42 protein-coding genes (2 of these 42 only partly in view) are annotated in these 57,671 nt (G+C 43.4%); 22 read left to right on the forward strand and 20 right to left on the reverse strand.

What is annotated here, in order from left to right; genetic code table 11:
* The 7 genes from dinB to infA all read left to right on the forward strand — a co-directional run.
* Positions 1–919 carry the 3' portion of a DNA polymerase IV gene (gene dinB, locus J5X94_RS02880; RefSeq protein WP_210539916.1) on the forward strand. It extends 167 nt beyond the left edge of the window, so 919 of the gene's 1,086 nt are visible here — the last part of the coding sequence; its start codon lies beyond the left edge, outside the window; its stop codon occupies positions 917–919.
* A gap of 178 nt (positions 920–1,097) precedes the next feature.
* Positions 1,098–2,303 carry a tRNA preQ1(34) S-adenosylmethionine ribosyltransferase-isomerase QueA gene (gene queA, locus J5X94_RS02885; RefSeq protein ID WP_210539918.1) on the forward strand — a complete coding sequence of 402 codons (1,206 nt, stop codon included), beginning with the start codon at positions 1,098–1,100 and terminating at the stop codon, positions 2,301–2,303.
* Between the two features lie 147 nt (positions 2,304–2,450).
* Positions 2,451–4,217, forward strand: coding sequence for a FimV family protein (locus tag J5X94_RS02890; RefSeq protein WP_210539920.1), 1,767 nt, complete (start codon positions 2,451–2,453; stop codon positions 4,215–4,217).
* 57 nt (positions 4,218–4,274) lie between these two features.
* Positions 4,275–5,945, forward strand: coding sequence for a FimV/HubP family polar landmark protein (locus tag J5X94_RS02895; RefSeq protein ID WP_210539922.1), 1,671 nt, complete (start codon positions 4,275–4,277; stop codon positions 5,943–5,945).
* Between the two features lie 176 nt (positions 5,946–6,121).
* Positions 6,122–7,207, forward strand: a complete 1,086-nt coding sequence (locus J5X94_RS02900; RefSeq protein ID WP_228293119.1) for an asparaginase — start codon at positions 6,122–6,124, stop codon at positions 7,205–7,207.
* A 44-nt stretch (positions 7,208–7,251) separates the two neighbouring features.
* Positions 7,252–8,091, forward strand: coding sequence for a tRNA pseudouridine(38-40) synthase TruA (gene truA, locus J5X94_RS02905; protein ID WP_210539926.1), 840 nt, complete (start codon positions 7,252–7,254; stop codon positions 8,089–8,091).
* 121 nt (positions 8,092–8,212) lie between these two features.
* Positions 8,213–8,434 (forward strand): translation initiation factor IF-1, encoded by a 222-nt coding sequence (infA, locus tag J5X94_RS02910; RefSeq protein ID WP_021814850.1) that lies wholly within the window; start codon positions 8,213–8,215, stop codon positions 8,432–8,434.
* Between the two features lie 426 nt (positions 8,435–8,860).
* Here the strand turns inward: infA and J5X94_RS02915 are convergent, their stop codons facing one another.
* The 5 genes from J5X94_RS02915 to leuC form a co-directional block, all read right to left on the reverse strand.
* The gene (locus tag J5X94_RS02915; protein WP_210539928.1) at positions 8,861–10,111 is read right to left on the reverse strand and encodes a L,D-transpeptidase family protein; all 1,251 of its coding nucleotides are present in this window, start codon (positions 10,109–10,111) and stop codon (positions 8,861–8,863) included.
* 395 nt (positions 10,112–10,506) lie between these two features.
* Entirely contained in the window at positions 10,507–11,610 is a 1,104-nt protein-coding gene (gene leuB, locus J5X94_RS02920) for a 3-isopropylmalate dehydrogenase (protein WP_189581070.1), read from the reverse strand.
* A gap of 180 nt (positions 11,611–11,790) precedes the next feature.
* Positions 11,791–12,507 carry a hypothetical protein gene (locus J5X94_RS02925; RefSeq protein WP_210539930.1) on the reverse strand — a complete coding sequence of 239 codons (717 nt, stop codon included), beginning with the start codon at positions 12,505–12,507 and terminating at the stop codon, positions 11,791–11,793.
* Between the two features lie 126 nt (positions 12,508–12,633).
* Positions 12,634–13,284: a 3-isopropylmalate dehydratase small subunit gene (leuD, locus tag J5X94_RS02930; RefSeq protein WP_210539932.1), complete on the reverse strand. Its 651-nt coding sequence runs from the start codon at positions 13,282–13,284 to the stop codon at positions 12,634–12,636.
* A gap of 42 nt (positions 13,285–13,326) precedes the next feature.
* On the reverse strand, positions 13,327–14,745 hold the full coding sequence (gene leuC / locus J5X94_RS02935; protein ID WP_210539934.1) for a 3-isopropylmalate dehydratase large subunit: 1,419 nt from the start codon (positions 14,743–14,745) through the stop codon (positions 13,327–13,329).
* A gap of 467 nt (positions 14,746–15,212) precedes the next feature.
* On the opposite strand from leuC, the gene J5X94_RS02940 reads away from it, so the two are divergent.
* Together J5X94_RS02940 and putP are read left to right on the forward strand one after the other, a co-directional pair.
* Positions 15,213–16,085: a LysR family transcriptional regulator gene (locus J5X94_RS02940; protein ID WP_210539936.1), complete on the forward strand. Its 873-nt coding sequence runs from the start codon at positions 15,213–15,215 to the stop codon at positions 16,083–16,085.
* Positions 16,086–16,609: 524 nt separating this feature from the next.
* A complete protein-coding gene (putP, locus tag J5X94_RS02945; protein ID WP_189581061.1) occupies positions 16,610–18,109 on the forward strand; it encodes a sodium/proline symporter PutP in 1,500 nt (499 codons plus the stop codon).
* A 151-nt stretch (positions 18,110–18,260) separates the two neighbouring features.
* Here putP and J5X94_RS02950 read toward each other — a convergent pair whose 3' ends face one another.
* From J5X94_RS02950 to J5X94_RS13875, 7 genes are all read right to left on the reverse strand, one after another.
* Complete coding sequence (locus tag J5X94_RS02950) at positions 18,261–19,814, reverse strand: surface lipoprotein assembly modifier (protein WP_210539938.1); 1,554 nt, start codon at positions 19,812–19,814, stop codon at positions 18,261–18,263.
* Between the two features lie 126 nt (positions 19,815–19,940).
* The gene (locus tag J5X94_RS02955) at positions 19,941–25,625 is read right to left on the reverse strand and encodes a transferrin-binding protein-like solute binding protein (protein ID WP_210539940.1); all 5,685 of its coding nucleotides are present in this window, start codon (positions 25,623–25,625) and stop codon (positions 19,941–19,943) included.
* Between the two features lie 759 nt (positions 25,626–26,384).
* Positions 26,385–28,604: a transferrin-binding protein-like solute binding protein gene (locus J5X94_RS02960; protein WP_210539942.1), complete on the reverse strand. Its 2,220-nt coding sequence runs from the start codon at positions 28,602–28,604 to the stop codon at positions 26,385–26,387.
* Positions 28,605–28,913: 309 nt separating this feature from the next.
* Positions 28,914–30,308, reverse strand: coding sequence for an outer membrane protein transport protein (locus tag J5X94_RS02965; protein ID WP_210539944.1), 1,395 nt, complete (start codon positions 30,306–30,308; stop codon positions 28,914–28,916).
* A 486-nt stretch (positions 30,309–30,794) separates the two neighbouring features.
* Positions 30,795–32,234: an outer membrane protein transport protein gene (locus tag J5X94_RS02970; RefSeq protein ID WP_210539946.1), complete on the reverse strand. Its 1,440-nt coding sequence runs from the start codon at positions 32,232–32,234 to the stop codon at positions 30,795–30,797.
* Positions 32,235–32,651: 417 nt separating this feature from the next.
* On the reverse strand, positions 32,652–34,142 hold the full coding sequence (locus J5X94_RS02975) for a hypothetical protein (protein ID WP_210539948.1): 1,491 nt from the start codon (positions 34,140–34,142) through the stop codon (positions 32,652–32,654).
* 216 nt (positions 34,143–34,358) lie between these two features.
* Complete coding sequence (locus J5X94_RS13875) at positions 34,359–34,820, reverse strand: SlyX family protein (RefSeq protein ID WP_228293120.1); 462 nt, start codon at positions 34,818–34,820, stop codon at positions 34,359–34,361.
* A gap of 63 nt (positions 34,821–34,883) precedes the next feature.
* Here J5X94_RS13875 and J5X94_RS02985 point away from each other — a divergent pair, with 63 nt between their 5' ends.
* The 6 genes from J5X94_RS02985 (at position 34,884) to J5X94_RS03010 (ending at position 41,442) form a co-directional block, all read left to right on the forward strand.
* Positions 34,884–36,827, forward strand: coding sequence for an ATP-binding cassette domain-containing protein (locus J5X94_RS02985; RefSeq protein ID WP_210539949.1), 1,944 nt, complete (start codon positions 34,884–34,886; stop codon positions 36,825–36,827).
* Positions 36,828–37,354: 527 nt separating this feature from the next.
* Complete coding sequence (petA, locus tag J5X94_RS02990; protein ID WP_194618925.1) at positions 37,355–37,939, forward strand: ubiquinol-cytochrome c reductase iron-sulfur subunit; 585 nt, start codon at positions 37,355–37,357, stop codon at positions 37,937–37,939.
* A 7-nt stretch (positions 37,940–37,946) separates the two neighbouring features.
* Positions 37,947–39,167, forward strand: a complete 1,221-nt coding sequence (locus J5X94_RS02995) for a cytochrome b N-terminal domain-containing protein (RefSeq protein ID WP_010199888.1) — start codon at positions 37,947–37,949, stop codon at positions 39,165–39,167.
* Positions 39,167–39,880 carry a cytochrome c1 gene (locus tag J5X94_RS03000; RefSeq protein WP_189581025.1) on the forward strand — a complete coding sequence of 238 codons (714 nt, stop codon included), beginning with the start codon at positions 39,167–39,169 and terminating at the stop codon, positions 39,878–39,880. The genes J5X94_RS02995 and J5X94_RS03000 overlap by 1 nt, the downstream gene beginning before the upstream one ends.
* Positions 39,881–40,085: 205 nt before the next feature.
* Positions 40,086–40,700 carry a glutathione S-transferase N-terminal domain-containing protein gene (locus tag J5X94_RS03005; RefSeq protein ID WP_010199892.1) on the forward strand — a complete coding sequence of 205 codons (615 nt, stop codon included), beginning with the start codon at positions 40,086–40,088 and terminating at the stop codon, positions 40,698–40,700.
* Positions 40,701–41,004: 304 nt separating this feature from the next.
* Complete coding sequence (locus J5X94_RS03010; protein WP_010199894.1) at positions 41,005–41,442, forward strand: ClpXP protease specificity-enhancing factor; 438 nt, start codon at positions 41,005–41,007, stop codon at positions 41,440–41,442.
* A gap of 118 nt (positions 41,443–41,560) precedes the next feature.
* Here the strand turns inward: J5X94_RS03010 and dcd are convergent, their stop codons facing one another.
* The 7 genes from dcd to J5X94_RS03045 form a co-directional block, all read right to left on the reverse strand.
* Entirely contained in the window at positions 41,561–42,136 is a 576-nt protein-coding gene (dcd, locus tag J5X94_RS03015; RefSeq protein ID WP_010199897.1) for a dCTP deaminase, read from the reverse strand.
* Positions 42,137–42,263: 127 nt separating this feature from the next.
* On the reverse strand, positions 42,264–43,367 hold the full coding sequence (locus tag J5X94_RS03020) for a DUF2804 domain-containing protein (protein ID WP_210539951.1): 1,104 nt from the start codon (positions 43,365–43,367) through the stop codon (positions 42,264–42,266).
* Between the two features lie 23 nt (positions 43,368–43,390).
* Positions 43,391–43,816, reverse strand: a complete 426-nt coding sequence (locus tag J5X94_RS03025; protein WP_210539952.1) for a hypothetical protein — start codon at positions 43,814–43,816, stop codon at positions 43,391–43,393.
* A gap of 83 nt (positions 43,817–43,899) precedes the next feature.
* Positions 43,900–45,126, reverse strand: coding sequence for an iron-sulfur cluster carrier protein ApbC (apbC, locus tag J5X94_RS03030; RefSeq protein ID WP_210539955.1), 1,227 nt, complete (start codon positions 45,124–45,126; stop codon positions 43,900–43,902).
* 196 nt (positions 45,127–45,322) lie between these two features.
* A complete protein-coding gene (locus tag J5X94_RS03035) occupies positions 45,323–46,123 on the reverse strand; it encodes a 3-hydroxybutyrate dehydrogenase (RefSeq protein ID WP_210539957.1) in 801 nt (266 codons plus the stop codon).
* 75 nt (positions 46,124–46,198) lie between these two features.
* Positions 46,199–46,828, reverse strand: a complete 630-nt coding sequence (locus tag J5X94_RS03040) for a CoA transferase subunit B (RefSeq protein WP_189581011.1) — start codon at positions 46,826–46,828, stop codon at positions 46,199–46,201.
* 178 nt (positions 46,829–47,006) lie between these two features.
* Complete coding sequence (locus tag J5X94_RS03045) at positions 47,007–47,720, reverse strand: CoA transferase subunit A (RefSeq protein ID WP_210539959.1); 714 nt, start codon at positions 47,718–47,720, stop codon at positions 47,007–47,009.
* A 402-nt stretch (positions 47,721–48,122) separates the two neighbouring features.
* On the opposite strand from J5X94_RS03045, the gene J5X94_RS03050 reads away from it, so the two are divergent.
* The 3 genes from J5X94_RS03050 to J5X94_RS03060 all read left to right on the forward strand — a co-directional run bounded on the left by J5X94_RS03050 (position 48,123) and on the right by J5X94_RS03060 (position 52,680).
* Entirely contained in the window at positions 48,123–49,538 is a 1,416-nt protein-coding gene (locus J5X94_RS03050) for a GntP family permease (protein WP_189581005.1), read from the forward strand.
* Between the two features lie 349 nt (positions 49,539–49,887).
* Positions 49,888–51,981 carry a methionine--tRNA ligase gene (metG, locus tag J5X94_RS03055; RefSeq protein WP_210539960.1) on the forward strand — a complete coding sequence of 698 codons (2,094 nt, stop codon included), beginning with the start codon at positions 49,888–49,890 and terminating at the stop codon, positions 51,979–51,981.
* Positions 51,982–52,113: 132 nt separating this feature from the next.
* Positions 52,114–52,680 (forward strand): DUF2441 domain-containing protein, encoded by a 567-nt coding sequence (locus J5X94_RS03060; RefSeq protein WP_210539962.1) that lies wholly within the window; start codon positions 52,114–52,116, stop codon positions 52,678–52,680.
* A gap of 86 nt (positions 52,681–52,766) precedes the next feature.
* Here the strand turns inward: J5X94_RS03060 and J5X94_RS03065 are convergent, their stop codons facing one another.
* Positions 52,767–53,168, reverse strand: a complete 402-nt coding sequence (locus J5X94_RS03065) for a hypothetical protein (RefSeq protein ID WP_210539964.1) — start codon at positions 53,166–53,168, stop codon at positions 52,767–52,769.
* A 485-nt stretch (positions 53,169–53,653) separates the two neighbouring features.
* Between J5X94_RS03065 and J5X94_RS03070 the strand changes: the two genes are divergently transcribed.
* The 4 genes from J5X94_RS03070 to J5X94_RS03085 all read left to right on the forward strand — a co-directional run.
* Positions 53,654–54,694, forward strand: a complete 1,041-nt coding sequence (locus tag J5X94_RS03070) for an ABC transporter substrate-binding protein (RefSeq protein ID WP_210539965.1) — start codon at positions 53,654–53,656, stop codon at positions 54,692–54,694.
* Positions 54,695–54,786: 92 nt separating this feature from the next.
* A complete protein-coding gene (locus tag J5X94_RS03075; RefSeq protein ID WP_194618937.1) occupies positions 54,787–55,812 on the forward strand; it encodes an ABC transporter substrate-binding protein in 1,026 nt (341 codons plus the stop codon).
* A gap of 348 nt (positions 55,813–56,160) precedes the next feature.
* Positions 56,161–57,060: an ABC transporter permease gene (locus J5X94_RS03080; protein WP_194618938.1), complete on the forward strand. Its 900-nt coding sequence runs from the start codon at positions 56,161–56,163 to the stop codon at positions 57,058–57,060.
* A 72-nt stretch (positions 57,061–57,132) separates the two neighbouring features.
* Positions 57,133–57,671 carry the 5' portion of an ABC transporter ATP-binding protein gene (locus J5X94_RS03085; RefSeq protein WP_010199934.1) on the forward strand. Its footprint extends 256 nt past the window's final position, so 539 of the gene's 795 nt are visible here — the first part of the coding sequence; the start codon lies at positions 57,133–57,135; its stop codon lies beyond the right edge, outside the window.

Consider the following 57,671-nt stretch of genomic DNA (forward strand, 5'->3'; position numbering starts at 1 on the left):
GCGTAAATTTGGTGTGCGGTCTGCAATGTCCTGTTATGAGGCACGCAAACGCTGTCCAGACGTGGTGTTTGTGCGGCCACGCTTTGACGTCTACCGTGCTGTCAGCAGTGATATCCGCAGTATCATGCACCGCTTGACGCCGCATGTTGAACCCTTATCTCTAGATGAAGCTTATCTCGATGTCACTGGCTTGCAATTCCAGCAAGGTTCTGCGACTTTGATGGCCAATTGGCTACGGGCGCAAATCTTAGAACAGACCAGATTAACTGCCTCTGCTGGGGTGTCGTTTAATAAGATGCTGGCCAAAATTGCTTCTGATATCAACAAACCGAATGGCACAGCGATTATCACCCCAGCCGATGCTGATGCGTTTATCAGTACGCTACCTATTGAGCGTTTTCACGGTATTGGTAAGGCAACTGCTACGCGCCTCCATGCGATGGGCGTGAGCAATGGTGCTGATCTTCGACGCATACCAGCCGCCGTATTGGTGCAGGAGTTTGGCAAACGCGGCCAGTTTTATCACGATATTGCTCATGGTCGTGATGAGCGCCCTGTCAAATCTGAGCGCACGCATAAATCTGTGGGTTCTGAGACCACATTCCGAGACAATTTAAGTGATGATGACGCACTAAGAGCCCAAATCTACGAGCAAAATGACGATGCGTTTGGACAAATGCAAAAAAAACAGCTGATTGCTTATACCATTACCCTAAAAATAAAATACGCAGATTTTACTCAAATTACGCGCTCACACACCTTATCGACGGCATTCTCCAATGCTAACTCTGCTCATTATTGGCTTGATAAGCTATTTTTAGACATTCCACGTGACCTTCCTATTAGGTTGGTTGGGGTTACTTATTCTTCATTAACTCCTGCCACGCAATTACTGCCACAGTTAAACCTTTTTGAATAACCTAATGAATTTCTAGTGTTAAAGCAGTAAGCTGCTGTCTATTGTTTATAGTAAATGCTTAGGCTATTTTAATAATTAAAATAGCTTTTATACCAGTTTATCCTTTCGCAAACTATCCCTTCATATGCTCATTTCTGCTACAATTACGCCAAAATTCCTATCTATTCAAAGACTGATTATGACCGACTCTCGCCCTGTAGCTGCCGATAGTAATACCGCCATTCATACTGATACAAACGCTGATATATTAGACTATTTAAGCGTAGACGATTACGATTATGAGCTACCAGATACTCTGATTGCTCGCTACCCGTTGTCAGAACGCTCCGCTTCAAAATTATTATATCTGCCTGCCGACCATCATGGTGATAAGATCAGTCAAGCCAAAGATCGTTTATTTGCTGAATTACCTGATCTATTAAATGCAGGCGATTTGATCGTATTTAACGATACCAAAGTCATGAAAGCGCGCTTGTTTGGTCAAAAGGATACCGGCGGCAAGGTTGAAGTATTGATTGAACGTTTGGTTAATATCTCGGATTTGGACATAACGACTCTGCACTTAATGACGACAGATGAGCAGCCAGTTACGAGAGCACATGTCGCGCTTTGCCATGTCAAAGCCAGTAAAGCCCCCAAGCTTGGTCAGCGACTGGCGCTTGCGGATGGTCATATGGGCTGCGTGATGATTGGTCGCCAAGACAATTTATTTATCCTAGCGTTTGACGCGCCTATTTTGCCTCATTTAGAGCTTTATGGTGAGTTGCCCATTCCGCCCTACTTTGAGCGTCATGCCGATGCCACGGACAATACCCGTTACCAAACGGTCTTTCATGATCCAGCCAAACTTGCCAGCGTTGCCGCACCCACAGCCAGTCTGCATTTTGATGAGAGTGTGTTAAGCAAACTTGCGGCAAAAGGCATTAATACAGCGTTTGTCACGCTACACGTTGGCGCGGGTACTTTTGCCCCTGTAAAGACAGATAACTTGCTCAACCACACCATGCACAGCGAATACGCGCATCTACCGCAACCGACCGCCGACCTTATCAATCAAACCCATGCGAATGGCAAACAAGTCATCGCTATTGGTACGACGGTGACGCGCGTACTAGAAACAGCGTATCAAAAAACAGCGGCTGACGGCAAAGCACTTGCTAGCTGGTCAGGCGACACCGATATCTTTATTTATCCTGGATTTAAATTTGGAGTCATAGATCGTTTATTGACTAACTTTCACTTACCCAAGTCTACCCTATTGATGCTCGTATCAGCATTTGCAGGCAAGGCCGCTATCGAACAGGCGTATCAACATGCTATCCAAGCTGAATATCGCTTTTTTAGCTATGGCGATGCGATGCTCCTTGACAAAAAAATCAGGTAATACCTTTAAAGTTGCAACATTATTGGGCATTATTAGTCAACGTTACTTTTTAGTAGCTACTAAAAAGTAACGTCTATGAAATAAACTGGTAAACTAAAGCGTATTTTGTTATAACAGCACAAGTAACTCACACTCTAAGGGCTGCACATGTCTCGTCATTTATCTCATCGCTTGACTACTGTAAATTGTGCGGTGTCGATAGCGTTACTTTATTCAATAGGCTCTATTGCTATATCGTCTAGCGCGCAGGCAGCAACGATCGGTAAGACTGTCGTAACCTCTGCGCAGCACGAGCCCTTAGCCGCAAGTATAATAGTGACTGACATTAAAGCCGCTGACTTTTCCGCCAGCTTAGCGAACCCTATTATTTATCAACAAATGGGGCTTACGCCAACGGACTCAATGACGGTGAGTTTTAGACCCACATCAGCGAGCAGCGGGCAAGTTTTGATCAACACCACGCAGCCCGTTTCTAAGCCTTTTGCCGATGTGGTCTTAGCCATTAATGACGGTGGTCAACGCAATGTCATTCCCAAGACATTGCTCATGCCTCTTGATGACAGCATACCTATTAAGCCATTTAACAAACCTTCTAAAAATATCGTGACCGGTGCAAAGAAACCCAATCTGCCTATCATTTCAGCTACCAACGCCAAACCGTTGACGGTTAGAAAAGGTGCGCCGCCGCCACTGATATCAACACCTAGAGCGGCGACAGCGACAGTCACCTCAAACTTGCCAGTAATAGCCACCTCTGCACCGCAGAGCAATCGTCCTATCTATGCCCCAAGTCGCTTGGATAATGGGCGTTTGAATGCTAGCAACAACGTCATGACAACGGCTGCTAGCGCTGTAGATATCAGTCCTGTTGACAAGGCAACTAGCAACCCTGTCGAAAACAAAGTAATGATCAATAAAAGCATGGCTGACAGTACAACGGCAAATAATAATAAGACAATTGCTGGAATCACTGACAAACAGTTCGATATTTTAAATATACAAATCACAAGACAGATACAGCCTAGCAATAAGACCAGTACTGGCATCATGGTCAACGCTCCTGCATCGCCAATGCCGAATAACAATGCTGCCAGCACTGCACCAATGGCAAAGTCAGATTCTAATAGCGCTATTACTACTGCTGCACAAAGCAGCATCCCCTCTAGCGCTGTTGCCGCAATGTCGCCTACAGTGAACAGCAATACTGCCGCTACAATTAACACATCAACTAATCGCGCTATTAGCACGTCTATTGACTATCAAGTACAGCGCAACGATAGCTTATGGGTTATTGCCCAGCAAATTGCCCAAAAAAACAACCTAGACGTTCAAACGGTCATGAAACAAATTCAGGCACAAAACCCGAATGCTTTTATCAATAAAGATGCAGATCAACTAAAAGCGGATGCTAAGCTGAGCTTACCCAATTATGAAGTCGTACCATCACAGCAAAACTTGGAAGCGGCTATTAATGCTCAAAGACAGTATAGACTGAGCGCAAACACCCCTACCGTCAAGAAACCAGCACCCCCAAAACCAGCGGCTAAAACGACAACTGAAGCAGCGTCTGAGACGACTCAAGCAGCTCAAAACTCTGAAAGCCCTGAAAAGCCAGCCGCCACTAAAACCCAGATATTACCAAAAGCGCGTTTTTCTGTACTCGCACCTAGTTCTAATACTGATAAAAATGGCAACGCCGACGGCAATAATGCTAAAGCAGCAACCGCCACGGGTAATGGTCTCAGTACAGAGACCTTAGCAACGCTCAAAGCCTCTAGGCAAGGAGCTGCGTCACAAGCACAGCGCCTGTCAAAAACCAACAATATGCTTGACGGTTATACTAGTAAATTGCAATTACAAAACCAAAAACTGGCGGAGCTTCAAGCTCGTCTCAAAAAATTACGCAATCAATAATTGCCTGACTGATCAGCGCAGTGTGCTGCAACAGTGATCGTAGGCGTGGGAGTAACTATGGACAATATGCTATATATCATCGCCGGACTGGTACTTATTTTAATCATAGCCGTCTTGGTAATGCGCAAGAACAAGGCGCAGAAGCTATCAGCACCTACGGCTGTGCAGGCCGACAAGAATTTGGCAGCCAGCAACCCAGCGACTACATCTGGGGCCAAGCAGCGCAGTCCTACGCAGCAAAATGCTGACAACGAAGGCAAATTTGATAACCTATCGGTTGCGCAGCGCTTTATAAATCAACAGCGCTATGACAAAGCCATTGAAACACTCAGTCGTGGTCTCATAGAAAAACCCAATGACAGTCAGTTATTGCTGAAGCTCTTAGGTATATACGCAACTACCAATCAAACGGATGACTTTTATCGCGTCTATGATGACATTAAAAATCACAGTGACCCAAAAAGCATCGCACAAGCCGATGAACTAAAATCATTACTCACTGAAGAGCAAAACCAAGCAGCACAGTATGCGGTAGCGGCAAAAGATACTCAAAATACTGACTTTGAAAGTTTGGATTTTGACTTACCTGCCAGCCAAGTCGTCAATACACCGACTGTTCAAGATACGGTTATTGCTGAAGATAGGGTCACACCTCTAATCGATGAACCTACTGAAAAATCAGGACTGTCTGATGACTTTAATGATGTCAATCCTACTGTTGAAAATGTCGATGACACGTTTGACCTGACACTTAATGACCTAGAAAATGATGGCGACGAGCCAACCGCTACTAGCGTTATGCCTGTCAGTCAGGTCGACATCGTCGAAGAGGAAAATCTGACTCTAGATGCTAGCGATACTACGCCTATCATTCAAGACAACGATATCAGCGACTTTGATTTTGGCCTTGATTTGCCTGAGCAGACGGATAATATTACTGAACCTTCTGTCAGCTCCACTACTGACAGTGCGCCTCAAGACATCATGTTAGAAGATGAAGACTTTGTCTTAGATTTTTCAGACTTAGAGGCTGGTGTGGATATAAATGCTGCCAAGGCGACTGGCGAAACTACAACAGATGTGACTCAGAATAGTGACGACGACTTTGTATTGTCTTTAGACGATATTGATGAATCAGTTGCTATAGACAATGTCTTAGAAAGTGAACAGCCTGCTCTTGCAGAAGATAATGATCTAGGTGATTTTATCCTTGAAGAGAACAACTTTAAAGACAATGATCTTGAAAACGACAGCTTTGAAAACAATAATTTCGAAAGCAATGACTTTGAAGACAGTAGCCTTAAAGATCAACCACTTGATAATAATGCTTTAGAAAATACTCACATTGAAGCGTCAAGCATGGCACCAACTGCGCCATTGACGTTTGATGAAGATACATTAGCAAACGATGATTTTGATTTTGACTCGCTAGCAGATGCACCGACGGCGACGACTCCAGTCGATGCTGAGTATGATGTAAGTACAGTGGACAGTGAGATTGTTACTTACAATGAAGTCGAAACAAAAGAAGATTTCTCTTTACGTTTTGCCGCAGACTTTGATTTTGTTAAAACCTTGGATAGCAATCAAGTCACTTTAGACTTAGCTGGTCAATATTTACAATTGGGTGAATATGACAGTGCCAAACGTTTGTTAAACGAAGTCATGACTCAAGGTAATAGCGAGCAGCAGCAACAAGCTCAAATGCTACTTGACCGCACTGCATAGTCAATAACCTCATCTCGTATCAGCAAGTATCCTCTAATCATTTAGAATAAATACTTGCTGATTTTTTTTGCATTTAGCCCTTATACTATCTATCATCATACTACCTATCATTACCAAGCTCTCTCGTCTCTTTTTTTGCCTCCCTTGACTGTGCCAATATTATGCCATCACCTGCTATGACAAAAAACTTATCCGACCCCATTCAACTCATTTATGCTGGTGGCACTTTTGGTAGCTACGGACGACCCTTAGCGCCTTTATCAGCAGAAATATTTTTACCCACATTACAACAGCTGCTAGTTGAGCAAGATAGTTCGGGCAATCTACCTCAGATTTCATGGCTCGACAATACCCTAATTAAAGACAGCAGCCAGCTCACGCCCAGCGACTTTATACATTTCTACACGCTCCTGATGAACGCTTATGCACAAGGTGACAGACGCTTTGTATTAATCACTGGTACTGACACTTTAAGTTACTTAGGGGCGTTTTTAGCGGAAGCTTTTGCGGGCAGTGATATTTGTGTCGTCGTAACCGGTAGCATGCGTCCGTTACTAGACAGTGAGGTGTTGCATAACTATAGCGTCGATGCGAACAGTGACGCGTGGGACAATCTGACTGACGCCTTAAAACTGGCAGCAGCTGGTGAATCTGGTGTTAAGATCTGCTTTAGTGGCGAGTCATGGCCAGCACAAACGGTGCAAAAGATACACAGTCACGATCTGATGGCATTTACTGGACATTCTCGAGCGGCTTATCCGGCCAATAGCTATATCAGAACGTTACCAGATACACGACGGCAGCATTGGCTGGATGACCAGTACGATATAATTGATGCTATTCAAAGTCGCGCTGAGCAAGTACGCATCCATGCTTTATACTGTTTACCTAATGACACTGAGGTGATGAGCAATCAGCTACAAGCATTATTGTCGCAGCCACCCTCTGGCATTATGCTATTGGGGTTTGGTGCAGGCAATGTTCCTTATTCAGACGCATTAGCAGCAGCTCTACAACTTGCTTATGAGCATGGACATATGGTGATATGTGCCAGCCAATCGCCTTTTGGCGGAGTGAGTGACAGTTACGCTGCTGGTAGTTGGCAGTATGACTATCATGTGATAGCCGGTGGGCGCTTAACGATTCCCGCTATTTACGCTCGCCTATTATGGCTATTACTGCGTTATGACAGTCCTGCCAGACGTCGACAGCGCTGGTTAAATAATGTCACTCAAGCTGGTACGACCATCAAAAAACGCTAACTGACCACTACCTCCTACTCAACTGTATACATTCTGAACATACCATGACTGAGATTAAGCATATAGCGTCTGACGATTCACCCTTTTATACCTTAGCGATTGCGGTTGAATTTTTGGGCACTCATTACCACGGTTGGCAACGTCAACGAGAAGTGCTCGGCGTCCAACAAGCGCTAGAGACTGCCATCGGTAAGGTTGCCAACGAACCGGTAGAAGTAATCGCCGCTGGTCGTACCGATGCCAGCGTGCATGCCAGCAATATGATTGCCCATTTTACTACCCGCGCTCATCGACCTTCAAACAATTGGTTGCGCGGTGTCAATAGTCTGCTGCCCGATGACATCGCCCTGCGCTGGATTCAACCGATGCCAGCGGACTTCCATGCGCGCTTTGGCGCCATTGCTCGCCGCTATCGTTATATTACTCTTAATCAAGCACAGCGCCCCGCTATTTTGAATCATCAAGTAACGCACATCTATGAGCCACTTGATTTGGCAGCGATGCAATTGGCTGCTGCCGAAATCGTTGGTATTCATGATTTTAGTAGCTACCGCGCTGCCGCTTGTCAGTCTAATCAGCCGATACGTAACGTCAGTCATGCTAAATTATTTGCTCATGGCCAGTTTATCGTTTTTGACATCCAAGCAGATGGATTTTTGCACCACATGGTACGTAACTTGATGGGCACCTTATATGCCATCGGCAAGCACCATCTAGAACCGGCAGATTTTTTACGCATTTTAGCCAAAAAAGACCGTACGATTGCACCGCCTACCGCCTCTGGAGATGGTTTGTATTTCATTAACGCCTACTATCCTGAACGCTTCCAGCAGTTATTACCGGATGCCCCTCTGACACCCATTTGGTTGAATTTACCTGACTAGATTGATATAAGCTGGTATACATAACGGTTACAAGCTGTCAAGTAAAAACCTATGGCTGTATTGCTTTAATCAGCAAACTTACGTATAATGTCGGCTTATTTTTAATTGATTGATACAAATTATGGCAAAAGACGATATTATTGAATTTGAAGGCGAAGTTATTGATACCCTTCCAAATACATTGTTTAAAGTTCGTTTAGAAAACGGACACGAGATCATTGCGCACATCTCAGGTAAGATGCGTAAGCATTACATTCGTATCTTGACTGGTGATAAAGTTAAGGTCGAAATGACACCTTATGATTTGTCTAAAGGTCGCATTACTTATCGCGGCAAAAACTAATATTATTATCAACTAGAATGGTTATAACAGCGTTTGTATCGAAACCTGTCATTTACGAATAAACGGTTTTGGCTAATATAAATTCTTGAGTGGTTTAACTGATAATAATAATGACACTGCTAACCTACTCATTATTGCCTATCATATTCTAGTTGCTGGTTTTGCCATAAAAAATACCGCTATTTAACAGCGGTATTTTTTTGTCTGGTTTTTAAGATTTGCTAGGGCGTGTCCTCATTTTAAAAATGGTCATAAAAATGAGATAAATTGCCGTCAAACGAGGAAAATAGTGCAAATAATATCGGGATATTAATCAGCTATTTGACGATGTTTGGCAAAATTTAGCCATTTTTAGCCATTTTTAGCCATTTTTAGCCCATTTAGATACAATCGCTTGAATTGAGGACACGCCCTAATACTGAAACGTTACTTAAACTCTACTGTCGCGCCATTTTGAATGACGCCTAACAGCGCTAACGCATCCCAGTTAGTCAAACGGACACAACCTGCTGAGGCTTGGCGACTGATACGAGCAGGATCTGGCGAACCATGAATACCATACGAGGGTTTGCTTAGCCCAATCCATACCATTCCCACAGGATTATTAGGACCGGGAGGAATAATCGCCTTACTGCCGTCATCGGCAGTATAGGTATAATTGGGCTCATGCACTTTTACTTCTACGGTGTGCGTGCCTGTTGGCGATGGTGTCGCCGTGCTACCTACAGTGGTTGGATAGCTGGCAACCAAATTGTCCTGGGCATCATAAGCATAGAGGGTTTCGGTCACTCTATCAGCGACCACGCGGCTGACAGGCTTGGTATTAGGGTTACCAGGATTGTAGACGGTGATGGTTTCGCCTACGCTAAAACTGGCAGTGGGATTGAGCGATTTTAGATACTTTTCACTAATATGAAATTTTTCTGCCAGCCCTTCGGTCACACTTTCGTAATACATCCCCTCGAGCTTGGCTTTTTCTTTTGCCCCTGCTGGGATAGTGGTGGTTTTAATATTAACGTCCGCCTCAGTCAGCTGATAGCTCACCAATACTGGTTGCGCCATCAGCTTGTCGTTTTTAGTCAATGCTTGCCACGTTTCTGTATTCAACGTTTCTGTGACCGTCAAGCCATTGGCTTTTTGAAATGCTTGCATGGCTTTGCGGGTATTTTTGCCCCAATAGCCGTCAACAGGACCCACGCCACTATGCTGCCAATTTAATAATGCTTGTAGCTTGGTGCCAGTATTGCGATTAATATTCATCCCCGCCTGCCAATTGGCGCTATTCACTTTTTGAGCAATCTCTGGTAAATTTTCTGTGCTATATTTAATGGTGGGTAAAAATTTATTCAGTGATACGGTAGTTTTACTCTTGCCTGTCAGCTTTTGACTAACGCCATTGGTCACTGGACTCATGTCAGTGGACTTATCTTTCACTGTACTACTAGTCGCTTCCATGGCAGGTGTATTGGTAGCAGACTTATTAGTAGCAGATTCATTAGCAATAGTGCTGTTAGTGCTATCGCTAGTGTTAACAACATTATTACTGGTACTTGATGGCGTGCTTTCATCGGTCGCTGTCATATTTTCAGTGGTTGCTGCCACGCTTTGACCTATGAAAATAGTGGTTGATAAACCGATCGCCAATAACGCAGTGCTTATTTTTGTCAGTTGATACATGTGGTACTCCTAAAATTATTATTTGTCTTATCAAAATTTCTTTATCAAGTTTTATTGCTCTAATCTACTATTGATCTCTATCGTTTTAATTCTTTATGAGCAGTCTTTGCATGAATAAAGGTTATTACTGCTTGCTGATAAGTTGTTTATATTGCCATATTCCCTTGTGAGCATATAACAGTTTTGTGTTACTAAGCGCCTTATCCTGCGGTGTCTGTGTTAATACGACGTCCATTTGACTAAAATTATTAATGTATTTTTCGGCACTTTTTTAAGTCCAGCTAAATCCTTGGCGCATAAAAAACCCATAAACTGCTCAGCAATTTATGGGAGTTGATATCGAAATAAGACAGCTAAAATATAGTGGAAACCTTAGCAGCTATTAGCGTGGGTTTTTACACCAATTTAGCCAACACCGCTTGCCCCATTTCTTTGCAGCCTACTTGTTTTAAGGCGGCTTCACTGGCATCTAGAATATCAAGGGTGCGCAAACCATCATCAAGAACATCACTGACTGCCTGCTCAATCGCTTGGGCAGCTTGTTCTTGCTTAAAGGTATAGCGTAGCATCATCGCGACAGAAAGAATCGTAGCTAATGGATTGGCTTTGTCTTGACCAGCAATATCAGGGGCGGAACCATGACATGGCTCATACATACCTTTGCCAGCGGCATCAAGACTGGCAGACGGTAGCATCCCGATAGAGCCTGTCAACATAGCAGCTTCATCAGACAAGATATCGCCGAACATGTTACCCGTCACCATGACATCAAACTGTTTAGGATTTTTGATCAGCTGCATACAAGCATTGTCAGCATACATGTGCGATAACGCCACATCGCTATAGTCCGCTTGCTGCATCTCAATCATTGTCTGCTTCCACAGTTCAGTGACTTCTAGGACATTGGCTTTATCTACCGAGCAAACTTTGGCTGGCGTACCTGCTGCCTGTGCGCGTGTTTGCGCCAATTCAAAGGCGACCTTACCGATACGCTGAATCTCACTGGTGCTATACACCATGGTGTTATAGCCTTGTTGCTCGCCGTTTTCCAATGTGCGGATACCGCGTGGCTCACCGAAATAAATACCGCCCGTCAATTCACGGACAATCAGTAAATCAAGACCTGAGATAATCTCAGGCTTGATACTAGAGGCATTGACAAGCTGCGGATACAGCTTTGCCACACGTAGATTGGCAAACAAACCCAGCTCACTGCGGATTTTAAGCAGACCACGCTCAGGGCGTTTGCTACGCTCGATACCATCCCATTTAGGTCCACCAACTGCACCTAGTAATACGGCATCAGCAGCACGCGCACGCGCTAGTGTCTCATCTGGTAAAGGCTCACCCGTTGCATCGACTGCCACCCCACCGATTAACCCAGATTCAAGGGTCAAACCTAACGAAAATTTCTTATTAATCGCTTCGAGCACATCAACAGCTTGAGTCATGATCTCAGGGCCAATACCATCGCCCGCTAATGTTAAAATCGTTGCCATACTGATCCTTTTGGGTAAGTAAGTTTTTATAATAGGTACTGCTAGCGCTGTATTACCGTCTTCTATAAGACCACCACTATCGATAATAGACCACCATCAATAATGATAGCCATCACAGAAGAGGTTGTTGTCTTTAATTAAGCTAGGTTTTGTAGAACCATCCAATTGAGAGTCTAGATATCAAGCCACGGCTTTTAATGGAGTGGTCTTTTTCTCAATAATACTGGTCTCTACAAATTCCCCTTGATGCTCAGCGCCCAGCTGTTTACAAAAGCGCCGCTGCAAACTACTGTCTTGCGATAGCTCAATGCATAAAGGCTCAGGCGATGCCGTGTCTAATAAGCTCCCTGAGTTGTCGCTAGATTTTTTTTGATAAGCATGTAACTGATAAGTGCCTGGCTCGACGAAATCATGAATAATCGCAAAACGTTCAACATAGCCGACGTTGTTTTCTGGATAGAAATTTACCTGTACTTCGCGTTTTGCAGGTTTAACCCGCGCGTAGTAATTGGTCAGTCCTGGCATACCAGAAGCAGATAACGGAACGATTTTGACAGCACTTTCATTAGAAAGTGGCGTCATGTCGATGTTCATCTGTGCTCGTGCCCGCTGATCGATTTTATTCATAGGCATGATAACCAGCATGTCAGGACTCACCGGCTCGTGGGTATCCGGTGCAATCACTAAGGTTTTATCTATCTGCACAATTTCGCAGTGGTAGGTGCCTATGCAAGAAATATTCACCTCACCCTCGACGGGTTGGATGTTCCCCACTCGTACCTTGGCACTATCTGCCTTGTCTATTTGTTTATAGCCCGTCAATGACTGACAGCCTGTTAACAATAAGCTTACAGCGACAGCCATACTTGTCCAGACAGCATAACGTTGTTTATTCATAATGACGGCTACTATTTAATATGGAAGATAAGTTACCCTTCATTCTAGCCAGTTCATCACGATAACTCAACGCTGCGTTACTATTGTTCATCGGTTTTTTATAGCCACTGGTCTATGAGTTACTCTCTACGCGCGTACTTGATTAAATATCCAAGGCGTTTTTTGCATCATTTGATGCTCGTAGTCTTTGATAGCATCACTTTGCTGTAGCGTTAAGCCGATATCATCCAACCCATTTAGCAAGCAATGTTTGCGAAATTCATCGACTTCGAAAGGATACTCTTCCCCAGTTGAAGTAATGACCACTTGGCGCTCAAGATCGGCGGTTAGCTCATAGCCTTCGTTAGCAAGCGTATCTTTCATTAGGGTATCTACAATTGCCTCGTCCAAGACAATTGGTAGCATGCCATTTTTAAAACAGTTGTTATAAAAAATATCAGCAAAGCTTGGCGCGATCACCGTACGAAAGCCGTATTCTGACAATGCCCACGGTGCATGCTCACGACTAGAACCACAACCAAAGTTGCGGCGTGCCAGTAAGATAGTCGCGCCTTGGTAACGTGGCTTATTCAATACAAAGTCTGGGTTAATCACTCGCGTGCTATTGTCTTGACCCGGATAGCCTTCGTCTAGATAGCGCCAATCATCAAATAGATTGACACCGAAGCCTGTACGTTTAATAGACTTTAAAAACTGCTTTGCAATGATTTGGTCGGTATCGACGTTTGCGCGATCGAGTGGGCAAACGATACCTGTTTGGGTGTTATAAGCTTGCATAATAATTCCTGTCAATTATATTTTTATTGATGCGTATCAGTCTTAAAACGTGCGCACATCCACAAAGTGTCCTGCCAATGCGGCGGCGGCTGCCATTGCTGGACTGACCAAATGCGTACGACCACCATTGCCCTGACGACCTTCGAAGTTACGGTTAGAGGTTGAAGCGCAATGCTCTTGTGGCTCAAGTTTATCGGCATTCATAGCAAGGCACATCGAGCAACCCGGCTCGCGCCATTCAAAACCGGCCTCAGTAAACAGAGCATCCAAGCCTTCTGCTTCAGCCTGCAACTTCACTTGGCCAGAACCTGCCACAACGATGGCTTCTTTAATATTGTCCGCGACTTTACGACCTTTAATCACGGCGGCGGCATCGCGCAAATCTTCGATACGCGAGTTGGTACACGAACCAATAAAGATACGATCAAGCTGGATGTCAGTGATTTTTTGGCCAGCATCTAAACCCATATAGGTATAAGCACGTAACCAACCTTCTTCTTGCGCTTCATCAGCGGCTTGATCAGGCGTCGGTACTGACTGTGTAATATCAACAACCATTTCAGGAGAGGTTCCCCAAGAGACTTGTGGTGCTATTTGACTACCATCCAGCTCAACCACCGTATCAAATACTGCGTCATCATCTGAATACAAGGTACGCCAGTAAGCTTCCGCTTGCTCCCACTGCTCAGTGGTTGGCGCATAAGGACGGCCTTTGACGTAATCAATGGTCGTGCCATCGACCGCGACCATACCAACGCGAGCACCCGCTTCGATGGCCATGTTACAGACGGTCATGCGACCTTCCATACTCATGTCTTCAAAGACTTGCCCTGCAAATTCAATGGCATGCCCTGTCCCGCCAGCGGTACCAATTTTGGCAATAATAGCAAGTACCACATCTTTTGAGGTCACGCCAGCGCCAAGCTTACCCGTGACAAGAATTTGCATGTTTTTTGATTTCTTTTGAATCAAACACTGCGTTGCCAACACATGCTCGACTTCTGATGTGCCGATACCATGCGCCAAACAGCCAAGTGCACCGTGGGTTGCAGTATGCGAATCACCACAAACCACGGTCATACCAGGTAATACCAAACCTTGCTCAGGACCAACCACATGTAAGATACCTTGACGGGCATCATTGATGGTAAATTCAGCAATATCAAACTTAGTGCAATTGTCATCTAAGGTGAGTACTTGTAAACGCGACACTTTATCCTTAATACCTGCGACGCCTTCTAAACGCTCCTTGGTCACCGTTGGCACATTGTGATCAGGGCTAGCGATGTTAGCCGACAGACGCCATGGCGCTCTATTGGCCAGATCCAGACCTTCAAAGGCTTGTGGACTTGTTACTTCATGCAGTAGATGGCGGTCGATATAAATCAGGCTCGAACCATCATCACGCTTGGTGACTTCGTGAGCATTCCAAAGTTTGTCATATAACGTTTGACCGGCCATGTTGCTATCCTTTATTAGTTACTAATCACTGAATCTATTTACCCGCTCACACAACAGCAAGCGAGGTTTTTATTGAAATTTTTATATAATTGACACTTTTATTTAAAGACATGCATTTTATTTATAAAGTGGCGTTATGTTACTGACGCCTTTCATAATAAACTTACTATTTATCAAAAATATTTTTCATAGATCATACTTATTAAATTGGTCTACCACACATCTATATCAACACCAATTGATGGGTTTTCAGGTAAATTGATAAAATTGGCCATCAATACAGGCGTTAAACGGCTAATTACCAAGTTAATAGAATAAATACGTCTTGATACCTTGTGATTATAGCAGGCTAATCCTATAATAATAATTGATGATTTTTACGTAGTCGCAAACTTTTATTTCTAATACATTGTGACTAGGTCAGCCAACTTTTATTTATAGCTCGCTACGCAGCTAAGGACATCGGTTTGAATACCACGAATTTGACGACATTCGTCACTGTTATGCACACAGGCAGCATCTCAGGCGCAGCAGAAAAGCTTTTTATTACCCAGCCTGCTGTCAGTAAGCGTATCAAGAATTTAGAAGATGAATTTAACATTACGTTGTTTGATACGGTCGGTCGCGGTATTGTGCCGACTCAAGCCGCTACTGAAATGCTGCCGCACGCCAAGCGCTGGCTCGACGATTATGAGAACTTCAAAATCAATTTACAACACTCTCAGCACATTGTGTCGGGTAAATTGGTCATTGGCACCAGCCACCATATTGGCTTGCATCATTTGGCTCCTGTGCTCAAGCACTTTATTCAAGCCTATCCTGCGGTGCAGTTAGAAGTTCATTTTGTCGACTCTGAAACGGCGCACAAGGCGGTGTTAGATGGTGACTTATCATTAGCATTCCTAACGTTGCCACCTGTCTACGATAAGCGTTTGACGTATCACACGCTTTGGTCAGACCCACTCTACTTTATGACCGGCACTCTATCTCCTTTAGCGACCAAAGCCAATGTCACTTTAGAGCAATTGGCCCGCTATCCCGCTATTTTGCCCTCTGCCAATACTTTTACCAGCCAAATTACCTTAGCTGAGTTTGCCAAGCATAATCTAAAACCTTACGCCACCATGAGTACCAACCCACTTGAATCCATTCGGATGTTGGTTTCTGTTGGCCTAGGATGGTCTGTATTACCTCAAACCTTGGTCAGTCAAGATTTAGAGCGTATCAATATGGCAGATAATATTGAGCTACAGCGTTATCTCGGTGTGGTTATCAATCCAAAGCTGACTCGCTCTAGTAGCGTGACTGCCTTATTAGACTTGCTTGCCCCAATTGATTAAACGGCTTTTAGTAAGTAGCAAATGATGGTTTAGAACCTTTATTGGCTTTGTATAAAGCCTTACGTTACAAAGCCAAGCTCAGTTGTTCGCATTTTTAACAGCCATACGTTATAATGCGTTTGGCTTTGTTTTCTATAACATAAATTTACCAGAATAACACTGATAGTCATATTTTGAAGACTTCGAGTAATATATGATGGTAAACAGTAGGTTTAATGGTTTTAAATGATTGATTATATAAGTGAGTAGCATTTGTAAAAAACTAGCAGATAAGGGCGATAGACAAGATTGCGATTGAGCCACGCTTGTTGTCCTCTAATCACTACTTTATGAATATTACTTTTAAAACAGTATCAATCATATAAAACTAACAGAAAATACTGACTAAAAGTCAAAAGCCATTATGTCCTACTTAATGGCTTTTTTTGTCTTTAAATATTGTTTATAAACATCATCTTGTGATGACTTAATTTTATATAGTTAAAAATAATTACAGCCAACAACGTTGGTTAAGGACAGTTTATATGAATGGGATTTCTAGTGGCGTGCTGATATCGTTGGGCGCCTACTTCTTAGTGATGATTGGGATTGGCATTTACGCTTATTTTAAGCAAGCCAATGACACTGAAGGCTACATGTTAGGAGGACGTAATTTAGGTCCCGCAGTCACTGCATTATCAGCAGGGGCGTCGGACATGTCAGGTTGGTTGCTCCTTGGCCTACCAGGCTATATGTATGCCGATGGTGTCGTAAGTATGTGGATCGCACTTGGTTTGACACTAGGTGCCTTATTGAACTATATCATTGTGGCACCGCGCCTTCGCGTTTATACCGAAGTCGCTGACAACGCGATTACCTTGCCGGACTATTTCGCCAACCGCTTTGAAGATAAATCGCACATGCTGCGTGTCATATCAGCAATCGTTATCATCTTATTTTTCACCGTTTATACCGCTGCAAGTCTAGTAGGTGGTGGTAAACTCTTCGAAAGCTCACTCAACTTATCATATAGCACGGGCCTTTGGGTAACTGCTGGTGTCGTCGTTGCCTATACCCTATTCGGTGGTTTCTTAGCGGTATCGATGACTGACTTTGTACAGGGCGTCATCATGTTATTTGCAATGGTGATCGTACCAGTTGTTGCCTTTACAGATCTTGGCGGTATATCAGCAACGACTGAAGCCGTTCGAAACATTGATCCAAGTTTATTAGATGTCACCAGTGGCATGACTATCATTGGTATTATCTCATTAATGGCATGGGGGCTTGGCTACTTTGGTCAACCACATATCATCGTTCGTTTTATGGCGATACGTTCGGTCAAAGACGTACCAATGGCCCGTAATATCGGTATGAGCTGGATGGTTGTCAGCTTAATTGGTTCTTTAATGACAGGTTTTGCTGGTCGTGCTTATGTACAAAAAACCGCAATGACCTTGGATGATCCTGAGACCATATTCTTAGTCTTTACACAGTTTTTATTCACACCGCTGGTTTCAGGGTTTTTATTAGCCGCTATTTTAGCTGCGATTATGAGTACCATTTCATCGCAGCTATTGGTGGTATCAAGCTCGCTGACTAAAGATGTCTACAAGCTATTCTTCGATAAAGATGCTCCTGAAGCACGCCAAGTACTAGTGGGTCGTATCTCGGTTGTAGCGGTAGCGGTCGTATCTATCTTGCTCGCCTCTGATCCCGATAGCTCAGTATTGAGCTTAGTTTCTAACGCTTGGGCAGGATTTGGTGCAGCATTCGGACCCTTGGTTATCTTCAGCCTAATCTGGCGCGGTATGAACCGTAACGGTGCGGTCGCTGGTATGGTAATTGGTGCCTTAACTGTTATCCTGTGGATCTATGGTCCTTTCGAGATGAATGGTATGGCATTAAATAGCTGGTTATATGCTATCGTTCCAGGCTTCATCTTAAGTACCATTGCTATCTTCGCGGTTAGTATTATGACTGGCGGTCCAAAACCTTCAGTAACTGCTAAATTTGAAGAAATGGAACTGAACCTTAATAAATAAGTAAATAATCTTATCACTATCAAAAAAAACCTCGCCATGATTGGCGAGGTTTTTTATTATGAGCAATTATATTAGGGTATGTTCTCATTTTAAGAATAGCAATGGAAATGAATATATGCCCTAGCTAAATACACGCCCTAGCTATAAGGTATTAAAAGGTCTTGGTTAACAATATGGTTGCCGACTTCTCATCGCGATCATCATAATAATCAAAGTTACTGGAAGTCTGATCATAATCAAATACCAGTCGCGGTGTCAGACCATATAGAGTCAAGTCACGCTTCCAGACTTGTAGCCCCAATGATGTCGTCTTATCCTCTCTTGTCGAGCCAACTTTACCACCGACAGCATTGTAGTAACCATTTAAAGCACCACTACCTGCTGGGTAAGCATCCGCTGGATCATCGTACTCTTTTACAGCGTAGCCCGCTGTCGTTAGGGTAGAAATACCTCGCTTCCACTCACGACCCCAACCAACGTTTACAGAGTTGCGGTCATAGCTGATAATGCTAGATTTGGGTACGTCGTTTTGATAATTACCAAGACCACCATAAAAGTATTCTTTGGCGTCTTTAATATAGAATGCATTTAGACCCAAAAACTGTCCGTCAGTCTCGCGGTTTTTATTGTCGTCATCTTCAAACGTTTCTTTAGATAAAATGCCAGTCGCTGATAGCTTTAGCTTAGGTTTTACCCAGCGAGAACCACTAACAGTGACACCTTTACGTAGACTATATGGCTCTTCATCATAGTATCGTTTCGTCACAAATGGCGTGAGAGAGAGATCATTTTTGGCATCATCATAACCGACACCAGCGGAAGCCGTGAATAAATAGTCGTTATAGTCAGTCTCATCCCAATAGCCTTTTAGTGAGGCATTACCACCCACCGTGGCATAAAAGTTATCGGGTAAATTAAAGCGTTTGTTTGCACTGGCTGATACTTGAATACCATTGGCTGACTTTTGCTCAACTGAGTTGCCTAATTGAGATTGGATAGTCTTTGATGGCGCATCATTGATGTTATCATCCTTGACGTAGCTGGCAGAGGCATCAAAACGCCAGTTTTCGAGACTGTTTATTTGAGCCAATGAGCCTTGAACCCTAGCCATAACAGGTGCCGGTAAGTCGACTGATTGTAGCTTTAAGAATTGGTCTTTCGCGGCGGCATACTGTTTGTCTGCTTGCAGAGCCAATGCCATATTCAGGCGTACTGGGTGGAAGTCTGGGTCTGCCGCTAGCATATTACGATAGATGGCGATGGCTTGCTTGTTTTTAGCTTCACTACGATATACGAGTGCATCAGCAAAATTAATAAGCATCGGGTCATTGGTTTCTAGTGCTTTATAATGCGGCAATAATTCTTTGACGGTTACCATATCCTGTGCAGCCAACGCATCGTTTAAATACTTGCTAAACGCTGCTGGATTGGCTTTTAAAGCTTCTAAATTGTAAGCGGTGGCGGCAGCAAGTTGCTGACGACTTCTGATAGCACGTTGTGCCTCTGTATCCGAGACAACGGTAGAAGGTGCTGTAGGGTCTGATACAGCGGTTTGGTTCTCACGCTTGAGGAGTTCGGCAGCTTGGTCAAGCTCTGGTTCTATCTCTTCTAAGACGGGCTCTGCTGCCATAACCGATAGAGGAAAAGCCATTATAGATAGCAGGATTGAAGCTGTTAAAGGTTTACGTATATATCGATTGTTCATAGGTATCCTTACCAAATTACGATCTGTAAATTTCCAAACTTAATTATCCTAAGGGATTTTAATGGTTTAAGCGAGAGAAAAAGCGCCCCAGGACGCTTTTTCTTTACTCTATATAGTCACAGCGATTTATTGCTTTTCAGCACCAAAAGTTCCTTGGAATTTGGTACCTGTTCCAGCAACATCACCGCTACCGCCTGGTACTGAAGCATCTTGATAAATACCCCCTAAGAACTGAGCCTCTTTACCGTAGAAACCGCCAGCAGTGTCAATGCCATTTTTATTGCCAGCAAAGGTGTTTCCTGTAATATCGGCATCGATTTTTATTTCGTTGCCAGCTGGCATGTACTTATAGCCCGTACCAGTAAATGAGAGCGTACCATCAACTGAGCCATTAACGAAGTCGACATTGAAAGCAGAAGTCCCATTGACTGGGGCAGTAGATGCATTGTCAGCTAAATGAATGTTTTCAATATAAGTTGCCATACCTTGGTATTGCGCCTTACCTGCGTTAACATTCTTAAGACTTTCCATACCTGCCTGAGAAGTTAAGTAACCTTCTACATAGACATTAGCAGCGCGTGAGACATCTCCTGCAATTGAGTTTAAATTGCCATAAACATGACCGACTTGCATCTGTGAATCAAAGTTCTTGTAGACAGCATTATATTGGTAAGTCGGATTCAAACTACCTTTACCTGCTTCAACTTTCTGCTCACCACTTGCATCCGTCAAATTGACAGTGATAGGCTCTAATACAGTATCTGGCTTGACCATGTCGGCAAGCACTTTGCCTTTACTGAAGCTAGTAAAGTTATCACCTTTGCGATTATCTACTGGCACCTCAGAACCATTTTCTATTTTTAGTTCAGTCCAAGCCGATTTATCGTCGCGAATTTCAACATAGCCGATAGCATTATCAAGCTGACCTTGACCCAGTGGTAGCGTTTTCTCTTTACTACTCAGCGCCGTAGATTGGAATCCAGTCATTTTAGATTCTGTTGGGTCAGGTACTACCTCAACTGTTGGATCTACTTTAGAAGCACCATAAGTACCTTTGATATAGTTATCTTTAGTCTCTCTTTCGTAGACACCGCCTAGTAGGCTAGCACCTTTACCGTAGAAACCACCGACAGTATTGACAGCAGCACCTTGCTCACTAGCAAAAGTATTATTGGAGATAGTCGCATTGATATCAACCTGCTTGTCAGCAAATTCCAGCTCGCCTTTCACTGATTTGGCGACAAAGTCAACATCGAACTTAGAAGTACCATCGACTGCGATTTTTCCACCTTCTGCATAGGTGGCCACCCCTTCATAATTGGCCTTACCTTCATTTACGTTGGCTAACTTATCCATATCACCAAGGTTGGTGGCATTACCTTGGACATAAGTATTAGACAAATGGCTCTTATACAATATGCCATTTTTGATGTCACCTTCTAAATGTCCAATCTGCATTTGGTTATCGAAGTTTTTATACACTGAAGAGTAATTCATATCTCGATTGTGAATAGTCCCCCCTAAACGACCTTCAAATGACGTGCTGCCTTTGTGCTCTTTAAAACCGTTATTACCTGTACCATAAGTGTTGTCAGCAGCGCCATCATTTGCGCCTCTGAGCTTCACATCGATTGTTTTTAGGGAAGCTCTGCCATCAACTTCGTTAGCATAAACCTTCAATTGGTTATAGCTATTGGAGTTGTTGTCAAAAATTCCGTCATCAGAGCCTACGGAAGTACTTTGGAAACCCGATACTCTAGAATCTGGAGCCGTAAATTTATTAGCGGCTTCTAACGCTTCAGCTTCTGCAGCCTCTGCTCTCGCTATGGCTTCATCTCTTGCTGCTTCAGCGCTCACTTTAGCATTTAAAGCTTCAGTTTTAGCATTCTCTGCTTCAATCTTAGCCGCTTCTGCCACAGCTTTGGCGCTCTCTGCTACTGCTTGAGCCTGCAGTGCTTTTTCTTTAGCCTCTTTTTGTGCTTGGGCATCCCCTACTGCTTTTTCAGCCACTTTTTCAGCCGAAATTTGAGCCTGTTCCGCAGCCATTTGAGCCGTTTGCGCAGCAATTCGGGCAGCGTCGGCTGTAGAAGCAGCTTCTAATGCAGCGGCTTCTGCAGCTTCGGCGGCTTCAGCACGAGCCAATGCAGCAGCAAGACCACCATCTCCTGTACCAGCATTTGCTAAAGCTTCTTCAGCGGCAGTCAAGGCTTCTTGCGCTTTGGTAGCATCAGCTTTGGCTTTGTCTGCAACAGCTTGGGCAGCAGCAGCTTGGGCATTGGCATTAGCGATAGCAGCTTGCGCCTTATCAGCATCAGCTTGCGCCTTTTCAGCTGCTTTTTCTGCTGCGGTTTGTTTGTCACTCTTTGCACCATAAGTACCTTGAGCGCCTTTACCTTCGTAGACACCGCCTAGATACTGAGCATCACCGCCAAAGAATCCACCTTCGGTACTGTAGCCTGCATTGGTATCTGCACTACCTGAGAACTGATTACCATTGATACCCGCTGTTAGACTAATCTTACCGGCTTTATCGAAGGTGAGATCGCCTTTAACGTTTTGAGTGACAAAGTCAGCAGTGAATACTGATTTACCAAATTCAATGTCATTACCGATGCCCAGCTTGCGATACGTGGCATCTCCTGTGTAGCCAACTTTACCTTCCGTCGGCATATTCGCCGCTTGGGTGGCATTACCAACGACAGCTACGCCATTTACAGGAATGTCAGTGCCTTGTAGGTTTGCTGCACCATCAATATGACCGACGCGCATGTCATTACCATAGTCTTTATAGACTGAGGTGTATTCTAATGGCAACTCACCTAAAGCTGTTGTGATAGAAGTATTGTCATCATGGCTCTTGAAACCGTTGGCAAGCTCGGTATCTCCTTCACCTGAAATATTAACGTCAACTTTGGGCAGTAGATCTCCAGAAGCTACGTCAGCGCGAGCTATGACATTATTTTCACCAATTTCAAAATCACGTGTCGTTACTACAAAATCGGGAAGACCGGCAACTGATGTACCAACGTTGATAGATTGAGCACCAGACTTCTCCGCTTCAGGAGCATTCTTGATCTTAGCTGCTGCTAAGGCATCTTCAGCCGCTTGTTGGGCAGATTGGGCAGCAGCGACTTGAGCGGCGGCAGCAGCGGCGGCTTGTGCTTGAGCTTGCTCGGTAGCAATGATTTTAGCATTCGCCGCGTCAAGGGCGGCTTGGCGACGGTCTACTTCTGCTTGCAGGGCTTCGGTGTTACCACCACCTGAAGCTAATGCATCTGCCAGTGCTTTTTCGGCTGCGGCTAAGTCGGCTTGTGCTGTTACCAACTCACCTTTAGCTTTATTAGCCTCTGCTTGGGCAGCAGCGGCTTTTTGTTTTTCAGTTTGGGCTTGAGCTTGAGCATCTGCAGCCTGTTGATTAGCAAGGTCTGTTTTGGCATTGGCTGCTTTCACTGCTATGTCGGCTTTGGCTTTAGCTTCCGCTGCTTCTGTTTTAGCTTTAGCTTCTGCAGCTTTAGCAGTGTTAGCATCAATCTCAGCTTTATCCGCTCGTACTTTAGCATCGGCTACTTGTTGGTTGGCTGCGGCTACTTTTTTATCCGCTTCAACTTTGGCCTCGCCAACAGCCTTATCTGCTGCATCTTTCGCAGCTTTGGCAGCTGTTTCTGCAGCTATTTTTGCAATCTCGGCAGCGGCTCTTGCATTTTTTGCAGTCTCAGCGGCTTCTAATGCAGCGCCTTCTGCAGCTTCGGCGGCTTCAGCACGAGCCAATGCAGCAGCAAGACCACCATCTCCTGTACCAGCATTTGCTAAGGCTTCTTCAGCGGCAGTCAAGGCTTCTTGCGCCTTGGTAGCATCAGCTTTGGCTTTGTCTGCAGCAGCTTGGGCAGCAGCAGCTTGGGCATTGGCATTAGCGATAGCAGCTTGCGCCTTTTCAGCATCAGCTTGCGCCTTGTCAGCTGCTTTTTCTGCTGCGGTTTGTTTGTCACTCTTTGCACCATAATTACCTTGAGCGCCTTTACCTTCGTAGACACCGCCTAGATACTGAGCATCACCGCCAAAGAATCCACCTTCAGTGTTATATCCGGCATTGTCAGCAGCAGTACCTGAGAACTGATTACCATTGATGCCCGCTGTTAGACCAATCTTACCGGCTTTATCGAAGGTGAGATCGCCTTTAACGTTTTGAGCGACAAAGTCAGCAGTAAATACTGATTTACCGAATTCGATGTCATTACCGATACCCAGCTTGCGATAAGTGGCATCTCCTGTGTAGCCAACTTTACCTTCCGTCGGCATGTTGGCAGCTTGGGTGGCATTACCGACTACTGCAACGCCATTCACTGGTAGCTTATTTGCACCAAGAGCTGCTGCACCATCAATGTGACCGATGCGCATGTCATCGCCAAAGTCTTTATAGGTTGAGGTATAAGTTAGTGGCAGTACACCAAGGGCGGTTGTAATATCAGTGCTGTCGTCGTGAGATTTAAATCCGTTTTGTAAGTTGGTGTCATTCGTACCAGAGGTGGTAATATTGACGATTGGTAATAGACCACCTGAAGCAGTGTCTGCTCGAGCTTCAACACTGTTTGCGGTAGTATTAAAGTCACGACTAGTAGCGGTAAAGGCGTTAGGTAAGCCAGCAGCTGATGGGTCGATGTTCAATGACTGAACACCTGATTTAGTGGCTTCAGGCGCATTCTTGATGGCTGCTGCTGCCAAGGCGGCTTCGGCAGCTTGTTGGGCAGCTTGTTGGGCAGCGACTTGAGCGGCGGCAGCTTGTTGAGCAGCTTGAGCAACAGCTTGGGCCTCTTGGGCTTGAGCTTGGGCTTGCTCTGCTAACTTTGCTTTGCGCTCGGCTTCTTTCTGTAAAGCTTCCGAACCACCACCATTTGCTAGAACTTCTTCTAAAGCTTTTTCTGCTTCTAATTTAGCAGCTTCGGCTTTAGCACGAGCGGTTTCTGCAGCTACAGTTGCTTTTTCTGCTTCTGTTTTAGCTTCTTCTGCTGCTTTTGCCTTTGCTTCCGCGGTCACTTTGGCATTGGCTTCTTGTTTGGCTTTCTCCGCTTCTGTTTTTGCGATAGCTTCAGCCGCTTTTACTCTTGCTTCTGCAGCCTCTATCGCCGTCTTCGCTCTAACCTCTGCTTCTTTAGCTTTGTCTTCTGCGACTTTTACTTTTTCTACTGCTTCTGCGGCAGCTTTTTTAGCCAAGTCAACTTGTGATTTAGAGGCTTTTGCGGCTGCTTCAATTTTAGCTACAGCTTCTGCTCTTGCTGCTTCTGCTGCGATTTTAGCTTCTACCGCTTCTGCTTTAGCAGCGGCAACAGCTTTAGATGATTCTACTTTAAATGTCTCTTCAGCGGTTTTAAGTGCATCTTGAGCAGTTTGTGCCGCTTTTTTAGCAGCATTTATTTCTGATTTTGATGCATTTTCTAAAGCATCAATTTTTTCTTGTGCATCTTTTTTGGCCGTGTCTAGTGCTTTGGTAGCTTCTGCCAATTTAGTTTGTGCAATTTTTGTCTGATTTTCTGCAATTACCGCTTTAGCTTCTGCATCTTTGGCTCTAGCCTCTGCCGCTTTGATAGCTGCTGTATCATCACCAGTTTCTCCACCACCAGTTTCACCGCCACCAGTTTCTCCATCTTCCACCCCTGGTAAAACAGGGGTTGGTTTTGGAGCAATAGAGTTATCTCCTCCACTCGTTGAACATGAGGCTAGGATCACAGCAGTCAAAAGAACAACACTAGCTTTGAGCGGGGTATTTAATTTTTTTGCTGTTGATACAGCCAAGATTGAATGACGGTCAAGTGGCATTCGAATTCCTCCATGAAAGTTTTATGAATATTCCGTTAAACATAACTTTTATCTACTAACGAGTATAGATAAACAAATTACATACAAAAAGTCAATAAATAAAAATGGATTAATGTCCACTGTAACTTTTAGTTACTAATTAATATTTATGAAATAGAATATATAGGAATCATGAAGAAGGTTGAATGTATGTACATGACTATTGCTTTACTAATATTGCATGCCAAAAATTCAAATTGATAACCACCATTTATGAGCAATCTATAAAAGTGATTAGATGGAGGCAATAGTTGAACTATATTTCTTTTATAAAGCTAGAATACTCTTGGTTTATGCTTATAAAGGCTATGAAAACATAATAATCTCTGATTATTGACGTATTTTTATCAAAAAATTCTAAGTGAATCCGATCGACTGTGATAGAAATGCCTTATTAATATTTTTGTAATACTCAGGTGACATAGTGAGTGTGTGAGAGTCATCACTTTTAAATGATTGAGAGATAATAATTAGTTATGATTAATGGAATAAAATACTGACTATGTATTCGATATATACCAACATATTAATATATATACAAACAATAGTTTGTATATAAAAAACAAAAATACTTTTCGTTGTGGAATCATCCTTTAACTAAATAAACATTAATCAACTAAAAGAACATTTGTAAACTGAAATAATGATTGTTTTCTTAGTTTCTTATCTACAAAAAAAAGCGCCCTAAGGCGCTTTTTTACTACAAACTGTCAGACTAATTTATTGCTTTTCAGCACCGAAGGTACCTTGGAAAGTTGTACCTTCACCTGGTTGAATACCCTTACCACCCTGGGTTAAAGCTTCTTGATAAACACCACCTAAGAAATTAGCATCTTCACCATAGAAACCCCCAGCGGTATCGATATTATTCGCATTACCAGCAAAGGTATTGCCAGTGATGTCGGCATTGATATTAATTTCATTACCAGCAGGCATATACTTATAATCACCTTCTGCAAATGTCAATGTACCTTCAAGCTTACTGTTAACAAAATCAACATCAAACTTAGATGAACCATCAACTACTGGACCACCACGATCACCATCTTTCAGATGTAGGTTTTCCATGTAGGTAGCGACACCAGCATAAGCCACCATACCGTCATTGATATTATTATCAATATTGTATTGTGCTAGGTCTTTCATGTACTGCATGTCTTCAAGGTTGGTACCATTACCTTGTACATAGACAGTAGAAACGCGCGCTAGATCTCCAAAGAAACTCTGATTAGGATCACCATACACATGCCCTATTTGCATTTGTGAATCGAAGTTCTTATAAACAGATGAATAATTTAAATCTAATGCTACAGGACCTTGAACCGTAGTAGTCTCAGTGTGAAGCTTGAAACCATTGGTCAAGTCGGAATCATTAGCGCCACTTATATTAATAATAACTTGCTCTTTCACAGAATCAGGCTTAGTCATATCAGCACGTGCTGAAAAGCTATCATAGCTGGTAAAGTTGTCACCAGCACGATTGTCTACAGGAACTTCAGAACCATCTACAGTCGCAGTTTCTGTAAAGTCGGACTTGTCGTCGCGTATCTCTGCATAGCCAATCGCATCATCTGTAATTTGACCATTCTTTTTACTACTCAACGTATTACTTTGGAAACCTGTAAATTCTGCGTCTGCTTGAGCGCTTGGATTAACTGGTAGCGTTGGCGTTGGCGTTGGCGTTGGCGTTGGCGTTGGCGTTGGCGTTGGCGTTGGCGTTGGCGTTGGCGTTGGTGTTGGTGTTGGTGTTGGTGTTGGTGTTGGTGTTGGTGTTGGTGTTGGCGTTGGCGTTGGCGTTGGTGTTGGCGTTGGTGTTGGCGTTGGCGTTGGTGTTGGTGTTGGTGTTGGTGTTGGTGTTGGTGTTGGTGTTGGTGTTGGTGTTGGTGTTGGCGTTGGTGTTGGCGTTGGTGTTGGCGTTGGTGTTGGCGTTGGTGTTGGCGTTACGGCTTCATTCTTCTCAGCACCAAAGGTACCTTGAGAGTCATTACCTTGGTAGATACCACCGATGAAGTTAGCATCTTTACCGTAGAAAGCACCTTCAGTATTGTAGCCACCTTTTTCGCCAGTGAACTCATTACCGTCTATGCTTGCTCCTAGTTCAATATTACCAGCTTGCGCAAATGTCAGCGTACCAGCAACATTCTTCGCAACAAAGTCCGCGGTAAATGCTGAGGTGCCATATTCAATAGCATTACCAGGACCTACTTTGCGGTTGGTTGCATCACCGGTGTATTCAAACTTACCTTCGGTTGGTAGAGTCGCTGTCTTTTTACCAACGGCTATCACACCATCTACTGGGATTGTACTACCTAGTGCACTAACACCACCATCGATGTGAGCGACACGCAATTCATCATTGTCACCAAAGTCTTTATAGATTGAGGTATAAGTCAGGTCACCGGCAGCCAGTACGTTACCAGTGCCATTATAAGATTTAAAACCGTTTTCAGTATCAGCATCGCTATCACTTGATAAGGTCACTGCTGCTGGTGCTGGTACGATTCCTGTCAAAGCTTTGTCAGCACGGGCATCAACATCTGAGGTGCTACGAATAGCGAAATCACGTGTGGTCACTTCTCTCACACCTGCAAGCTGACCTGTGTTCACAGATAAGTGCTGTACACCTGATAAGTTTGCTTCTGCTTCAGAGCTGTAACCTGGCGTTGGCGTTGGCGTTGGCGTTGGCGTTGGCGTTGGCGTTGGTGTTGGTGTTGGTGTTGGTGTTGGTGTTGGTGTCGGTGTTGGTGTCGGTGTCGGTGTCGGTGTCGGTGTGATTACTGGACTATCATTAAAGATATCACCTAGTTTGTACGAATTATTATTATCGCTAGCACACGAGGCCAATATCATTGATGTCAAAAGTACGACACTTGCTTTTAATGGGGTATTGAATTTCTTTGCTGTAGAATTAGCTGAGATTGAATGATGGTTAGGTAACATTCGTATTCCTCCATGGATTATAATGAGATATTCCCTTTATATTCAACTATTTATATAATAGCTGAATAATTTTTATAGATACTAAAAAGTAGCTTGACCAGTCAAAACTTAATGGTCTATTACTTTTGAAGAGAGATGACTTTCAACTTCGATAGTAACAACCGACTTAGTAGTCTTCTTTATTAATATCTATAATTTTATTTAAAACATTGCAGCTTATTATAAAGCTCACCCATTACAACTCGATAAGCTTTATAAAATTTCAATCAAAATAAGAACTAAGTTTAAAAACTAAGTTTAAGAATGAAGTTACTGGCTCTGATAAGACAGTTTTACACCAGCGATGTAACCATCGTTATCTTCAGATTTACTAACGATACTGCCGTTCGGTAACTGTCCAGTCGCATCACCAAACTTCAAGTATTTTCCACCGACAGATACGGCCCATTCAGGAGTGACATTATATTTAACCCCACCACCGATACTATAGAAACCATCAATAGTACCCAATGAACTGACAGGATCACCTGCACCAGAGTCATAACCAACCACAACAGAACCCGCTAATTTTTCGTTGAAGCGTTTAGCCAAACCAACGTCGACTTTCCATTGGTCTTTGTCATAAGACAATAGTGGTAAGCCACCAGCAACGGCTCCTTTAGAGTAGGCATTATAAAGAGGAGGCACAATACTAAAGTCACTCCAAGGCACCCAGCGTACATCCAATGTGCCTAGCAGCTGATATTTTTCACTTAAACCCGTCTGAATGTTTAAGTTAACTGACTCTGGTGTGGTCACAGTTGCTTCGGTAGTCGCATCAGCACCAATAGCTGCCGCCAATTCAGGCGTGATTATATCGTTAGGATTAAGTTCATTATATTTACCGATAAATACACTTTTTATAAGATCATTATCTAATAGAGGTACTCTTTCACCTACCGCGGTTTTATGATCAATTTCCGAGCGATAAGTTAACGCTGCATTTAAGGCAATCTCTGGTTTACTATAGGAAAGACCAGCCGCCCAACCATAGTCAGTGTCTTTATTGACGTTGGCATCATAACCTGTCAATGGACCATATGCTTGGCCACGTAAATGCACTTCTGCTTTTACTTTTTGTATCACTGGACCACCATATACTTGGAAGCCGTTAGATTTAAAACCTACCAAACCTGTCCATGATTCAGTATGAACGCTAACATTGGTGTTTTTATCATAATCAGAATCTAGAACAGCTGGATTAATGAATTCATTAGGAAATGCAGTTCCTGTTGAAGAATCCACGATTGTCTGTTTTCCTGGTTGAGATACGAAAGCATTATCTCCTGTATACTCTACTTCTGCTCCAAAAGGCTCATCATAGAACACACCGATACTAATACTGTCATTAATATCCGTTTTTACACCATAGCGAGCAAAAGTATAAGGATCCTCGGTAGCATTACCCGTATTTACACCCTTTTCGTACTCATCTTCATTAGAGGTAATACCAAGACGAGCACCGTTTGCGATTGCCCCAGCATTATCATTAACTGAAACATCCGTGTTGATGTAAGCATACTCAATCTCGGCGTAAGTACCAGGGTTAAAAAAACCTTTGATGTCTTGACCTGAACGATCAAGACCAGCTGCTTGTGTCAACGATGCAGCTGACAGTGTAAGTAGAGCGAGAGTGAGTTTAGAGATAGGGAATTTTTGAGACACTTGATATCCTCCATGAATAAAATAACTGGCAAAAAGCTTAATTACGGTATGACTTATATCAGTAATTGAAACCTGTGCTGTGCAATCCTTTGCCAAACGATTTACTTATTTAACTAGCAGATGTAACTACCGCTTACGCAATATTACCTTTCATTGTTATCAGACATCACTACTATGTAATACAACGTAACTGATTTCAGTATCATAATTAAAGTTTGCTGCTATAGCAATACCCTTTTCGACTTTTTCCAAAAATAGATTTATGTTAGTTAAAATTTTTATATATTTGCAGTATTTAAAAGCATCTAATAATTTATTTGATGAAAAAAGATAGAAAAGGAATATGGTTATTCTTTACTACTTTCGTACAGTATTGATAATTAAGACTATTTTATTTAATTTTTCCCAACAAAAAAAAGCAGCCACAATGGGCTGCTTTTTTTTGTTGAATCTAACACTTTAAAAAAAGTAACAAGTGTTCACTGATTACTGCGCTTGATAAGAAAGCTTCACGCCAGCGATATAGCCATCATTGTCTTGGAAATCGGCAACGATTTTGTCAGTTGGTAGAGCACCTTGAGCATCACCAAACCATAAGTATTTGCCACCAGCTGATACTGCCCAGTTTTTGGTGACGTTATACTTGGCGCCAAGACCAACACTATAATAGCCATCGACAGGACCTAGTGAAGTAGTCGGATCACCAGCACCGCTATCCCAACCAACCGTACCACTAATGGCAAGTGCTGGTGCTACACGCTTAGCCAGACCCAGCTCGACTTGCCACTGATCATCTTCATATTCAACCAAATCTAAACCGTCATCGCCATAAAGACCACTGCTTATGCTAACTGCATTGTATAATGGAGGGGTAATGACAAAATCACTCCAAGGCACCCAACGTACTTTTGCGGTGGCTAATGTAGTTGGATTGATACCGGTTTGGAAATCAAAGTTGACTGATTTAGGAGTGGTGATCTCGTAGTCACTGCTTCTATTTGCTGCTGCTTCCGCTTGTGCTGGAGAAGCTCCTGCTCCAAGCGCTCTAAGACCTGCTAGCGGATAAGTCTCAGATATTTGTATATCGTGGTCGATCTCAGAACGATAAGTCAATGCAGCTTTCAAAGCGATTTCAGGCTTACTGAAAGACACACCAGCGATATAACCATAGTCCATATCAGGGTTACTGGTCGAAGTGTAACCTGTAGCAGGGCCATAAGCCAATCCACGTAATTTCGTATCAGCTTGAATACGCTGTGCTACTGGACCACCATAAACTTGGAAATTCTTATTGGCACCAAACTTCATACCAAGTAGACCTGTCAAGCTTTGGCTACGAACCTCTACATTGGTGTTTTCACCTGCATTGCCTGCCTCAGCTTGAGCGATTGCGCCTACAGTACTAAGATTTGTAATTTGTTGCACGATGCCTGCTCTTACTTCTGCATCAGGTTCTGCTGCAGCTTGAGCTCTCAAAGCATTTATTGTAGGACCAAGCGTTGCACCATTGAATTGACCATTAGTCAGTTGCTGGATAGACGCGTTTTGATCACCCTTCGATACAAAATTGCTATCGCCTGTGTACTCGGCAGCTGCACCAAAAGGCTCATCGTATAAAATACCAATACTGAACGTATCGTTGATGTCAGTTTTTACGCCATAGCGGAAGAAATCATAAGCTTCAGCGATATCACCCGTGTCACCACCTTCGACATAGGTATTACTAGAAGGAACATTGTTAGCACTGTCTTTACCACTGACATCAGCGTCAATATAGGTATAAACCGCTTCGGCATAAGTCCCATCTTGAAAGAAAGCAGTGACGTCCTGACCTGAACGATCTAGACCGGCAGCATTCGTCATGCTGGCTACAGAAATAGTAGCAATAGCTACCGCAAGGGTTTTTAAGTGAAAGGTAGCGCGCATTATGTATCTCCAAACATCCTAGTTGTTTAACCGTCCTACGAATCTAAAATTGGCCATGGTGCACGCAAATTTAAATTATAAAAACAGTGTCCTGATTTCGATAATAATGGCTTTTTGACACTAAAACAACACTTAAAGCACTTTATTTCCTAAATATGACTGAACAGTACAGATTACATGTAACTGACACACTAAACACTTGTTTCCTTTAGTAAAATTATCTTTTGAATTTACTTTTTACTGGACTAAAATCGTCTTCTTTCTTCATGTGCAGTCATCAAGAAGCATACCCTGATAATAGAGTGTACATATTTGACTATCCTTATTTTGAGCAAAAAAAAGCGACCCGCTTAGGATCGCTTTTTTGCTGCCAAATCGTCAAATAGATAACCAAACTAGATATGTTTTAGTTTGATACTATTTTGCTTGGTAAGATACTTTTACACCAAGTGCATAGCCATCATTGCTGTCAAAATCACTAACGATAGTTTTCGTTGGGATTTGACCTTGAGCATCGCCGAACCATAGATACTTGCCACCGGCTGATACCGCCCAGTTTTCAGTGAGGTTATATTTTGCGCCAAGACCAGCACTATAATATCCCTCGATAGGGCCTAGCGAGGTCACTGGATCACCAGCGCCACTATCCCAACCGACCGTACCCGTAACAGCTAATGCTGGCGACAAACGCTTGGCAAGACCCAACTCTACTAACCATTGATCTTCATCATAGCTGACTAAAGGAAGACCTTTATCATCACCTGTTGAACGCTTGCTGACTTCGTTATAAAGGGGTGGCACGATTGCAAAATCAGTCCAAGGTACCCAACGTACTTTTGCGGTCGCTAACGTCGTTTGATTCACGCCTGTTTGAAAGTCAAAGTTGACTGACTTAGGTGTAGTGATATCAATTTTGTTACCCTGAACAGGATCGCCACCCAATGCGGCAACTAGCGGATAAGTCTCATCAATATTCAAGCTATGATCGATCTCTGAGCGATACGTTAACGCAGCTAGTAATGCAATCTCAGGCTTGCTATAAGAGACACCGGCTAACCAACCGTAATCTTGGTCAGAGCTGATATGAGTGGTATAGCCAGTAGCAGGACCGTAAGCAATACCACGTAGGGCTACATCGGCTTGGACTTGCTGCATCACAGGGCCACCATATACTTGGAAGTTTTTATTTTCACCAAGTTTCATACCTAAGATACCCGTGACGCTTTCGGTACGAACTTCTACGTTAGTACCTTCACCGGTAGTCGCTGCTTCTGCACGTGCGGCTGCTACTGCTGCGCCAAGAGATTGGGCTTGACCTGCTAGCGTTTGCGCTTGGGTTTGGGCAGCTTGCGCTTGCTCTGCGAATCCTGCTGCTGCTTGTGGGGTCGTCGCGGTTTGCGCTTGGGCTGCAAAATTTGCGGCTGCTGCACCTGCTTGTGTTGCGCCTGCCGTCAATTGACCAATTTTCAGACCCGCATCTGCTGCGCTGCTTGCTTTGCCACCTGATATGGCATTAACCGAAGCATCCAAATCACCTCTAGCCACAAAATTATTATCACCACTATAATCAGCAGCAGCACCGAAAGGCTCGTCGTATAAGATACCAACACTGAATGTATCATTGATATCTGCTTTTACGCCATAACGGAAAAAGTCATAAGACTCAGCGATATCATCGATTTTTTTGCCTTGCTCATAAGCCTTTTTATCAGGACCGACATAAGCATTGTCATGGCCACTGACATCACCATCGATGTAAGTGTAAACCGCTTCGGCATATAAGCCGTCTTGCAAAAATGCGGTAACGTCTTGTCCTGAACGATCAAGACCAGCAGCACTAGCAGCGCTAGCGACAGAGAAAGCAGCAATAGCTACTGTAAGGGTTTTTAGGTGAAAGGTGGCCCGCATTGTGTATCTCCAAACATCCGCATTGTTTTACCGCCGTACCAAAAATTGCTAGGTAGGCAGCAGCTAAGGAGAAGGATACTAATGTCTTTTTTACCTTAAGACAACTGTAAAAATACATTATTACCGAATTATGACTAGACAGTCATCGACCATTAACCATATTCAAAAGTAAGAATATATTCTAAATAGAGACAGCTTCTCTTATTTTAACGGTTTTTAATAATGCGGTGGCCTATCAGACATAACATCAAATGGAGCAATTCCTCCTTCGGTATCTTGGCTTTCAACTTGCTTGTAAATAAGCTGCAATTGACGTTGTACAGTCTGAATATGCTTGTCTTGCCGAGCGATAACTTCATCGAGTCGCTCTACCGTTAGCTCCAGATGAGCCATGTTCATCTGTAACTCAATTACTTGAAGTTGTAGATCGCTTTGGGCAGCAGATGAATTGCCTTGAGGATTGATTAAAGGTGTCGTTGGTGGGACAGATTGATCCATATTTTTCTCTAAGTGATAGCATTCATATACTGAATTTGCTGGAATATTCATTTTTGATTGATGACTGTGAAATGCTAGCAATTCATAAGCGATGACATGCATAGCATATTGACTACCAACAAATAGCAATAAAATAGTATTGATAAACCATTTACTCGCACTACAGTCAGGTGGTGGCATGTTATACTGCTGCCAATTTTGCAACAACCCCTACCTCACTATTATATAAGCTTAAGATATTTTATGGCACTGATACATCTAAAAGATATTCACCTCGCATTTGGCGTGGCTCCCGTTCTTGATGGCGTTGATTTTGCGATCAATGCTGGCGAGCGTGTGTGTTTGATTGGTCGCAATGGCGAAGGCAAATCCACTCTGTTTAAGTTGATCAATGGCTCATTGCAGCCTGATAGTGGTGAAGTCATCATCAATAGTAGTGTACGTGTTGCTATGCTTGAGCAAGACGTACCAGAAACCAGTGGCCGCATACTGGATATCGTCATGGGTGGTAGTCGTCGCACTGCTGATCTGCTGATTAACTATAATAAGCAAGTCGATATGTGTGCCAATGGCGATATGGATGCCTGTGAGCGTATGGCAGACTTACAGCATGATATCGATGCAGTACATGGCTGGGATTTAGAGCGTGATGCCACTCGCCTTATTACTACGATGGGACTTGATCCAGATGATGACTTGTCGTCGCTGTCTGGTGGTCGTAAGCGCCGTGTACTACTTGCGCGCTCACTAGTTACCAAGCCTGATGTGCTGCTTCTCGATGAGCCAACCAACCATTTGGACGTTGAGAGTATCGAATGGTTAGAGCGCTTCTTATTGGATTGGCAAGGTTTGACACTATTGTTCGTTACCCATGATAGAGCATTTGTGAATAAACTGTCGACGCGCATCATTGAGCTGGATCGCGGTCAGTTGACCAGCTATGACGTAACCCAAGGTGAAGGTGGCTACGCACGCTATCAAGAGCTAAAAGAGCTACAGTTATTGGCTGAAGAAAAAAATAACGCTAACTTTGATAAAAAATTGGCGCAAGAAGAAGTATGGATTCGCCAAGGTATCAAAGCCCGTCGTACCCGTAATGAAGGCCGTGTCCGTGAGCTAAAAGCCTTACGTGAAGAGCGTGGCGACCGCCGTGAGCAAGTGGGCAATGTAAACATCACCATGGGTCAAGGCGAAAAAAGCGGCAAGCTGGTCTGCAAAGTTAAGAACTTGCATCTTGAGTATGATGGCAATGTATTGGTTGATAACTTTACGACGACTATCATGCGTGGTGATAAAATCGGTATTGTCGGGCCTAATGGCGCGGGTAAAACCACGCTTATTAAAGCTCTACTCGACATGTCTGATGACGAAGTCACGAAGACAGGCAGCGTTGAGCTAGGAACCAACTTAAAAATCGCTTTTTTCGATCAGTTACGTGATCAGTTAGATCTAGAAGCGAGTGTTGCACAAAACGTCTCAGAAGGCTCAGACTTCGTCGAAGTTGGCGGTCGTAAGACACATATTATGAGCTATTTGCAAGATTTCTTATTTGCTCCAGAGCGTGCACGTACACCTGTTAAGGCATTGTCTGGTGGTGAACGTAACCGCGTCCTACTTGCCAAGCAACTATTGAAGCCTGCCAATATTCTAGTACTCGATGAGCCAACCAACGATTTGGACATGGCGACACTTGAGCTATTAGAAGAATCAGTCGCAAGCTTTGGTGGTACGATTTTGCTCATCAGCCATGATCGCTCATTTATGGATAACGTCGTTACCTCAACATGGGTATTCGGCGAAGATGAAGATGGCAAAGGGATCGTCAAAGAGTACGTCGGTGGCTATCAAGAGTATCTGGTACAAAAAAATCGTGAGCAAGCAGCACAAGCTGCTAGAGCGCCAGTAAGTAATACAAATGCAGCAAATAAATCAGCCAACAAGCAAGCAGTAGCAAAACCTAGTATCACAGCCAAAAAGCTCAACTATAATGAACAGCGTGAGTTAGACAATTTGCCAAAAGAGATTGCAGTGCTTGAAGCTGAACAAAATGAGCTGCAAGAAAAACTGGCTGACGGCTTATGGTTTAATAAAGACTTCGATGCGGCAACAGCAGCTAGTGAGCGTTTACTAGTGATTGAAGATGAAATGATGAGCAAGCTTGAGCGCTGGAGCACACTTGAAGGCTAGAATGAGTCGCTAAAACGTACCTTTAAGTACCTTTGAAATAGACACATTCCATGAACTGATATTTTAAGTTTCTATCCATGGCATATTTAAAGGCTAAAATAATCATCACGCTATTAATAGTGTGGTGATTATTCGTTTACGACCACTTACACAGAGATTAGGGACTGAAAGTTAGTGAACATTCCCTCGATTTCAAGTATCATTCGCTATTGCTAAATACCCTTATTAATTATAAGGTCATCGCGCTGACAAACCTTGCTGGCATAAAAACAGTAACGATACGGCGATATCCAAGCCATCGTGGACAAATAATGTTGTTCAACCTCATACTATGCCCTATCAAGGTTGCTTTATTTTTAACGCAATAATTTATTTTATGACCAAAATAGCTTAGAATAGCAACAATTAGCAAAATTAGGCACAGCTAAAGTGGCTTGATATTGTATCTATATTTTTTAAGCCAATATTCTCTAAGCCACAAACCCAGTGTGGGATAATCCCATTTCATTCACCTGGAGGAAGTATTAATGAGCCATGCCGAAGGCGTTAATGTAAAACGCCGTAGAGTTCTTATTGCCTCGACTGCCGCGATTGGTGCAGCTGGGGTAGCTGCCTTGGCAACACCTTTTGTCCGCTCTTGGACGCCAAGCGCAAAAGCTGAAGCTGCAGGAGCTGCAGTGACCCAAGATATCGGTTCTATCGAAGATGGACAAATGATTGTCATCAAATATCGTGGCAAACCTATTTATGTGGTTAAGCGTACCGAAGATATGATTGCAGGATTAGAGTCAGTCGAACCATTGCTGTCTGACCCAAACTCTCTTGCCTCTTTACAGCCTGAATACTGTACGAATCCTACGCGTTCTTTAGAACCAACTGTGTTGGTTGTTGAAGGCGTGTGTACGCATTTGGGCTGTGCGCCGAACTATCGCCCTGACGTTGGTGCCGCTGACTTAGGCGGTAATGACTGGTATGGCGGATTTTTCTGCCCCTGCCACGGTTCTAAGTATGACTTAGCAGGTCGCGTCTTTAATGGCGTTCCAGCACCGCTTAACTTACCCATCCCAGAGTATAATATGGATGGTACCATCTTGACGGTTGGGGAGGCTTAATATGAGTATGGGTAAAAAAATCATGCACTGGGTGGACGCGCGCTTTCCGGCGACCGAAACCTATGAATATCACATGTCCAAGTACTACGCACCAAAAAACTTTAACTTTTGGTACTTCTTTGGTGTGTTATCTATGGTCGTACTGGTCAACCAATTGGTGACGGGTATCTGGCTAACGATGATGTACAACCCAAGTGCCGAAGGGGCATTTGCGTCTGTTGAATACATCATGCGTGATGTGAAAGGCGGCTGGCTTATTCGCTATATGCATTCCACTGGCGCCTCGGCGTTCTTCGTGGTGGTCTATCTGCATATGTTTAGAGCCTTGCTTTACGGTTCGTACCAAAAACCACGTGAGCTTATTTGGCTCATCGGTATGGGTATTTACCTAGCATTGATGGCAGAAGGTTTCTTCGGTTACTTGTTACCTTGGGGCAACATGTCATTCTGGGGTGCACAGGTTATCTTGAACTTACCTGCCGCGTTGCCAGTGATTGGTGACGGTCTTGCAGAATGGGTACGTGGTGATTATATTATCTCCGGTATTACCCTCAACCGCTTCTTTGCCTTACACGTTGTCGCTATTCCTTTAGTGCTCGTGGGCTTGGTCTTTATGCATTTAGTGGCACTGCATCATGTGGGTTCAAACAACCCTGATGGCATCGACATTAAAAAGCTAAAAGATAAGAACGGCGTGCCATTAGACGGTATTGAGTTCCATCCGTACTACACCGTTCATGATATGGTCGGTATTGTGGTGTTCTTTATCCTGTTCTTTGCAGTGGTATTCTTCTTCCCAGAGGGCGGCGGATTCTTCCTTGAGCCACCAAACTTTGAGACAGCGAACTCGCTGAAGACGCCTGCTCATATTGCACCAGTATGGTATTACACACCATTCTATGCCATTTTACGTGCAGTCCCTGACAAGCTGGGTGGTGTGATTGCGATGGGTGGTGCGATTGCCGTATTGTTCTTGATACCATGGCTCGATAGATCGCCGGTACGCTCTATACGTTATAAAGGCATTTTATCTAAAATTGCTTTAACCGTGTTTGCGATTAGTTTCTTAGTTTTAGGTTACTTAGGCGCGACGCCAACAACACCAACAGCAACATTGATGGCTCGTATCTTCACTGTCTTGTATTTCTTGTTTTTCTTACTGATGCCAATTTATACCTCTATCGAGAAGTGTAAACAGCCACCAGAACGCGTTACCGGAGGTCACTAATGAGCACGCTAATTAAATCCCTAGCTGGTTTAGGCTTAGGCGCGGCACTGACTTTGACTGCTGGTACTGCACTGGCAGCGGGCAGTGGGTGTGGTACATTCACCAATGCTGAGGGTGTCGAAGAGCACTTGCTCTGTAGTGAAGCCCCTATTGACTTTACCAATAAAGGCTCGCTACAAAACGGTGCCAAGACTTTTATGAATTACTGTGCAGGTTGTCACTCAGCACAGTATGTTCGTCACTCTCGCATCGCTAAAGATTTAGAGATTCCACCTGAGCTGGTCGAAAAATACTTGATGGTGACGACCGATCAGATCGGTGATCATATCAATGCTGAGATTGACCCTGAGGTTCAGGCCTCATGGTTTGGTGCTGCGCCACCAGATTTGTCACTTGAGACAAGACTGCGTGGCGATGACTGGGTATATACTTACCTACTATCATTTTATGAAGATCCAAGTCGTCCTTGGGGTGCCAATAACCTAGTGCTTGCAAACGCTGCAATGCCTCATGTCTTGCACAACATGCAAGAAAAATTGAGTCAAGAAGAGTTCGAGTCTGAGGTCGGTGATTTGGTTAACTTTATGGCGTGGATGGGTGAGCCTGCTCGTCACGACCGTCAAGTAATTGGTTTCTTCGTCATTATCTTCTTGTTGGTTTTACTCATCCCAGTCTACTTGCTCAACAAAGAGTTCTGGAAAGATGTAAAATAAATAGAAGTAGATAGTATAAAAACCAAGCATTATATAAGGCACTACTTCGGTAGTGCCTTTTTTATTTTTTGATGGTTTAATATCTAATAAAAACTCAAGACATCAGACAAATAAAGCGCTCACCAGCAACATTTACGCGAGTTACCTTGATAAACACAGCGACTTTGTTTACGATGACAACCTTCACTATTAAGATTAGGCTTTCATGATTGATGCGAATGACATTCCCAGTAGTCAGCTGATTTTATACGCTGATGACGGCTACGACAGTCATGTAGTACGCCTATTACTTGAAGAAAAGAAGCTCGCTTATTATTTATCACGTTTGCATTCTGAGCGTCCTGAAGATTTGACTGAGCTCAACCCCTATCACACCTTGCCTGTTCTGCAACAGCGCGAGATTGCACTCTATGAAATTAACGTCATCTTTGAATATCTTGAGGAACGTTATCATGCCAATAAACTGCTGCCTGACACTCCACAAGAGCGGGCTCAGTTTCGTCAATTGGCATGGCGTATACAACGTGATTGGTTGGTGCTCGGTAAGCGACTGCTTATGCATCCAGATAGCTTTAACAAAGCACAAGCTGCCTTGGCAAAAAAGCAACTCGCTGATTCATTGATTACCTTGTCACCGCTGTTTGCTCACAAGTCTTACTTTATGGCGGATGAGTTTGGTTGGTGTGATGTACTACTCGCGCCTTTATTATGGCGACTTGAGGAGATGGGCATCGAACTACCTCGGGCTATTAGTCGTCCGTTGTTTGACTATCAAACGAGAGTCTTTGAGCGCAGTAGCTTTCAAAAAAGCGTGCGTTAATTAGTGCGTATCTTTAATTCACTCGATAGCCATCTAAATGGGCTAAAAATGGATAAATCTTGCCAAACATCGTCAAATAGCTGGTTAATATCCCGATATTATCTGCGCTATTTTTCTTGTTTAACGGCAATTTATCTCATTTTTATCACCATTTTTGAAATGAAGATACGCCCTAGACAAATATAAAAAGCTGTCCTAGAATAAATACCAATAAAACAGACGTTAAGTAGCCTTTATCCTCTGATAAATTGCTGAAATAACTGTCTTTTAATTATAAAACATCATTAGTATAGGAAATCATCAGATGAGCGAAACCACCTCTATTACTCCGACCCGCCCCTACATGGTACGTGCGCTATACCAGTGGATAGAAGACAATGACCTGACTCCCTATCTGATGGTCGATGCAACGGCTGAAAACGTGCAAATTCCAACCGAACACGTGCAAGATGGTCGCATTGTCTTGAATATCGCCAGCCGTGCCACTGGTAATATGAGTATGGAAAATGACTATATACATTTCAGTGCGCGTTTTGGCGGCGTGTCACAAGATATTTGGGTACCACTGACGGCGGTGCTAGGTATTTATGCGAAAGAGAACTCGCAAGGGATGTTTTTTGATCCCAATGAATATGACAATTATCAGCCTGAAGGCGATTCACCAGTTGCTGCTAAGAAAAGCCCAACAGCAGCACCCAAGCCGAAACGTGATAATAAAGCAGGCTTAAAAGTCTTAAAATAGTCGGTTTTTCTACATAAAAAAGCTGGTCGTATTGAATACGGCCAGCTTTTTTGTTGTCAGTCTAAAAGTGTAACGGCTTTTAAAACGCTTAGATTTTTGGCGCTTGGGTTTTTAACACTTAGGTTCTTGGTAAAGTCACACCGCGCTGGCCTTGGTATTTACCACCGCGATCTTTGTAACTGGTCTCACATACGTCATCAGCATCACTTTGGAAAAATAGCATCTGCGCCACGCCTTCACCCGCATAAATACGCGCTGGCAAATTGGTGGTATTACTAAATTCTAAAGTCACATGCCCTTCCCACTCAGGCTCAAGCGGTGTGACGTTGACGATAATTCCGCAACGGGCATACGTTGATTTACCCAAGCAAATCGTTAATACGTCACGTGGAATACGGAAATATTCCATGGTGCGTGCCAATGCAAAAGAGTTGGGCGGAATAATACATTCGTCACCGACGATATCAATAAAACTTTTTTCATCAAAGTTTTTAGGATCAACGACGACTGAATGCACGTTGGTAAAGACTTTAAACTCAGGCGCACAGCGCACATCATAACCATAGCTTGACGTACCGTAGCTGACCAAACGCTCGCCTGCATCATTAAATCGTACTTGACCCGCTTCAAACGGCTCAATCATGCCATGTTCTTCGGCCATTTTACGAATCCAGCGGTCAGATTTGATAGACATTGTTGTTCCTTAGCAAATATTTAATAGCGACGATTATACGGAATTGAACGCTCGATTTATAGAGCAATGGCGACTTTAAAATTAATACGTCCAATAGCCTAATTATCATCAACCTATATTTTACAATCTACCATTTGGCAAAGTGATCTTCTGCTAAGCCCATCACCTTATCAAACTTAATCACCTTATCTTTGATGCGAATCTCCCCACTATAAAAGCCAAGCCACTGCTCGAATATACTGGCAAGCACACCAAAGTTATCCGTCTTCTTATAAACGGTCATCGGTGTAAAGGTTAAGTCAATATCCACGTTGCTCCAGCCTAGATTCTGATGATAGACACGCCAAGTATTTTGCACGGATGTATCCAAATCTTTACGTATGAATAGCACTGGTGGTAGATAATAAATCTGCCCATCCACCCAGCACGCATTTTCGCTAACCCCTGTTTCATTGACGCCCATCGACAAGTTCAATGTAAAATGACGACCATCGGGCAAATAGTGATTAATACAAGTCCAAAACCAATTGGTCTTGTGACGCATATAGCCGAGCGTCCAATCTAGATTGGCAATAGTCGTTTCGGAAAAGTGGATTTTTTTGGCTTGAGCATCAGCGTTAAATTTTGAATTGGCTTTAATAAGCAAATGACCAGATATGGCTGTTAATGGCTCTTTTTGCGTAAACGTCCAGCCGCGCCTGCCAGTTGGTGTGCATATAGCCAGTGGCTGCGCTTGCCGCGCCAGTGTCGCATTGAGTGCAAGATATTGACTGTCCAGCGCTACGTTAATTTGTGAAGGCATAAAATCTAATGTCACGGTTAAATTCGCATGGACAAACACCATTTGCCCTTGATGACAATCACCCTCCAATAACGTATGACGAGTCAACGGCTGCAATGCTTCACAAACCTCCAACTCATCCGTCTCATCGTTGTAAAGATAAACAAAAGCACTGGTTGCCAGCTTAATCGTCGCCAATGCTAGACAGATTTGATAAGGTGGCTGAATAATTTGGATAAAGCAGAATTGATTGGCCTTTAATTCTTTACGCCAATTTGGTAAGGTTTTTTGTGAGATAAGATGGCTGTGATAGTCCAAATAATTGATATTTTTGACGTGAGCAAAGATGCCAAAAGTAGGCTGACCATTTTGAATAAGCTCATTGAGAACAACTGGTTTAATGCGGGTGGATAAGTGTTGTTGGTTTTGGTCGTTGCGACTTTGATTCATGATTAAGGCATCCTAGCCATAGTTCATTGAGAAACTACCTGTCCTTGGTAGCTAACTGCGGTACTTATAACGCTTCTTTTTGCCTGTCTTGACGCTGCCCAAATTGCCTCTCTCACCGCTTTAATCTCTATCGACGTTAATCCATCTACCAGCTCTTCAGTCACATTGGCTACGGCAAAACCATTTATGCCAAATGGATGTTTGGGAAATTTAAGCAGTAGATCAGTCAGCGCCTGTAATGCTTTAAAAAAATCGGCAATCACCATTCGGCGATTACTAAAATCAGCATGGACTTCATAGCGTTTGCTACTCCCATCTTTATAGTAGCAAACGGCAATCAATTGATTGTTTGAGAGTTCAATCACATATATCGGTGGGCGGAATAATTTCAGTAACCTATACTGTTTGGGAATATTGTCTAAATGACGTTGATAAATCGATAAGCTCACAATATTCCCTTTTTAAAAATCCAAGCCCTTCAAGCTTTACTTACTTAGGCTATTTAACTATTACTAGAAGCCATTAAAAACCATTAAAAAATACGCTTATCATCGATAGGCTTGGCAAATTTATTAATATTGGCTTCGATATTTTTAGCAATGCTCATATAGTAAGGTGCAAATTCATCATCGGCTAAGACACTTGGCTCACCTTTATCCACTTGTGCACGAATACCGCTCGCCAATGGCAACTGACCTAATAGCGGCACTTGATATTGCTCAGCGATTTTTTCGCCGCCACCTGTACCAAAGATAGCTTCGGTATGATTACAGTTGCTACATGTATGCAGCGCCATGTTTTCGACAACGCCAAGCACTGGTATATTAGTTTTGTTAAACATCTCAACGCCTTTCTGCGCATCAAGTAAGGCAATATGCTGTGGCGTCGTGACAATCACGGCGCCCGTTACGGGGATGCGCTGAGCTAGCGTGAGCTGAATATCGCCCGTACCCGGTGGCATATCAATCACTAAGTAATCTAACTGCGGCCAGTTGGTTTGGTTATACAGCTGCATCAAGGCACCAGTAGCCTTTGGTCCGCGCCACGCGACAGGCGTATTGTCACCGTCGAGCAAGCTACCAATCGATAGCATTGCCATGCCATGCGCATTGATAGGAACAAACTGCTCATTCTCTAGCTCAGGTCTGACATTATCGACGCCCAGCATGGTTGGCATACTAGGGCCGTAGATATCGGCATCGAGTACGCCAACACGGTTGCCGAGCTTTTGTAATGCCAAGGCGATATTGACAGTAGTGGTTGATTTACCAACACCGCCTTTACCCGACGCTACCACGATAATATGACGAATACGCGGATGCGCTGTCAATGATGCTTGTGTCGGTGCGGCTTTGGTAATCGGCGGTTCGGCATCTGTTGTCTTACTACCAATCGTTTCTGACGACTTGCTTTGGCTGTCCATTGCATTGGTGGTCTTGGGCATTGCCTTCGGTAAGCTTGATCCTGTCCCTTTCGCTGGCGCTGGTAGACGGACATTCATGTGAATCGCTTTGATACCGTGCGGATGTAGCAGCTGACCGAGCTCTTGTTGGATGATTTCAGGGTTACTATTTACGGGTAGACGCAAATCTAAGGTAAGCTGATCACCATCGCGCTCAAGTCCTGTGACCATGGTGGCAATGCTAATGGTACCTACTTCGTAACCAAGCAGTACCTTGTCCACAGCACTATCGCGCTCTGCCCGCTGTTCTGGTGTTTCTGGTTTTTTGGTGGAGGTTTTCTTCATAAAGTTAAACATAGTGACCGTTACTGCCTATACAAGTGGTTAGGTATGGTAAAAACTCAGTGAATACTGTCGTAAATAGCGTAAACAATATAGCTCATGAGCGTGTTAGCCAAACCTTTTATGATGACAGTGTAGCTGAATTGGACGCATAAAAAAACCACAACGCCAGTAGGACTGACGTTGTGGTTTACATAGTTATCTCTATATATTAATTCATAAACCAACCATGACTGGCAACGATAGACTGACCCGTAAATACATTGCTTGGGAATGCTGCTAAAAATAGTGCCAACTGAGCAATGTCTTCGACCGTCGTGAATTCTTTGTCGACAGTATTGACCAACATAATATCATTCACTACGGATTCTTCACTGATGCCTTTTTCAGCCGCTTGTTGCGGGATTTGTTTTTCGACCAAGGGCGTTTTGACAAATCCAGGACAAATCACATGCGCGCGCACATTGTGCTCGGCACCTTCTTTTGCCAATACTCGGCACAGTCCAAGTAGTCCATGCTTAGCAGTCACATAAGGCGCTTTAAACATTGATGCTTCATGCGAATGCACAGAACCCATATAGATGACCGTACCGCCTTTATCGTCTTTATACATATGCTGTACAGCGGCTTTGGTGGTCAAAAATGCCCCGTCTAGATGAATAGCGAGCATTTTTTTCCAGTCGTCAAATGTCATTTTATTGATTGGGTCGATGATTTGAATACCAGCATTGGAGACGAGAATATCAATCCCACCAAAGGTATCGACTAGCTGCTGCACACCCTCGTTTACCGCATCCTCTGAAGTAACATCCATGGCAATTGCCAATGCGCGCCCACCAGCCGCTTCGATAGCATCAACTGTTTTCTGCGCTGCTTCAAGATTAATATCCGCAATACCAACCGCAGCGCCTGCTTTTGCATAAGTTTCAGCGATGTCACGACCGATACCACTTGCAGAGCCAGTGACCAACGCTACCTTCCCTGTCAAATCATGCTGTAATTGAGTCGCCATCTTTTATATCCTTTCATTACATAGCTTTTCTGAATACTATTATTGGGCAATGCTCACTTATTGGGCAATGCTCACTTATTGGGCAATACTCACTGGCGTTTTTTCTTGGAGTTCTTCGAAGCTGACCCCGTCTGCCAGCTCAACTAACTTCAAGCCACTGTCAGTCACATCGAGTACCGCAAGCTCAGTAATGATACGATCAACGACCCCTTTACCCGTTAATGGTAGCTCACAATTGGCAAGGATTTTTGGTTCTCCGTGTTTGTTGACTTGCTCCATCAACACAATGACTCGCTGCACCCCAGCGACTAAATCCATCGCACCGCCCATGCCTTTGACCATTTTTTTGGGAATCATCCAGTTGGCCAAATCCCCTTTTTCTGAGACTTCCATCGCGCCCAATATTGCCAAGTTGACATGACCGCCACGAATCATCGCAAACGACTCTGAACTACCAAAATAACTGGCGCCTGGTTCTGCGGTCACTGTTTGCTTGCCAGCGTTAATCAAATCAGCATCGACATTGTCTGCCGTTGGAAACTCGCCAATACCTAGCAGGCCGTTTTCTGACTGTAGCCAGACATCCACATCTTCAGGAATATAGTTGGCAACTAGGGTTGGTAGACCAATACCTAAATTTACGTAATAGCCATCTTCTAATTCTTTTGCGGCACGCTGTGCCATCTGCTCTCTTGTCCATGCCATGGTAACTTCCTTATTTTTATAACCACCCCAAAAAATATGATTAGCGGTGTCAAACTCGCTTAGTCTACTAAATGTAGCACTTTCACTTGTTTTCCTTGCTACTCCAATTTTCGGAAATGGTATTACAATATTTTATTATTAATGTCATCTTTTAGAAATATTTTGATAACGCTATCAATTAAGCGCCTTCGGCTGCCTTGATTGTCGTCTTTTCGATACGCTTTTCAGGGCTGTTATTTAATACAATACGCTGCACAAAGATACCAGGCAGATGCACTTCATCAGGATCGAACGTGCCAGTCTCTACAATCTCTTCTACTTCGACAATGGTAATTTTGCCTGCCATAGCGCAGTCTGGATTGAAGTTACGGGCAGTTTTGTTAAACATTAAGTTGCCCGATTTATCCGCTTTTTGCGCTTTGATTAATGACACATCAGCACGCAATGTATGCTCAAGCACATAAGTGCGGCCATCAAAATCACGTGTTTCTTTACCTTCAGCTACCAGTGTGCCGACACCAGTTGCTGTGTAAAATGCAGGAATACCTGCGCCGCCCGAACGTAGTTTTTCAGCCAACGTTCCTTGCGGGGTCAGCTCAACTTCTAACTCACCTGCCAAATATTGACGCTCAAACTCTTTGTTTTCACCCACATAAGAGGAGATCATTTTTTTGATTTGGCGAGTTTGTAGTAACAAACCAAGACCAAAATTATCGACACCTGCGTTATTGCTGATACAAGTTAGATCCTTCACTCCACTATCACGCAGGGCTTCGATTAGCGCTTCAGGAATGCCACACAGACCAAAGCCGCCGATAGCAAGGGTTTGCCCATCACTAACGATGCCTTTTAGCGCTTCTTCGGCACTGTTATATACTTTTGATTGACTCATACTAAACTCCTTTTTTATTTAATATTTTATATGCAGCGTTACTTATGCAGCGTTACTAGGGCGTGTCCTCACTTTAAAAATGGTGATAAAAATGAGAACACCCCTTAACATTCAAAATTATAAGAACTATTATTTAAAGTAATACATTCTATATCGGTATATCATATATAAAACACTTATGCTAACTTAGCACATTATTCTCATAGCGACTAGAGGATATCCATAAGTCAGAAACCGTAAGGAAGAGCGCAGTCGCTGAGTGTATCGCCTATCAACACTTCATCAGTACAAATATGCATGACATAACAACCATTTACCATGCTGTACTGCTGAATTTTACCATTGACTCCTATTGATATGCTCTAAATACTCGCTACTTTAATTTTGCCAAGGAGGGCCGTCATGTTTAGTACACTTGCTATTGTCATTACTCTATTATTACTCATGTTTTTTGCTTATCGCGGTTATTCTGTGCTGATCTTAGCACCGATTATGGCGACATTAGCCGTCTTACTGTCAGGAGATTTTTTAAGTACGATCCCTGCCTATACTGATGTATTTATGGGTGCATTGAGTGGATTCTTACTCAAGTTCTTCCCTATATTCTTGCTAGGTGCACTGTTCGGGCGTTTGATGGCAGACTCTGGCGCGGCAACCGCCATTGCCAATACGGTCGTCGAAAAGCTCGGTGCCAGCAAAGCTATTCTTGCTGTGATTTTGGTCTGTGCCATTTTGACCTACGGCGGTGTGTCATTATTTGTCGTGGCATTTGCCATTTATCCAATCGCCAAAGACTTGTTTAAAGCCGCTGATATTCCGAAACGCTTAATTCCAGCAGCGATTGCTTTAGGGTCATTTACCTTTACCATGACTGCATTACCGGGCACGCCAGCCATTCAGAACGCTATTCCAATCCCTTATTACAATACCAACGTATTTGCTGCGCCTATTTTGGGTATTATCGGCGGTACGATCATGTTTATTTGCGGTTGGTTGTGGTTACAATCACGTGCCAAAAAAGCCAATGCAGCGGGCGAAGGCTATGGTCAGCATGATGATGAAGATGTGGGCGGCGTTGGTGCGACTGCAAAAGAAGCTGAGGTATTAAGTACTCACCAAACCTCATTTACGGTTGCTATGATTCCGCTGGTATTGGTCATTGGTTTGAACGCCTTATTGACTTACGCAATTTTTCCTTCGATAGACTTCAGTAGTCTACAAGCCCAGTTTCCAGACCTAAATATCGCAGGTTCACTTGGACTGTGGTCGATTATCATCTCATTAGTCTTGGCTTGTGTGGTGCTAATTTTGCTACGTATTGGTCATTGGAACAATCTACAGAAAACCATTAACCGTGGTACTTATGATTCTATGTTGCCGATTTTTAATACCGCATCAGAAGTGGGTTACGGTGCAGTTATCGCCTCATTAGCAGGCTTTCTTATCATTCGTGACAGCATTCTAAACTTAACTCCTGATAACCCGCTCATCTCAGAAGCGGTCGCTATGACCACACTTGCTGGCATTACCGGTTCATCGTCTGGCGGTTTGAGTATTGCGCTATCGACATTGGGTGAAGATTATCTAAGAATGGCGGTCAATGCTGGTATCGACCCTGAACTAATGCACCGTGTGGCCGTTATGGCAGCGGGTGGTTTAGATACGCTGCCACACAGCGGCGCGGTCATTACTTTACTCGCCATTTGTGGTTTGACCCATAAGCAGTCTTACTTAAACTTAGCCATGGTTACGATGGTCATTCCATTAGTGGCTGTGGTCGCTGTTATTACCTTAGGTACCATGTTTGGCTCATTTTAAATTGAGTTAGCCTATAAGTCGTTTCTCAGTATCGACTATTAATACCTACATAAGTAACACCTCAATAAAAAATCCACTTGGCAAAATGCTTGGTGGGTTTTTTATGGCTGCTCTATAACCATTCTACAACTATCAAATACGGCGCAAGCCTATTGTTTATGGCTGACAGATACCTGACAAACGATAAGTAATTACTAAGGAATATCACAAATTTATCTGAATTACGGTATCATAGGCACACTTTTTTAATTTTTATTATTTTTAGTATTAATAACATCTCATCGACGAGCGACTAACTGCTTAAGATGTTCGATAACTAACCCGTTTTTATAAAAATATAGGTGATTTTGTGCGTGAGATTCTAGTAACCAGTGCGCTGCCCTACGCCAATGGCTATATCCATTTGGGGCATCTTGTAGAATATATTCAGACTGACATTTGGGTACGTGCGATGAAAGCGCAAGGCCATCAGGTCACCTATGTCTGCGCGGATGATGCACACGGTACGGCGATCATGCTCAAAGCTCAAGATAATGGCATCACACCAGAAGAGCAGATTGCGACAGTTAAAGCTTCACATGAGGCCGATTTTAGTAAATTTTTGATTGATTTTGATAATTATCATTCAACCCATTCAGAAGAAAACAAGCATTTCTCTGAGCTGATTTATCGTCGTCTTAATAGCGCTGGGCATATCAGTACTAAAGATGTCGAGCAACTTTTTGATCCCGAAAAGCAATTGTTTTTGGCCGATCGCTTTGTCAAAGGCACTTGCCCTGAATGCGGATCAGCTGACCAATACGGTGACAACTGTGAAGTATGTGGCACCACATATAATGCCACCGAACTTAAAGACCCACAGTCTACGCTATCGGGCGCGACACCTGTGCTCAAAACCTCTAAGCATTATTTCTTTAATTTGCCAGAGTTTGAGCAGTTCTTAAAAGATTGGACACGCAGCGATAACCGTTTGCAAACCTCTGTCGCCAACAAGTTACAAGAATGGTTTGAAGCAGGTTTAGCCACTTGGGATATCTCACGTGATGCGCCCTATTTTGGTTTCCAAATTCCAGATACGCCAAGCGATGAGCCAGACAAATATTTTTATGTATGGCTAGATGCGCCAGTTGGCTACATGGCAAGCTTTAAAAACCTGTGTGACAAACGTGCAGGTACTGATAACGCGCTTGATTTTGACCGTTATTGGATGCAGGAAAACGAGCACAAAACTGAGGTTTATCACTTCATTGGTAAAGACATCGTTTACTTCCATGCCCTATTTTGGCCAGCGATGCTAGCTGGTAGCGAATTACGTACGCCGACTGGCGTCTTTGCCCACGGCTTCTTGATGGTCAATGGCGAAAAAATGAGTAAGTCACGCGGCACTTTTATTAAGGCCGAAACTTATGCTGAGCATCTGCATCCTGAATACCTGCGTTATTATTTCGCCAGCAAACTGTCTGACAAAGTTGAAGACATTAACTTAGATTTAGAAGACTTTATGCAAAAGGTCAATTCTGACTTGGTTGGTAAAGTCGTCAATATCGCCAGTCGTAGCGCTGGATTTTTGGTGAAAAAATACGACGGTATGCTGTCAGAAGTTTGCGTAGAATCGGCATTATTAGAAGACATCACCAAAACGGGTGATGAGATTGCTGCTGCCTACGAGAACCGTGAGTTCTCGCGTGCCATGCGCTTGATCATGCAGTGTGCAGACAAGGCTAATGAATACATTGATGACAAAAAGCCATGGTCACTGGCCAAAGTTGAAGGCAAAGAGCAAGAAGTTCAAGATGTCTGCTCGGTCGCGATTAATATCTTCCGTCAATTGATGGTTTATCTTGCGCCTGTCCTACCTGAACTGACTGCCAATGCAAAAGAGTTTTTGAACATTGATAGCTTAGACTTCGCAAGCCGTAACCAATGGTTGCTGGGTCACAAAATCAATAAATTCAAACCACTCATGCAGCGTATCGAAGAAAAAGATGTTGCTGCGATGGTAGAAGATTCTAAAGCATCATTAGCTCAAGCAGACGCTCCTGCCGCAACTGAAAGTAGCAAGCCTGCCGCAAAGGATAAAACACCTGCAACAGATGCGGATGCTGAACAAACTGACTATATTGGTATCGACGATTTCTCTAAAGTTGAGATGAAAGTCGCACACGTTTTAGAGTGTAACCATGTAGAAGGTGCTGATAAGCTATTACAGTTCACGCTAGATGTTGGTGAAGACAAACCACGTAACGTGTTTAGTGGCATCCGTAAGTTTTATGAGCCTGAGCAATTGGTTGATAAAAAGGTTATTTGCGTCACCAACCTTGCCCCGCGCAAGATGAAATTCGGAATCTCAGAAGGCATGGTATTATCGACTGGTGATCCAAAGACAGGATTGACGGTCGTTACCTTGCCTGATGCTTGTATCGTCGGTGATGTGCTGGCTTAACGGTTCGCTCTTCCAAATAATACTATAGAGAATGCTACTTTTCTAATTAAATTAAAAAGTAAACATTCTCTATTAATTAAGAGAAGCTCCATACAATGTCTCAAATTGACATTGACGTTAAAGGATCAAATCTTGCCAAAATTCTACACTGTTGACCGTGCAGGCTCTATGAATGTGAATAGTATATTTGAGCTGAGCACTAACTATCCTGAAAAACAAATGTGGACTGTAGATGGTCTTTACGACGAAAAAGATGTGATTGCTAGAATAGAGCAATTCTACCCTAAAGGCTTATCAACACATGGGATTCAGTATCTAATAACAGGAGGGATTGTAATATTTGAAGAAGGAACAAGAAGTCCTCTACATATTACATATACAGAACCCATGATTGAAGCTATATTTGAACTCGTCCGTAAGAATGAATTTCCTACCTTACCTTCTCGCATGCAATCGATGTTTGCTTGGCTTACTTTAGAGGATGCAAGAAGGTTTAACGAATCTGTAGGTAACGACAAATCGATTTTTGAAGTAAATAGCAACAATGCTTTCATAGCAGATCAAAATTTACTCTTTTTAGGTGCTTCGGTTATAGGTGCTTATGAACTGGCTCGTAAATATTGGTCAGGTGACAGAAGCAATAACTGCAAACTAGAAGCCGTTATACCTTTGCCTGCAGTTATCGGTAACAAAATATAGATATTATCATTATTTCAAAAAAAGATGCCCTAGTGGCATCTTTTTTATGGTTGATTTATAAAATGGTTAAAAATCGAATCTTATATTTATCTGGTTAAAACATCGATGATCTGCAACGTATCATTAATCACCGTCACAATATTGTTTTCTGGGGTGCGAAGACGGACGTAACGGTCATCATAACGGTCTAAAACGACAGAACGATCATAATCTCTTCTATCAATCTTGCCGACTACTCTGTAACCATATTTATCGAGATCACGCTTAAATGAGGCATTCGAGCTAGCATTGCGATAAGCGTTGATATTTGGTTGGGCGTTGCCACTATGCTTGTAATCTTTACTAATATGAGCAGAGTTACCCTTGGCGTTTCCGTGCCCATTACCATTACCATTTCCATGATTGTCTTTTGCCATAGCAGGCAAGCAAATCAATGAAGTAGCCGTGATACCGGCAATGGTTAATAATTTAAAATTAGCAGTGTTCATATTGTTATCCTTAAAATATTCATTCGAAAAAACTTAAGGAGATATTAGAGTGTGCTGTACATTCACCACGCCAGCGTAATAATGGAATGGTAAAAATTTTAGACTCACAATAATTCTCGTATCAAAATTAGCTTACTTTAATTATAAAGCGAGTTCGTAATAGGTGCGTTGCTAGCTTGTAGGCTTTTTAATTGTAATTATATTGAATAAAAAAATATCATTAGTAGCGTCTTTTTTTATAGCAGTCTCTAAAATATCAAAAAAAGTTATGATTTTCGTTCTATCTATCACCATAACAAACACAAATTAATTTTTTATTGCGATAAGTTACATTGCTGTCATAATATAGCCATCATGATCAAGGAATCGATCACCTCAATGTTAGCCTACTATCGCAGAATTGACATCACAGAACTGCTATTACAGAACTGATACTGCTGTCATTCGGCTGACCTGCATTCTCTAACCTATGAGCCAGACTAATAATGACCATTGCTTCTACTCTACGCCTAAGCCTATGCAGCATTGCCATCAGTACGCTCGGCCTAATCGGCTGCTCAAACACTGACGATACGGCAACTACTGATAACACGACAACGACAGATAAACCAGCCAAAACGCTGGCCATCACGCAGATTGTTGAGCATCCATCGCTAGATGATATGCGCCGCGGCATCATTGATGAATTGGCAGATAATGGTTATATCGAAGGCCAGAATCTGACTATTAACTTCCAAAGCGCACAAGGAAACACGGCTACTGCTGGACAAATCGCCAAACAGTTCGCAGGAGACAATCCAGATGCTATCGTGGCTATCTCTACCCCGTCAGCCCAATCGGTCGTAGCATCCACCACAAGCGTGCCAATTGTATATACGGCGGTTTCAGACCCACTTGCAGCCAAGCTCATCAATGCAGATGGCACTCCGTTTCAAGATAACTTGACCGGACTGTCAAGCCAGTTGCCATTAGAGCCACAAATTGACTTATTGCAAAAAATCAAACCCAACGCCAAAACCATCGGTTATGTGTATAGCCCTGGTGAAGCCAACTCGGTAGCACTGCGTGATAGGCTCAAAGAAATCTTGCCAACGCGTGGATTGTCTATACTCGACATACCTGCCAACCGTCCAACTGATATTGGTATGGCAACGCGTAGCTTACAAGGACGCGCGGATATCATCTATACCTCAATGGACAATAACGTAGCGTCTGCTTTTGAAGCCATGACACAAGCGGCAAATGAGTTAAAAATGCCGATTGTGGCCTCTGATGAGTTTAGCGTTCAGCGCGGGGCGACTGCCGCTTTAGGCGTTAATGACTATGACTTTGGACGCAGGACTGGCAAAATGGTTTATAGAATATTAAATGGCGAGGCTGTCAGCACCATTAAGCCTGAGATCATGAATGACTTAACTTTATATGTCAGCCCTAAACATGCCAAAGCACAAGGCGTTAGCCTATCAGCAGAGATGATGAAAAACGCTGTTGATGTGGATACCAAAGCAAAAACCGATAACAAGTAGCCAGTAATAAGAGCATCAACCAGCAGTAAACGCTCAATAAGTACGTTAATTATTTATGTATGGACACATTATTATTTTTAGGAGTAACACCCATGTTGTATCAGAATCGTTTTGCCAAAGCCTTACTATGGGGCGGTGTTTGTACCGCTATTTTGACCGGTTGTAGCCAGTCAGCAGAAGACACCACAGCTAATGATGGCGCCGCCACTGGCGATGCTGCTACCGCTATGAAAACGGTTGCCATTACGGCCATTGTTGAGCATCCAGCCCTTGATGACGTGCGTAAAGGCGTGATTGAAGAGCTTGCTGAAGCAGGCTTTACAGAAGGTGAAAACTTAACTGTTAATTTCCAGAGCGCACAGGGTAACACGGCAACCGCTGGGCAGATTGCCAAGCAATTTGTTGCAGACAACTCAGACGTTATCGTTGCCATTGGTACGCCATCAGCGCAGTCGGTTGCGGCAGCTACCAGCACTATTCCTTTGGTATTCTCTGCGGTGACTGACCCAGTAGAAGCCAAACTGGTATCAAAGCTTGATGGTTCTGGCACCAACGTGACTGGCGGTTCTGATGCGCTCCCTTATGAGCCACAAATTGAATTGATGCGCCAAATTATTCCAAGCTTGAAAAATGTGGGTTACGTTTATAGCCCAGGTGAAGTGAACTCTACTATCATCCTAAAAAATCTAAAAGAAAAACTGACCCCAATGGGCATCACCGTACACGAAGCGCCTGCTCAGCGCAGTACGGATATTGCCATGGCAGCCCGTAGCTTGGCTGGCAAGGTTGATATGATTTACACGTCAACCGATAATAATGTGGTCTCTGCTTACGAGTCGCTGTTCCAAGTCGCCAAAGAAAGCAAAATACCACTGGTTGCCTCAGACACCAGCTCTGTTGCACGTGGTGCTATTGCTGCATTGGGCGTTGACTATTATGCACTTGGCCGCGAAACTGGTAAAATTGTGGTGCGTATTTTGAATGGCGAAAAAGCAGGTGATATCCCTGTTTATACCCCTCAAGCACTTGATTTATATGTCAGTCCAAAAAATGCTAAAGCGGAAGGCATCACATTGCCACAAGCCGTTATTGATAAAGCAAAAGAAGTGGTAGAATAGCGTCCTCTGAATATAAGCATCGAGTCAAACGATGATATTAATGATAGATTGTCGTTTGTGTTTACTGCTATTATTTCAGTGTAAAAATAACCCAGCTACTGGTATATGAGCTGGGTTATTTTTAATGTGATATAAGCATTAAAACCGAATGTCTAACCAAGGTATTTTATGCTCATCCCTTATAGGAAGATGTTTTGGTTTACCCTAACCGCAGATTGCTTAATCTGTTAAATTCACCGCTTAGCCGTTTAGATTACTCTAGATTATAGAAAGCACTATTCATTGCTGCTTGCCTGTTTATCTATGATAATAATCGCTAAACGCTTGATTATGACTTACTGATACCTTATGTCTTTAATTGCTTTTTTTGGTGCACTTGAAAGTGGTCTGATTTACGGCCTCGTCGCACTTGGCGTACTTATCTCATTTCGTACTCTCGACTTTCCCGACTTAACGGCAGACGGTAGTTTTCCATTAGGGGGCGCAGTCGCTGGTATCTCTATCGTTGCTGGTGTCAACCCTTGGCTGGCATGTGCCTTTGGTATGCTGGCCGGCTCGGTCGCTGGTATTGTTACCGCATGGTTGCATGTAAAGCTTGGTATATTGCAGTTATTGGCCAGTATTTTGGTCATGGTGGCACTATATTCAGTCAACCTACGTATTATGGGCGCGCCAAACTTACCGCTACTGGGTGAAACTACCGTATTCAGTACGCTAGTCACCGATGGTAATGGCTACTGGATGCGCTGCTTAATTATTGGCGTGGTCGTTATCGCTGCAAAGTTGTTGCTGGATTGGTTTTATAATACCGAAACTGGACTGTCCATGCGTGCGACTGGCTCTAACTTGCGCATGGCACAAGCACAAGGTATCAATACTTCATGGATGACCATCATCGGTATGGCCGTGTCTAATGGTTTGATTGCCCTTGCAGGGGCGCTATTCGTCCAGACTCAGGGCGGCGCGGATATCTCTATTGGTATTGGTACGATTGTTATTGGTTTAGCAGCCGTCATCATCGGTGAAACGATTATTCCTGCCAAACGCATTTGGTTGATTACCGTTGCCGTGATTATTGGTGCCATCCTTTATAAACTATTTATTCAAGTGGCACTATCAAGCGACACATTGCGTAGTATTGGCTTTGGCCCGCAAGATTTGAACTTGATTACTGCCCTGCTGGTGGTGTTCGCATTGGTGTTACCAAAAGCCAAAACCAAGTTTTTAAGTCGTAAAGTACGGGCTTAATATCAAACTACTAAAGCGGTGATAGGCGATAACCATCCGCCAAGCTTGAAGCAAATATAAGGAATAACGATTATGATGCAAGCCACAGATTTGCGGTTGACCTTCAATCCCGGCACACCCATCGAAAACCCTGCCCTGCGTGGTATTAATTTGAACATCGCTGACGGTGAATTTGTCACCGTTATCGGTACCAATGGCGCGGGGAAATCGACTTTTTTAAATGCAGTAAGTGGTACGACACGTGTGGATAGCGGCTCAATTCTGCTCAATGGCATTGATGTCACCAAAAAAACAGCTCATCAACGTGCTCATTGGGTAGCTCGTGTATTTCAAGACCCGATGGCTGGTACGTGTGAAGCATTAACCATCGAAGAAAACATGGCGTTGGCCTATAAGCGCGGTGGTAAACGCGGTTTGAGTTTTGCATTAAACCCAAATAACCGTGAACTGTTTCGAGAAAAGCTGTCTGTACTCAAGCTTGGATTAGAGAATCGTCTAACAGATCGCATGGGGCTGTTATCTGGTGGCCAACGCCAAGCGGTAAGCTTACTCATGGCCTCACTACAGCCATCCAAGATACTTTTGCTTGATGAGCATACTGCCGCCCTTGA

The organism is Psychrobacter sp. K31L (genome assembly GCF_017942195.1).
Lineage (GTDB): Bacteria > Pseudomonadota > Gammaproteobacteria > Pseudomonadales > Moraxellaceae > Psychrobacter > Psychrobacter glaciei.

Coding starts and splice junctions, on each gene's coding strand:
- queA (WP_210539918.1), top strand. CDS start 1,098: ATGACCGACTCTCGCCCTGTAGCTGCCGATAGTAATACCGCCATTCAT.
- J5X94_RS02890 (WP_210539920.1), top strand. CDS start 2,451: ATGTCTCGTCATTTATCTCATCGCTTGACTACTGTAAATTGTGCGGTG.
- J5X94_RS02895 (WP_210539922.1), top strand. CDS start 4,275: ATGGACAATATGCTATATATCATCGCCGGACTGGTACTTATTTTAATC.
- J5X94_RS02900 (WP_228293119.1), top strand. CDS start 6,122: ATGACAAAAAACTTATCCGACCCCATTCAACTCATTTATGCTGGTGGC.
- truA (WP_210539926.1), top strand. CDS start 7,252: ATGACTGAGATTAAGCATATAGCGTCTGACGATTCACCCTTTTATACC.
- infA (WP_021814850.1), top strand. CDS start 8,213: ATGGCAAAAGACGATATTATTGAATTTGAAGGCGAAGTTATTGATACC.
- J5X94_RS02915 (WP_210539928.1), bottom strand. CDS start 10,111: ATGTATCAACTGACAAAAATAAGCACTGCGTTATTGGCGATCGGTTTA.
- leuB (WP_189581070.1), bottom strand. CDS start 11,610: ATGGCAACGATTTTAACATTAGCGGGCGATGGTATTGGCCCTGAGATC.
- J5X94_RS02925 (WP_210539930.1), bottom strand. CDS start 12,507: ATGAATAAACAACGTTATGCTGTCTGGACAAGTATGGCTGTCGCTGTA.
- leuD (WP_210539932.1), bottom strand. CDS start 13,284: ATGCAAGCTTATAACACCCAAACAGGTATCGTTTGCCCACTCGATCGC.
- leuC (WP_210539934.1), bottom strand. CDS start 14,745: ATGGCCGGTCAAACGTTATATGACAAACTTTGGAATGCTCACGAAGTC.
- putP (WP_189581061.1), top strand. CDS start 16,610: ATGAATGGGATTTCTAGTGGCGTGCTGATATCGTTGGGCGCCTACTTC.
- J5X94_RS02950 (WP_210539938.1), bottom strand. CDS start 19,814: ATGAACAATCGATATATACGTAAACCTTTAACAGCTTCAATCCTGCTA.
- J5X94_RS02955 (WP_210539940.1), bottom strand. CDS start 25,625: ATGCCACTTGACCGTCATTCAATCTTGGCTGTATCAACAGCAAAAAAA.
- J5X94_RS02960 (WP_210539942.1), bottom strand. CDS start 28,604: ATGTTACCTAACCATCATTCAATCTCAGCTAATTCTACAGCAAAGAAA.
- J5X94_RS02970 (WP_210539946.1), bottom strand. CDS start 32,234: ATGCGCGCTACCTTTCACTTAAAAACCCTTGCGGTAGCTATTGCTACT.
- J5X94_RS02975 (WP_210539948.1), bottom strand. CDS start 34,142: ATGCGGGCCACCTTTCACCTAAAAACCCTTACAGTAGCTATTGCTGCT.
- J5X94_RS13875 (WP_228293120.1), bottom strand. CDS start 34,820: ATGCCACCACCTGACTGTAGTGCGAGTAAATGGTTTATCAATACTATT.
- J5X94_RS02985 (WP_210539949.1), top strand. CDS start 34,884: ATGGCACTGATACATCTAAAAGATATTCACCTCGCATTTGGCGTGGCT.
- petA (WP_194618925.1), top strand. CDS start 37,355: ATGAGCCATGCCGAAGGCGTTAATGTAAAACGCCGTAGAGTTCTTATT.
- J5X94_RS02995 (WP_010199888.1), top strand. CDS start 37,947: ATGGGTAAAAAAATCATGCACTGGGTGGACGCGCGCTTTCCGGCGACC.
- J5X94_RS03000 (WP_189581025.1), top strand. CDS start 39,167: ATGAGCACGCTAATTAAATCCCTAGCTGGTTTAGGCTTAGGCGCGGCA.
- J5X94_RS03005 (WP_010199892.1), top strand. CDS start 40,086: ATGATTGATGCGAATGACATTCCCAGTAGTCAGCTGATTTTATACGCT.
- J5X94_RS03010 (WP_010199894.1), top strand. CDS start 41,005: ATGAGCGAAACCACCTCTATTACTCCGACCCGCCCCTACATGGTACGT.
- dcd (WP_010199897.1), bottom strand. CDS start 42,136: ATGTCTATCAAATCTGACCGCTGGATTCGTAAAATGGCCGAAGAACAT.
- J5X94_RS03020 (WP_210539951.1), bottom strand. CDS start 43,367: ATGAATCAAAGTCGCAACGACCAAAACCAACAACACTTATCCACCCGC.
- apbC (WP_210539955.1), bottom strand. CDS start 45,126: ATGTTTAACTTTATGAAGAAAACCTCCACCAAAAAACCAGAAACACCA.
- J5X94_RS03035 (WP_210539957.1), bottom strand. CDS start 46,123: ATGGCGACTCAATTACAGCATGATTTGACAGGGAAGGTAGCGTTGGTC.
- J5X94_RS03040 (WP_189581011.1), bottom strand. CDS start 46,828: ATGGCATGGACAAGAGAGCAGATGGCACAGCGTGCCGCAAAAGAATTA.
- J5X94_RS03045 (WP_210539959.1), bottom strand. CDS start 47,720: ATGAGTCAATCAAAAGTATATAACAGTGCCGAAGAAGCGCTAAAAGGC.
- J5X94_RS03050 (WP_189581005.1), top strand. CDS start 48,123: ATGTTTAGTACACTTGCTATTGTCATTACTCTATTATTACTCATGTTT.
- J5X94_RS03065 (WP_210539964.1), bottom strand. CDS start 53,168: ATGAACACTGCTAATTTTAAATTATTAACCATTGCCGGTATCACGGCT.
- J5X94_RS03070 (WP_210539965.1), top strand. CDS start 53,654: ATGACCATTGCTTCTACTCTACGCCTAAGCCTATGCAGCATTGCCATC.
- J5X94_RS03075 (WP_194618937.1), top strand. CDS start 54,787: ATGTTGTATCAGAATCGTTTTGCCAAAGCCTTACTATGGGGCGGTGTT.
- J5X94_RS03080 (WP_194618938.1), top strand. CDS start 56,161: ATGTCTTTAATTGCTTTTTTTGGTGCACTTGAAAGTGGTCTGATTTAC.